Below are 57,671 nucleotides of genomic sequence, written 5' to 3'. Positions count from 1 at the left end.
CGAGGCGGAAGCGCCCGAGGTCGTTGATGCTGCAGACGCCGGCGGCCGTCATGAAGCTGCGCGCGCGGTCGAGCCACATGTCGATGTTCTCGGGCGCCATGATGGCGTCCGGCACCGAGGCGCCCAGCCCCGGATTGCGCGCGGCCAGTCCGCGCAGGATACTTTCGATCTGTTCCTTGACCGTCGGGAACAGGTGGTGGAAGCCGTGCACCAGGCGGTCGGCGGGAAGCCGCGTGTGGACGATGCCGGTCAGGGCGCCGCCGGAGAGATTGGTCAGGCTGAGCTGGAACCGGCCGCCCGCGGCGATATCCTCGGGCCGTACCGACAGCGTGACCCGCTCGCTGCCGTTCACCTTGCGCCGCTCGGTGCCCTGGGGACCCTGGATCAGCAGTTCGCCCTGCTTGCCGGGCCCGAGGTCGACCATGAATTCGGCCTCGCCGGCGGAGCGCGGCGCGATATCGCGGGCATAGGTGGCGCCCTGGGCCAGGCGGATTTCGGCGCGGTCCTCGCCGGCGGTGCGGCGGGCGCCCAGTATGGTGCGTGCGGCGTTGACCGCTTCGCCGATCATCCTGCTGTGTACCGGCATCGGCCGCCGCCGCTGGACATGGTCCGATTCGCCCGTGTTATTGCGTTCATTGCGTTCATTGCGCTCATCGCGCTCATTGCGTTCATTGCGCGCCAGCAGGCGGTGGAACAGGTCTTCGGGCTCGGCCGCGGCCAGCTCCTCGAGCGAGTGGATGCCGATCTCGGGCAGGATGCGCGCCACGCCCGCATAGGGCAGGGGCAGGCCGTCGAAGCGCCAGTCGGGCGGGTCGGGGTCGACGATGGGCCCCGGGGCGAACGCCAGCACGGGTATGTCGAGCACGTCGAACAGGTCGGCGACATCGTTCACGTCGCTGTCGTAGCAGGAGCGGGCGTCGTCGGCGATCAGGTCCCAATGGATGGCGCCGTGGGGAACCAGATCGAGCTCGACGAAGCCCTTGCTGACCTTCGCCTTGGTGTCGACCACCAGCTTCCCGGTGCGCAAATCGGTGCCGCGCACCCGCAGCTCGCGCGCCCGCGTTCCGCGCACGCCGAACCTGACCGTGGAGCGGCCCCTCAGTGCGGAACCGTCGAGCCGGGCGGCCGCGCGCGTGACGTCGCCTTCGCGCACGGCCAGCCGCATGACCCCGCGGCCGTCGCCGGACGAAGCCGCCCTGAGCTCATACTCGCCGGCCGGCAGGCCGCCGCGGCGGAAACGCCGGGTGACGGGATCGATCGGGACCTGGAGATTGCCGTCCGGTCCCGCGAGCAGGACGGAACCGGTCTTCACCTGCCTGCCTTCCGGATCTTCGAGCCGGATGTCGACCGCGCCCTGGCCGGCCCCGAAGGCCAGCCGCGGGAGGTCTTTCAAGCCCGCGTGCAGCTGCTCGACCAGGCGCGGCGACACCTCGCGCGTGGGCACGACGGCGCGCACCGGCACCTGGCCCGGCGGCGCGATGGTGATCTCGCTCAGCGCCTCGGGTGGATCGTACATCTGCGCCCGCGCCATTGCCTGGGGCGTATGCAGTGGGCGCACGTAGCGTTTGCCCGGCTTGCCCGGTCCGGGAGGGCGGCCGGCGCCGCCGCCCGGCCCGCCGTTGCCACCCCCGCCCCCGTGTCCGTCCCCGTGTCCGTCCCCATCGTCGCACCCGCATCCGCGTTTGTCCGAATCCTCAGCCATGGTTCTCTCCCGAAGATACTGCCTTCCAAACCACTGCATACGTCCTGCTTACCAGGTAGTGGAGTGACTCCCTCGGCTGGAAGTTGCGATTGGGGCGGCATGGCGCTTGAACTAGCGCAAAGGACCAAGCCTCCGCCCGGGACCGCGGCCGTGGGAGAAGCGGGCCCGGCAGTCCAGTGTAGTACACTGGCCAGGCATTTCAATCCGCGTTTTTCAATTGATGTTCGCCATGCCGACACCACCCCCCGCACCCGCCGCGGCGCGGTCCGCGCCGCCGGCCACGGTGATGCAGATCCTGTTCTCCGTCGCCTTCGTGCACCTGCTGAACGACTGCGTGCAGGCCGTGCTGCCCGCCATCTATCCGCTGCTCAAGGAGGATTTCGCACTCAGCTTCACGCAGATCGGCCTGATCACGCTGACCTTCCAGTGCACCGCATCGCTGCTGCAGCCCTGGATCGGCCTGTACACCGACAAGCGGCCGATCCCTTTCCTGCTGCCGCTCGGCATGTGCGTGACCCTGGGCGGCGTGGCGCTGCTGGCCGCGGCGGGCAGCTACGGCTTGCTGCTGCTGGCGGCGGGCATGATCGGCGTCGGCTCCTCGACCTTCCATCCCGAGGCCTCGCGCGTTGCGCGGCTGGCGTCGGGCGGGCGTTTCGGTTTTGCGCAGTCGCTGTTCCAGGTCGGCGGCAATCTCGGTTCCGCCTTCGGCCCGCTGCTGGCCGCCGCCATCATCATCGGGCGCGGGCAGGGGAAGATCGCCTGGCTGATGCTGCTCGTGCTGCTGGCCGTGGCGGTGCTGGTGTTCGTCAGCCGCTGGTATGCGGGCCACCTGCGCAGCGCGACGCGCAAGATCGCCGTCCATGCCGGCCCCGGGATGTCGCGCGGGCGCGTGCTGTGGGCGCTGGCGGTGCTGGCCATGCTGGTGTTCTCGAAATACATCTACATGTCCAGCCTATCGAGCTACTACACCTTCTTTCTGATCGAGAAGTTTCATGTCACGGTCGAGTCGGCGCAGATGTACCTGTTCCTGTTTCTCGCGGCGGTGGCCGCCGGCACCTTCGCGGGCGGTCCGATCGGAGACCGCATCGGCCGCAAGCGCGTGATCTGGTTCTCGATCCTGGGCGCGGCGCCGTTCGCACTGGCGCTGCCGTACGCGGACCTGTTCTGGACCGCCGTCCTGTCGGTGATCATCGGCTTGGTCATGTCCTCCGCCTTCTCGGCCATCGTCGTGTTCGCGCAGGAACTGGTGCCGGACAAGGTGGGCATGATCGCCGGCCTGTTCTTCGGCCTGATGTTCGGCATCAGCGGCATCGGCGCGGCGGCCATGGGCGCGATCGCCGACAGCGCGGGCATCGAACAGGTCTACCGCTTTGCGTCCTTCCTGCCGCTGCTGGGCATCCTGGCGGTGCTGTTGCCGCGCATGGACGCGGCCCGGCGCTGACGCCGTTCTCGCAAGGAGCATGCCATGGCCTACCAGTCCACACTCGCATTCTCCACATCGGGACGCGGCACGCGCGACATCACGGACGCCGTGGCCCGGGTCGTCCAGCAGTCGGGCGTGCAAACGGGGATCGCGCACGTCTTCGTCCAGCACACCAGCTGCTCGCTGACGATCACCGAGAACGCCGATCCCGACGTGCGGCGCGACCTGGAAACCATCATCGCGCGCCTCGCCCCCGACGGCGACCGTGCCTACCGCCACGACGCCGAGGGCCCGGACGACATGGCCGCGCACGCGCGCACCATGCTCACCGACACCGCCCTGACGGTGCCCATCGGCGGCGGACGCCTGCTGCTCGGCACCTGGCAGGGCATCTACCTGTGGGAGCACCGGACCGCGCCGCACCGGCGCCAGGTCGTCGTCACCGTCATCGGCTGATCCACCAGCCCGTCACCAGGAGAACCGCATGCGCATCACCGCCCTGATCGACAACTCTCCCGCGGCGCACCGCGCCGCCGTCGCCACCGATAGCGCGCAACAGGTGCTGGACGTGCCCGGCAAGCCGGGCGGCGGCTCCGCCGTGAACGGCGGCGAATTCCTGATGCTGGCGCTGGCCACCTGCTACTGCAACGACCTGTATCGCGAAGCGCGCGGCCTCGGCATCGCGCTCGATGGCGTGCAGGTCGAGGCGAGCGCGGATTTCCCCGGCGTCGGCCTGGCCGCCACCAACATCCGCTACCGCGCCACCGTGCAGTCGCCTGCCGCGCCGGAGGATATCGCCCGGCTGCTCGCGCACACCGATGCGGTCGCCGAAGTCCATAACACCCTCCGCGCCGGATGCGCAGTCACGCTGGATGACTGACCTATAATGGTCCGGCCCATACTCATCCAGCCGAGCCGACATGTCCGCCATTGCGATCCGCCCCGCCACGATAGACGACGCCGAGGCCATCTGCGCCATCTACAACCCCTACATCGCCGCCACCACGATCAGTTTCGAGGAGCAGCCGGTGACGGCGGACGAGATGGCGCAGCGCGTCGCGGACGTCCATGCCGCCGGGCTGCCATGGCTGCTAGCCATGGACGGCGAGCGCCTGCTGGGCTATGCCTACGCCACCAGGTGGCGCGCGCGTCCGGCCTACCGGACCTCGGTGGAGAGCACGGTCTACCTCGACCGCGACGCCTGCGGGCGCGGCGTGGGCGGCTTGCTGTACCGCGCCCTGCTCGAGGAATTGCACACGCGCGAGGTACACATGGTGATCGGCGGGATCGCCCAGCCGAACGAGCGCAGCGTGGCGCTGCACGAGAAGCTGGGGTTCCGGAAGGTGGCCCACTTCAGCGAAGTGGGACGCAAGTTCGGACGCTGGGTCGACGTCGGCTACTGGGAGCTGAAGCTGCGGGAGTGATGGCGATGGCTAGAGCGCGCCGATCATGGCCTTGAGGCGGGCCAGGCGCGCCGGGTTGACGCAGTAGCACACGCGCTGCACGTCGGACGATCCTTCGATCAGGCCGGTCTCCTTGAGGATGGAGACGTGCTTCGAGATGGTCGACGGCGCCAGCGGCAGCACGTCGGCCAGGCTGCCGAAATAGCAGTCGCCGTGGGCGATCAGGTGCCGCAGCAGCTGGAGCCGGGCGGGGTGGCCGATCGCCTTGCACAGGGCCGCGAGGTCCTCGGCGTCGATCGCGGCGGACGGCGAGTCCGCCGTCTGGGGGCCGCAGCAGGAACTGGTCATGGATGTTTCCGGTCTGGTGATGTGCGTGCAGGATAGGAAGCGGGACGCGCCGCGTCAAGCGCCGCCGCCGGCGCGCGGATCGCCGACAGGTAGAGCAGCAGCGAGGCAAGCGCGCAACCGGTCAGCACCAGCGGCAGCATCAGGGGCCCCGCGGCGCCGCTCAGCAGCGCGGCCCCTGCCAGCGGTCCCACGGCCTTCGAGAGCAGCGAGGGCACCGCCATCGCGCCGGTGATGGCGCCGTAGTTGCGCGCACCGAACAGGGCGCGCGGCAGGGTGCCGCGGATGATGGTCAATACGCCGTTGCTCATCCCGTACAGCATGCAGAACAGCACCACCCCCCAGGCCTGTGTGCCCACCAGGGCCAGCGCCAGCAATCCGGCTGGCAGGGTCGAGAACACGAAGCGGCCCACCACCTGCGGCGCGGCGTCGCGCCCAAGCACGCGTTCGCCGACCCGGCCCGCCACCTGCATCGGGCCGACCAGCGCGGCCAGCAGCACGGCGGTGCCGGCCGCGTGGCCGAGCGACTGCAGCAGCGGGATCAGGTGGATCGCCAGGGCCGAGAAGATGAAGACGTTGGCCGAGAAGGCCAGCGCCAGCTTCCAGAAGGCCGGGTGGCGCACCGCTTCGCCCAGCGTATGGCTGTCGCGCGGCGCATGCGCTGGTAGTGGAGCGCGCGGCGCATCGCGCCCGAGCCAGAGGTGCAGTGGGAGGCAGGCGGCCAATTGCAGGCCGGCGTAGGCGAGATAGGTGTCGCGCCAGCCCAGGCGCGAGGAAAGGGCCAGCGTCAGCGGCCAGAAGATGGTGCTGGCGAAGCCGGCGAACAGGGTCAGGGTCGAGATCGCACGCGGCGCGCCGGCGTCGAGCTTGCGGTTGATGGTGGCGAAGGCCGCCTCGTACAGGGTCAGGGACATCGCCAGGCCGATGACGGTCCAGGCGCCCCAATAGGACGCGAGCGTGGTGCAGCGCGACAGCCAGGCCAGGCCGATGGCGCACACGACCGACCCGAGCGCCATCACGCCTTGTCCGCCGCGGCGGTCGACCAGGGCGCCCACCGGCGTGGCGGCCACGCCGGCCACCAGCAGGCTCCAGGAAAAGGCCGCGAAGGCGGCTTCCTTGCCCATGCCGAGATCGCGCTGGATGTCGGGCGCCAGCACGGCGAACGCATAGTACAGCGCCCCCCACGATGCGATTTGCGTGAAGGCGAGGATACCGATGGTTCTGCGGGCGGGCGACAAGTGCTTCTCCTGGTGATGGTGCGGTCGCTCAGCAGCAGGTCGCGTCCGCAGCCTTCACTGTACAGCAGGAGCGCGCCGCCTGCTGGACCACCCTGCGGGTATTGCAGACGCCGGTTTCCGGCAATACGAGCCGGACCTCGTCGGCCGCGGCCAGGTCGCCGGCCAAGGCGGCCGCCACCGAACGCACCTGCTCGTAGCCGGTGGCGAGCAGGAAGTTGGGCGCGCGGCCATAGCTCTTGGCGCCCACCGCGTAGTAGCCGCGCTCCGGATGCGCGAGTTCGCGGTGGCCGTGCGGGCGCACGCTGCCGCAGCTATGTTCGTTCGGATCGATCAGCGGCGCCAGCGCGTCGGTGCTTTCCAGCCAGGGATCGTGGCGCACGCGCAGCTCGCGCGTGAGCGACAGGTCGGGACGGGCGCCGGTGGCGCATACGATTTCGTCCACGCCTTCGATCACGGCATCATGGCCGTGCACGTCGATACCGCCGGCGTGGCGGCGCAGCGACTGGACCAGGAAGTGTTCGCGCATCTCGAGGCGGCCGGAATCGCGCAGCTGCTGCAGGCGCAATCCCAGCTGGCCGCGTGCCGGCAGGCCGTCGGCCTCGCCGCCGCCGAATACGCGCGCCAGGTTGCCGCCGCGCGTGGCCCACACGAGACGCATGTCGGGACTGCTCTCCATCAGCTCCGCCAGCGCCAGCAGGGTGCCGGCGGCCGAGTGGCCGGCGCCCACCACCAGCACGCGCTTGCCGAAATAGCGGCGGCGCTCGGTGCCCAGCACGTCCGGCATGCCGGTCGCGATGTGCGCCGCCAGGCCGTCCTCGCCCAGGGCCGGCAGGCCGTTCGCGCCCAGCGGATTGGGCGTGGCCCAGGTGCCGGTGGCGTCGATCACGGCTTGCGCCAGGAATTCGCGCATGCCCTGCGGCGTGGCGGCGCGGACCAGGAAGGGCGCCGCCTCGCGGCCGCGGGTCCTGACCTTGTCGACGCCGGCGCGGCTGATCGCCGTCACGCGATGGGCCAGGCGCAGGCTGTCCGCGATGGCGGGCAGGGCGGAGAGTGGCGCGAGGTAGTCATCCAGCAGTTCGCCCGCGGTCGGCAGCGCGTCCGGTTCAGGTTCGCGCCAGCCCTGCGCCTTCAGCAGGCGCAGCGCGGCCTGGTCCATGTTGTAGCGCCAGGGAGAGAACAGGCGCACGTGGCGGTAGGTCGCGAGGTTGGCGCCGATGCCGCTGCCGGCTTCCAGGATCAGGGGCGCCAGGCCGCGTTCGAGCAGGTGGGCGGCGGCCGCAAGGCCGACCGGGCCGGCGCCGAGGACGGCGACGGGAAGGGAAGACAGGTCATCGTGGGACATGGCGGACTCCTTCAGAGCGTTAGTTTGCTATTCGTCGAATGACGAACAAATCGGTGGTAAAAATGCCGGATGAGGATCAGGCATGTGGATTCGTCATTCGGCGAATAAAGAATAACCAGCTGTCATCGTCCTGTCAAATCATTTCGACAATATTGGAAATGTTGACGCTACGCCATGTAATTCCATAACGATCGAGATGTCGGGTTATGCACATGGAAACGCATAGCCCCATCGCGGCTCCCGCCGCGCTTACCCACGAGGCGCGGCTGCCTTCCGCCTGCTGGTCAGGCGGCCGGCCGGGGCGATCCATGACCGCAGCACGTTCGTCACAGGCAGGCGGGGCTGGCGATGCCGCTGATCGGCTTTTGCGGCTGCACGAGATCGGCGTCTCGATCGACGCCGCCGCCGTGCGCGAGGCGCCGATCTACGCGAACGTGATCGGCAGCCACCTCGGTCCCAGGATCACGCCGGTCGCCAGCCTGGCGCACCTGTGCCGGCCGCACGTCCTGTCGAGCAAGGGGATCGCCGTCTCATGGGGGTATTATTTCCGGGTGGGCCCGGTGCTCACGCTACCCATTTTGCTGGTGACGCCGGGCGCGCTGGCGCTGCGCCTGGACTGGTACGGACACGAGGAGAAACCGAGGTATGAAACCGCATCGCGTGCAGCTGAGCAGGAAGAAGGGATGGCGCATGCCCGAGAACACGATCTCGGTCGCGCGGCCGGGCAAGTGGGGGAATCCGTTCTCGGTGATGCCGGACCTGGCGCCCGGTACGCCGGTCGATTCGCGAGGCAGCAAGCGCTATGTCGCGATGCCGAGCGTGGCGGAGGCGGTGGCCGCCTACCGCCGCTGGGTGACAGAGGATCCGGCGGGACAGGCCTTGCTGGCCGAGGCGAAGACCGCGTTGCGTGGCCATAACCTGGCCTGCTGGTGTTCGCTCGACGGGCCTTGCCACGCCGGGGTGCTGCTGGAACTGGTCAACAAGTAGGCTTATTTGGCGGCGACCACGCTGCCGATGCCGGCCACCACCTTGTTCAGCACGCGCGGGTTGCCGTAGTAGGTGAGGTTGCCCATGCCCTGTACGCTGGCGTTCAGGCGGTTCTTGGCGTGCACTTCGACCGAGCCGATGCCTTCGAAGCTGACGTCGGCGTCCTGGGCCACCAGGTTGCGGGCGTTCACTTCACCGACGCCCTGGGCCTGCACGCGCAGGGAGCGCACTTCACCGTTCATCTGCAGGCTGCCGGCGCCGCGGTAGTTGACGTCGAAGCGATCGCCTTTCACGTTGTTCAGCTTGATTAGGCCGGCGCCTTCGCCGCGGAAGCTGGCGATCTCGGGCATGGTCACGATCACGCGGTCGTCGTCGCTGATCTGGATGTTCGATTTTTCCTTGAAGCCCAGGCGCAGCTCGCCGTTCACGATCTCGGTCGTCACGCGGTCGATGTATTTCTGGTCGCCCTGCACGCGCACCGAGTAGTTCTTGCCGACTTCGACCACCAGGCTGACCGGGCCACGCACGTCGATCGCCTTGAAAGGCGTGGCGCTGCGTGCCTGTTCGCCGGCGGCTGCCGACAGGGAAGCGAGGGAAAGAAGGGCGGCGATCACTACACGTTTCATGGCTGTCTCCGTTTGGTTGATGAGGCCATTGTAGGGAGCCCCTTGCGGGCCGGGGCCGGTTTGCGACGAACTGCACAAAACAGGGGCTGGACTGCACGCGCCATGTTTGCCCTTCCGAACTCTTCAATTTCTGCAGGCAAGATTTTGGACGGCATTGCCGGCCATTTGCACCATTATCGCGACATTTTGCGCGCACGATTGCGCGCATGACAAGATTGTCTAAGAGTTAAGGATATAATTCCTGAGTCCTTTTGCATAGCCGATATCATGCACATCTCAACCGTTACACTACCTGAAATGAAGCTCGCCGGCCTGCCGTTCGCAGGTTCGCTCTCGGTGCTGGAAACGGACATGCCGGAAGTCTGGAAGACCTTCCTCGAGCGCGAGCGCGAACTGGGCGACACCAATGGATTGCGCTACTGCGTGAGCCTGCAGGAAGAGGGCGGCGTGCGCGTCGAGTGCGTCGCCGTCGAGGTCGCGGACTTGAATCATCTGCCGCCGGGCATGATCGGCATCCGTATTCCGGCGCGCCGCTATGCGATGCTGACACACCGCGGTCCGATGGCGCGCGTCCAGGCCACCTATGTCACCGGCTTCGCCGCCATCGAGCAGCTGGGAATGGTGCAGGATCCGGATGGCTTCCGTCTCGAGCGCTACGACCGGCGCTATACGCCGACCTTGCACGACGGGGCGCGGCCGGACAATGCCTACGATATCCTGATCCCCCTGTACGGATGAGTCTTCATCCGTAGAAATTGGTGCCGGTATATTTCCCGACCGCCGGCGCCGGTAGGGCGGCTCGCGCCGCCATTGATCTTCCCTCAGTAGTCTGCCGTCGAAATGTGACAGGCATTTGACGGCGTATCCCCTTCTTCTTGTTTCCTTTTGTAAAGTGCGCGGATAATCGCTGCTTGGCGGCCTGCCGTGGTCGCGCGACAGGAGAAGCAATGAACGAGCACAACAAGGAGCCGGGGGACCAGGATCCCGCCGCCCAGCCGGACAATCCCGCGCGCAGGCGCATCTTCCAGGCGGCCACCGCCGTCGGCCTGGGCTCGGCCCTGCCGACCATGGCGCAGACCATACCTGCGGCGGCCGCCGCGCCCGTGGCCGCCGCCAAGGGCTCGCTCGACGCCAAGCTGAAGCAGCAGGTCAAGAACGTGGTCGTGATCTACCTGGAGAACCGCAGCTTCAACAACCTGTTCGCCGATTTCCCCGGCCTGGCCTCGCCGCTGTCGGCCGTGCCGCCGGAGGCGAGCGCGCAGCGCGACCGCGACGGCTCGGTGCTGCCGACCCTGCCGAAGATCTGGGGTGGCATGGTGCCGGGACGCCAGGACATCGGCGGCAAGGAATACCTGATCAAGGAAGACCAGCTGGCGAACCTGCCGAACGCACCCTTCAGACTGACCGACGCCGAGGGCAAGCCCCTGCCCGAGAGCATCGTCACGCGCGACCTGGTGCACCAGTTCTACCAGAACCAGATGCAGATCAATGGCGGCCGCAACGACGGCTTCGCGGCCTGGTCGGACGCCGGTGCGATGGTGATGGGCCATTACGGCGAGACCGCGACGAAGCTGGGCCTGTGGCAGATCGCGCGCGAGTTCACCTTGTGCGACAACTTCTTCATGGCGGCCTTCGGCGGCTCCTACCTGAACCACCAGTTCCTGATCAGCGGCCGCACGCCGGAATACTTCGACGCCGCATCGACGCCCGCCAGGTCGAAAATCGCCGTGCTCGAAGACGGTCCCACCGGCTACCGCCTGGCGGTGGTCCCGGACGGGCCGAAGTCTGCGCTGGACGGCAAGCCGAAGTACGTGCACGCCGGGCCGATCACGCCGGACGGCTATGCGGTCAACACCATGGCCCCGCCTTACCAGCCGAGCTGGGTGCGCCCGGCGCAGGGCGGCGATCCGCTGCATGCGGACCCGCAGGACCCGTCGGTGCTGCCGCCGCAGACCTACCGCACCATCGGCGACCTGCTGTCGGAGCGCGGCGTGAGCTGGGCCTGGTACGGCGGCGCGCAGCAGGCGGCGCTGGACGGACGCGGGGCAGGGCAGAAGCCGAACTTCCAGCACCACCACCAGCCCTTCAATTACTTCAGGCAGTTCGCGCCGGGCACCCAGGCGCGCGAACGGCATCTGCGCGACGGCGGCCTGGGCGACAGCCCGATCTCGAACCGCTTCCTTGCCGACGTGGTGGCGGGCACGCTGCCGGCCGTGGCCTTTTACAAGCCGCAGGGCAACCTCAACCTGCACGCCGGCTATTCGGACGTCGAGTCGGGCGACCAGCACGTGGCCAACGTGATCGAGCACCTGAAGAAATCGCCGCAGTGGAAGAACATGGTGGTGGTGATCACCTTCGACGAGAACGGCGGCTGGTGGGGCCATGTGGCCCCGCCCAAGGGCGACCGCTGGGGACCGGGATCGCGCGTGCCGGCGATCATCGTGTCGCCGCATGCCAAGCGCGGCGCGGTGGATCACAATTTCTATGACACGACCTCGATCCTGCGCTTCATCACGCGGCTGCATGGCTTGCCGCTGCTGGAAGGGCTGGCGGCGCGCAACGCGGCCTTCGCGGCGCGCGGGGCGCGGCCGCCGGGGGATTTGACGGCGGCGCTGCGGTTTCGCTGAATGCTTGAGGTAGGTGGGGGAAGCCAGTCTGGATTGACTGGCTTTTTTTGTTCTGGTGGCTGCATGGCGAAACTTGGGTCCCCGCCTGCGCGGGGATGACGTTAATAACGGTTGAGATATGGAGCCGCCGGACTTCGGACACGTAGCTTCATACGTCATCCCCGCGCAGGCGGGGACCCAAGTTCGCTCCGTACACCACAACCCATCATTGCACCAAGGCTACCGCGCGCTCCCCCAAAAGTCCCAGCGCTACACTTCGCCGTTGTCATAACAACACCGGGCCCGCGGCCTAGCGCTGCGTTCCAGCCCCAACCACTTGAAATCAGGAGAAGATCATGCAGAAGAAACAGGTCCTCAAAAGCCTGCTGGCGGTATCGGCAGTGGCAGCCATGCTTGGTTCTTTCGGCGTGCAGGCGCAGAACAATGCCCAGAGCGCCCAGCAGATGAGCCAGCACGGTTCGCAGGGCAATCCGAACCTGACCGGCAAGGCCGCCAATGACGGCACCGTGGGCAACACCGACAGCCAGGGCAAGGAAGACCGCAGCGGCCAGGTCGGCAGCTCCAGCGCCGCCGCCACCCAGGCGGGCGCCGCCGCCCCGGCCACCGCCGCAGCAGCGGCCGGCGCCAAGGGCGCCGATGCCGCCAAGCTGACCAAGGCCGACAAGAAGGCCCTCAACGACATGGCGCTGTCGAACATGGCCGAGATCGAGACCGCGAAGCTGGCGCTGAGCAAGAGCCAGAACCAGGAAGTGAAGACCTTCGCCCAGCAGATGATCGATGACCACACCAAGGCCCAGGCCGAGGTCGCGGCCGTGGCCCAGTCCAAGGGCGTGACCCTGCCGACCGAGCTCGACGCGAAGCACAAAGCCAAGGCGGCGATGCTGGAAAAACTCAACGGCGAAGCCTTCGACCGCGCCTATACCAAGCAGTCGGGCCTGGCCGACCACAAGGCCACCCACGCCAAGTTGAAGAAAGGTATGAGCGCCGCCAAGGATCCGGACGTCAAGGCCCTGGCCACCAAGATGACGCCGGTCGTCGAGCAGCACCTGAAGTCGGCGGAGCAGATGACCGCCGCGCAGGGACGTACCGCCACCGGCCATTCCGGCGCCACCGGCAAGACCGACAGCGGCAACAAGTAATCCGGCAGTCCATCCGTCCTGCCGCACGCCTCCGGCGTGCGGCTTCTCCGGTCAGCACGCCCCCGGCGTGCGGCAGGTCCGGTCAGCGCACCCCCGGCGCGCTTCCCTTCCATTTCCCTTCGATCCGCTCGATCGCGATCTCGATGCCGACGATGGCCTTCAGCAGACCCGCGATATAGTCGCGCGGCGCGTCGTCCACGCTCCAGGGCTGCGCCCGCACGCCTTCCTGGCGGTCGGTCTGGCGCCGCACCTGGGCCAGCAGCCAGGCCGGATCCTCGATCGCGCGCAGGCGTCCGTGCACGTGCACCACGTGATAGTCCCAGGTGGGCACCACGCGGCCATGCTGTTCCACTTTCTCGATGGGGTCGGGCGTCATGTAGCCGGCCGGGCCGCGGAAGGCGACCAGCACCTGCTGCCCCTCGCGGCGCCAGACGGGATTGGCGCGGGCCACGTGGGCTCGTAACACCCCTTGCACACCATGTCCGCCATCCTCGGCGAACTCGAAGGGCAGGTGGTCGGCGTCAGGCAATCCCTCGTTGAGCGTGACCAGCATGCCCAGCGAATGGGTAGCCATCAGCTCGCGCATGGGTTCGATCCGGTCTTGCCGGTGGCGGGCGGCGATGTACATCAGCTTTCCTCCACGACGACCGGGCAGCGCAGCGAATTGGCGACATAGCACTGCTCGTGCGCCTGGTGATGGATGTGCGCGATCTCTTCCGCATTGGGCCGTTCTCCGGAGAAGCCGATGCGCGGACGCAGCGCGATGCGCACCAGCGCGGCGCGTCCCTCCGCATCCTTGTCCAGCAGTCCAACGGCCTGGTCCTCGTAGCTGTCGACCACGTGGCCGCGCTTGGCCGCGATCGACAGGAAGAACAGCATGTGGCAGCTCGAGGCCGCGGCGACCACCGCCTCTTCCGGGTCGACGGCGGCCGGGTCCGACATCGGCACGGGCACCGACAAGGGCGAGGACGACGCCGGCACGTTCGCTCCGCCATCGAAGGACCAGGCGTGGGCGCGGCTGTAGCGCTGGTCGAGAAAGGGCTGGCCGGCGCGCTGCCATGCCACCCGGGCGCTGAATTCCATGGACTTCATCGAGCCTCCTGTGTGTCGATCCGCCTATGGTAGGACGCAACTTGGCTTGCTCAAAGTGCCAATTCCGGCGAAGATGGGCGGTCCAATTCGTCCTGCATCCCATGCATATCCATGACATCGTCGCCAGCGCCCCGCTCGAGCGCGGCGGCGCCATTCCGCTGTTTCGCCAGCTCTACGGCCGGCTCAAGGACGCCATCCTGCGCGGCGCGCTGGCGCCGGGCGCACGCCTGCCCGCCACGCGCGATTTGTGCCGCCTGCTGGGCGTGTCGCGCCAGACCGTGCTGGCGGCCTACGAGCAGCTGGCGGCGGAAGGCTACCTGCGCGGCGGCGTCGGGCAGGGCACCTTCGTGGACGAGGCGCTGCCGCTGGCGCGCCAGGAACACCCCAAGCCCGGCCTGCTGCGCCCGCTGCCGGAACGGGGCGCGGCCCTGGCCGCCGCCATGGAGAAGGTGCGCTACCACGACGGTCCGGTACGCGCTTTCCGTCCCAGCATGCCGGGGCTGGACCTGTTCCCCTTCGACGTCTGGCGCAAGCTCGAGATGCGCCACCTGCGCCGTCCCGGCCCGCACCTGGGCTACAGCGAGCCGTGGGGGCATGGCCCCTTGCGCGAGCTGCTGTGCGCCTACCTGCGCGCCTCGCGCGGGGTCGAGTGCACGCCCGGCCAGATCATCATTACCTCGGGCTCGCAGCAGGCCCTGTTCCTGCTGGCCCAGCTGCTGCTGGCGCCGGGCGACGGCGTATGGGTGGAGTCGCCCGGCTACCTGGGCGCCTGCGCGCCGCTGGCGGTGGCCGGCGCGCGCCTGTGCACGGTGCCGGTGGATGCCGAGGGCATGGACGTCGCCTACGCCGCCAGGCATTATCCGGACGCGCGCATGGTGTTCGCCACGCCCTCGCACCAGCTGCCGCTGGGCGTGACCATGAGCCTGGCGCGCCGCCTCGACCTGCTGCGCTGGGCGACCGACAACCGGGCCTGGATCATCGAGGACGACTACGACAGCGAGTACCGCTATACCGGGCCGCCGCTGGCCTCGCTGCAGGGCCTGGACCGGGCCGGCTGCGTGGTCTACGTGGGCACCTTTTCGAAGGTCCTGTTCCCCGGGCTGCGGCTCGGCTACGTGGTGGCGCCGCCGGCGCTGGTCGAAGCGCTGGGCCGGGCCAAGGCGGTCCTGGACCGCCACAACGCCATCGTGCCGCAGCTGGCCCTGGCCGACTTCATCGCGGAAGGCCATTTTGCGCGCCACATCCGGCGCACGCGCGAAGCCTACGGAGAACGGCGCGAGGCGCTGCTCGACGCCATCCACGCGCGGCTCGACGACCGGCTTCAATGCGGTCCCTCGGATTCGGGACTGGACCTGTGCGTCCATTTCAAGCCCCTCCGCGACGGCAGCCTGCCGGACGAAACGCACGTGGCGCAGGCGGCGCTGGACGCGGGCATCGAGCTGCGGCCGCTCTCCTACTACATCAACGCCGCCGCCGCCACTGTTCCGGCGTGCGCCGTGACGCCCGGCCTGGTGCTGGGCTTTTCCGCCGTCGGGCCCAGCGACATCCGGCGCGGCGTGGAACGGCTGGAGCAGGTCTTGCGGGCCGGGGAAGGGAAGGGCGCCAGGGCGGCCTGATTTATACTGGCGCGATGACCACGATCCGCTGTTCCTGGGCCAACCCGGCCAATCCCCGCTATCTCGCCTACCACGACCACGAGTGGGGCGTGCCCCTGCACGACGAGACCACGCTGTTCGAGATGCTCAACCTCGAAGGCGCCCAGGCCGGCCTGTCCTGGGAAACCATCCTGAACAAGCGCGACAGCTACCGCGCGGCCTTCGACAACTGGGACGCCCGCAAGATCGCAGCCTACGACGAGGCCAAGGTCGCCGAGCTGCTGGCCAATCCCGGCATCGTGCGCAACCGCCTGAAGGTGGCGGCGGCGATCACCAACGCCAAGGCCTACCTGGCCATGCGCGAGCAGGGGCTGACCCTCGACAGCTACCTGTGGGCTTTTGTGGGCGGCAAGCCGATCGTGAACGACTTCGCCGACGGCCAGCGTCCGGCGCGCACCGAGCTGTCGGACCGTATTTCGAAAGACCTGGGCAAGCGCGGCTTCAAGTTCGTCGGCTCGACCATCGTCTACGCCTACATGCAGGGCATCGGCATGGTGGACGACCACGACCCGCGCTGCTTCCGCAGGAGCGGCCGCTAACGTGAACCTTCAGGCGCACTGGCGCGGACGCGAGCGCTATACCGTTTTCGATACCGCCTATGGCGACGGCGGCGCCGTGCGTGCGCTGTTCGACGCCTGGCGCGCCGATCCGGAACGGCCCGCGCGGCTGCACGTCCTTGCCCTGGCCGAGGGCCTGATGCCGGGCTTTCACCGCATTCCACAGGACGAGCCCGGCCTCAGCCTGGACCTGCTGGCGGCGCCGCTCGACGCCGCCCTGGGGCAGCTCTCAGCCAGTATCGATGCGATCCGTCTGCATGGCGTCGCGGCGCCCGGCGCGGCCTTCGCGCGCCCACTCGCGCGGCTGACGGCCCTCGGTGCGCGCCTGTCCTCGTCCGGCCTGGACGAGGAGCAGCGCGCCGCGCTGCAGGCCCAGGGCTTCGCCTTCGACGGCGACGAGGCGATATTCTCCAGCCGCAAGCCGCGCCTGCCGGCGCCGCCGGCACCGGAACGGCGCGCCCTGGTGATCGGCGCCGGGCTGGCCGGCTCGAGCGCAGCGCAGCGCCTGTGCGCGCGCGGCTGGGAGGTGACCCTGCTGGAGCGCCATGCGGGCCCGGCGATGGAAGCATCGGGCAACCTGGCCGGCATCTTCATGCCGCTGCTTTCGCGCGACGACAACATCCCCACGCGCCTGACCCGCGCCGCCTACCTGTATGCGCTGCGCCTGTGGGAGCAACTGGGCGGCGTCGGCCGGGCCATCGAGGGCCAGGCCTGCGGCGTACTGCAACTGGCGCGCGATGCGGAGCACGCGGCGGTGTCGCGCGCGATCGCGGCCGAGGGCGGGCTGCCGGCGGATTTCGCGCGCTGGCTGGAGCCGCCCGAGGCTGCCCGCCTGCTCGGCTTGCCCGCGCCCGACGGCGGCTGGCTGTTCCCGCAGGGCGGCTGGGCGCGGCCCGGCAGCGTGTGCGAGACCATGCTGACGGCTTGCGGCGACAGGCTGGTGCGGCGCTTCGGGGTGGGCAGTGTGCGGCTCGAATACGCGGACGGCGAATGGATCGCGCGCAATGAGGATGGGACGGCGCTCGCCCAGGCCCCCACCGTGGTGCTGGCCAATGGCCCGGACGTGCTGCGCATGCCGCAGGCGTCCGCCTTGCCGCTGTCGGCGCTGCGCGGGCAGGTGACCCATCTCGATGCCGGCCAGGCGCCGGCGCTGCCGGTGGTGCTGTGCCGCGAGGCCTACCTGACCCCGGCCGCGAACGGCGTGGTATGCGCCGGCGCGACCTATGACCTCGATGCCGATCCGCGGCTGCGCGCAGCCAGCCAGGACGAGAACCTGGCGCGCATGCGCGCCCTGGTGTCCGATCCGGGGGCGGCCCTGGGCGTCCCGCTGGCCGGGCGCGTCGGTTTCCGCTGCGTCGCGCCGGACCGGCTGCCGCTGGTCGGCCGCCTGCCGGACTTCGCCTCCGCGGGCGGCACCGAGCGCCTGCGCGACGTGCCGCGCCATCCCGGCCTGCACACCTTGCTGGGCTATGCCTCGCGCGGCCTGATCTGGGCGCCGCTGGCGGCCGAGCTGCTCGCGGCCCAGCTCGAAGGCGAGCCGCTGCCCCTGGAGACAGTCCTGGTCGACGCCCTCGACCCGGCCCGCTTCGTCCTGCGTTCGCGCCGCGCCAGCCGCCTGCCGCAATCTGTTGACGAGTAATCAATATTCGATTGTCATAATTTTGTTGCTTTATCGCAATATCTTCGCGCTGGACGCGAAATTGTCAACTTTGCGCGGGTATAATTGATTGCTGGTAACTTTTCTCGGGTTGTAGGGATGGAAGAATCACAACATTCAGACGAGCTCTTCATGTTCCTCGCGTCCACCGCGCACGACATGAAGAATTCGATCAGCGTGCTGTCGGGCACGCTCGAGTGCCTGCTCGACGCCGCCTCGCCCGAGACCGAGAAGGCTTACCCGCAGATGGCGCAGATGCTGTACCAGACGCGCCGCCTGAACGACAACCTGATGCAGCTGCTGGCCCTGTATAAACGGGTCGGCAAGCCGGAATATCCCTTCGACGTCCAGCCGCTCGAGATCGGCCAGCTGGTCGAGCAGGTGGTGGCGCTGGAGCGCGTACTGCTGGAATCGCGCGGCATCGCGCTCGAGCTCGACGTCGATCCGCAGCTGATCTGGCATTTCGACGAAGACCTGATCGTCGGCGTGGTCTCGCACGCCATCAACAACGCCGTGCACTACACGCGCGACCGCATCCGCCTGGCGGCGCGCGAGGTCGACGGCATGCTCGAGATCCGCGTCGAGGACAATGGCGCCGGCTTCCCGAAATCCCTGCTGGACGCCGGCGCCCCCGCGCATGCGGCCGGTGCGGGCGGCGTGAACTTCCTGACCAACAGCGCCGGCCTGGGACTGTACTTCTCGGGCGAGGTGGCGCGGATGCACCGCCACCGCGAGCGCCACGGCACCGTGGCCCTGGAAAACGGCGGCGCGCTGGGTGGCGGCTGCTTCGTCCTGAGGCTGCCATGAGCGCGATCCTCACTTCCGCCGGCGCGGCCACCGTTGCCATGGACCAGGTCGACTGGGCCGGCAAGAACTACCTCGTGGTCGACGACTTCGTCGGCGTGCGCCAGCTGCTGCGCGAAAGCCTGCGCAGCCTGGGCGCCAGGAACATCGACCAGGCCTCCAGCGGCGGCGAGGCGATGGGCCTGCTGAACAAGCTGCGCTACGACGTGGTGCTGTGCGACTACAACCTGGGCGACGGCAAGAACGGCCAGCAGGTGCTGGAGGAAGTCCGCATCCGCAACCTGCTGCTGCCGTCGAGCGTGTTCCTGATGGTCTCGGCCGAGAAGAGCGTGGAATCGGTGATGGGCGCGGCCGAGCACCAGCCTGACGCCTACCTGGTCAAGCCGATCACGGAAGGCGTGCTGCTCACGCGCCTGAACCGCGTGTGGCGCAAGAAGCAGGTGTTCCACATGATCGACCAGGCCTATGCCGAGAAGGACTACCTGCGCGCGGCGCGCCTGTGCGACGAACAGATCGCCGTCAGCCGCGTGCACGAGATCGACCTGCTGCGCATGAAGGCGCGCCTGATGGAAAAGAGCGGCGAGCCGGGCAAGGCGCGCGAGGCCTACGAGCGCGTGCTGGCCCAGCGCGAATACCAGTGGGCGCGCGCCGGCCTGGCCAAGATCCGCCTGGCCGACGGCGAGTTCGAGCAGGCGCGCCAGATGTTCCAGACCGTGATCGCCGAGAACCGCTACTACATCGACGCCTACGACCAGCTGGCCACCTGCTACCAGGGCCTGGGCATGTACGAGGAGGCGGCCGCGATCCTGGAGCGCGCGGCCAAGCTGTCGCCGAACTCGGTGCCGCGCCAGCGCAAGCTGGGCCAGGCCTGCCTGCGCCTGGGGAACGTGCCGCTGGCCGAGAAGGCCTTCCGCAAGTGCCTCGCGATCGGCGAGTACTCGATCCTCAAGACGCCGGACGCCTACCTGGGCCTGGCGCGCGTGTGCGGCCTGAAGAACGACCCGAAGGAAGCGCTGCAGCTGCTGCTGATGGCCCAGCGCGAATTCGGCGCCGAGCACGAGGACATGCAGCTGCGCGCCAAGATCACCGAAGGCCTGGTCTACCACGAGAGCGGCGACTACCGCCGCGCGCGCAAGGCGGGCGACGAACTGGAAGAGCTGTTGCAGCACAACCCGGGCCGTCCCGACACCGCCACCTGCCTCGAGATGGCGACCCTGCTGTTCGCGGTCGGGGTCAAGGACGCCCCGGTCGAGCTGCTGTGCTACGTGGTCCGCAACAACCACGACAACACCTTGCTGCTGGACGAAGTGCAGAAGATCTTCGACAAGGCGCGCATGGGCGAAGAGGGCGAGGTCTTGATCCGCGGTTCACGCAAGGAAGCGGTGGACCTGATGAACCAGGGCGTGCTGCTGTGGAAGACCGGCAAGCTGCCGGAAGCCGTGGAATGGATGCGCAACGCGCGCAAGGCGCTGCCGAACAACGTGCGCATCCTGTTCAACGCGGTGCAGATCCTGATTTCGCACATGCAGCAGCGCGGCTACGATCCCGACCTGGACGCCGAGGCGCACGAGGTCCTCGACCGCGTCGACGCGCTGCAGCCGGGGCAGCAGCGCTTTGCGCAGCTGATGGAGCAGCTGACGCAGCTGATGCCGAAGGCGGTGGAGGAAGCGCCGGAAGCGGAAGCAGAAGCAGAGCAGGCGGAAGCGTAGGGTTGGCGGCTTCGCCGCCGACCCTACCGGTAGTGCTCGCGCACGCCGCCGGCGCAAACGCGATCGGCCGCCTTGACCCCCGCGCCATGCCGCTTGAGCAGCTGCGCACACAACACCTCCATGTCATGGCTCCCGTCACCGCGCCGCGCCGCATGCGCCGCGTCGCGCAGCGCGCATTCCGCCACGTGCTGGCCGAGCGCGCGGTAGCTCTCGAACTGCGCATCGTCGAACCATTGGTCCGCCGTGCTCTGATGCGGATAGTCGGGGTGCAGGCGCCGGTAGTTGAGCAGGTCGGCGTTTTCGTTGCCGACGATGGCCGGCTTGAGGTACAGCAGCACCCCATCCACCCCATCGCGATCGGCCTGGCTGTAGCGGATCACGCCCGCCGCGCAGCTGGCGCCGCACAGGCCGCTCTCCTTCCTGGGGTCCAGGCGCGAGACGTCGAGGTCGATGCGCACGTGCAGGTCGGTGCCGCAGCGGCGGATCGCGTTGCCCAGGTCCTCGAAGGCCAGGTCGCGGTCGCTGGCCACGTCGATCGCCACCACCAGCCGGCAGCGGCGCCGTACCAGTTCGTAGATGCCGAGGTTGTCGAAGTGGCCGCCGTCGGCCAGGTGGACGTAGCGCGCATGGGTGTTGGTCATCCCGAACAATTCGGCCAGGAGGCTGAACAGGCCGATGGGCGGCGAGGAGCTGAGCCAGGTCGGCCGGCGCGGGTTCGGGCACCAGCGCCCCAGCCGCACATTGAACATCGTCATCAGGAAGTTCAGCGGCGGCGAGGAATGCGCGCCCATGTTGGGACTGGCCGCCGCCCCCGACAAGGCCACCGCCATGCCGAGCCGCACACCGGCGTCGTCGTCGGTGCCGACGCCCGAGCGCGAGGCATACCGGTCGGTGGGACGGTAGCAACCGCGCGCGGATTCACCCTGCGTCCCGCCATCCGATTCCGCCTGGCGCCCGGTGCCCTCGGGCAGCGGCGGCAGCTCGAAGCCGCACCAGCGCGGCGTGAACGCGAACGAGGCCGCGCGCCGCGTGCGCCAGGCCAGCTCCTCGCCGCTCACCAGGCTGAGCGAGGTGTTGATGATGGGGTAGGGGCGCTGGGCGTGCAGTTCCGCCAGCGGCAGGTCGTCGCCGGGATCGAAGCCGGTGAAGGGGTGCGGACGGCGCGCGCGGTTGCTGGCGCCAAAGTAGGCGCGCACCACGCGGTTGCGGTACAACATGGAGAGCGAAAACTTGTTGATGTCGACCCGCCAGCCGAGCAGCAGGGCGGCGCCGAGGAAAGCGCCGAAGGCCAGCGCCAGGCGCTCGCCATCGGTGGCCAGGGTGGCGCGCGCGTGGGCCGCGTAGACGCAGCTTAGCTGCGCATGCGGGCAATCGACGCTGGGGTAGGCCACCACCGCCTGCACCAGGGCGCTCAGGAGCGCGAAGATCCCGACCGTGAACACGTAGGGCGCCAGGCGCGCCGCCAGTTCCAGGCGCGCCGGCATGCCGCGTGCGCCTGTGCCTGTGCCTGTGCCGCTGCCGGCCTTCAGGCCGGCCGCCGTCATCGCCAGCCAGCCAAGCAGGGTGCCGAGGTTCGACCAGGGTTCGTAGGTCAGCCAGGCCCAGTGCAGCAGCGGCGCAAAGAAGAAGCTCACGCCGAAGGCCGCCAGCCAGGTGAGCGCGAAGATCGCCGTCCAGGCGCCCTGGCGGCTCCACCATTCGCGGCTGGCGTCGCTGTACAGGCGGCCGATCAGGCCGATCATGAGGGTCATGGTGCCGGCGAACAGGGTCATCATCAGCGGCATGCCGAAGCTGGCCAGGGCGATCGCGTTGTTCAGCACCGGATGGGTGGCCGGGTCGGGCAGCAGCGCCAGTCCGCCCAGCAGGAGGAAGGTGCCCAGCGTCAGCGCGCCCATCGCGCACAGGAAGTGCGACAGGCCTTCGCCCAGTTCGGCGCGGGTGAGGTCGCGCAGCGGCCGCTCGCTGCCCAGGCGCGCATCCAGCGCCAGCACCCCCGCGGCCAGCGGCAGCAGGGTCACCAGTCCCCACAGCGCCTGCACCAGGGCGCCGCGCGCCGCCCCGGCGAACAGCGGCACCTCGGGCGCGAAGGCGCGTCCCGCTTCCAGCAGCAGCAGGGCCACCACGCAGGCGCCGGCCAGGCACAGCGTGTAGCCGGCGCGCCGGTAGGGACTGGCGCGGTCGTGGGCCAGGTACCAGCCGCAGGCCCAGACGATGAAGTAGACCAGGCCCGGCGCCAGCAGCCATCCCCAGCGCCCGTGCAGGGCCGCCGGCACCAGGATGCCTTCCCATGCCAGGAGCTCACCCCCATGGGGCCACAGGCCCACGCTGCCGAGGAAGCCCGCCAGCAGCAGGGGCAGGTTGATGCACCACAGGACCGCGCCCTGCGACAGCGGGAAACGGCGCAGGCCGCGCGAGCTTTCGGGCTTGCTGGAGATCGACAGCGCGATGCAGAACACCGCGCCGAGGAACAGCAGCACGCCCGTGATCCAGGCGAAATCGGCCAGGTGCGCCCAGGGACCATCGGGCGCGACCACCCGGTTGACCGCCCATACGCAGATGCGGGGCAGCAGCAGCAGGGCGCACAGCCAGGCCACCAGCATGGCCAGGTTCAGGCCCGTGTTGCGCACATAGGTGCCGATCAGGGTCCAGGTGTCGGCGCTGAACATGCCCCCGCGCGGCGACAGGTAGTTGCTGTACTGGCGCAGGAAGCGCACCGCGGGCGCCTCGGCGCTGCCCGCGGTGGGCGCCAGCATGGCCTCGACCGCCGCCACGTCGCCGCCATGCGCGTGGATGCACTTGGACAGCCAGCCGCCGATGAAGCCGCCACCCGAGACCGTGGACAGGTAGTCGAAGCGGCGCAGCAGCCCGTGGCCGGCCAGGGCCTGCAGCGCGCCCAGTCCGAAGGTGGCGCTGCGCACCCCGCCGCCGGACAAGGCCAGGCCGGCCAGCCGGCTGCCGTGGGCGCGGCCCAGCAGCTGGTCGGGGTCGGGCGGGCAGGGGCAGGAAGAAGGCTGGGCGCCACCGGGGCGGAGCAGGGCGAGTTCGTCCTCGAAGACCTGGCCGAACACGGCGCCCGCGCAGGCGTCGAGGCAGCGCAGGGTGTCGGCGTCGAACTTGTCGCCCGGAGGCAGGCCGTGGCGCCGCCGCAGCCGTGCGATGGCCTCGCCCAGCTCGGCAAGCGATACGGCCTGGGCGGGCGGCCGGCAAGCGGCCGCTTCAAGCTTGCGGCGCAGGTCGGCAACCTGGGCCGTCGTGAGGCTGGAAAAGTCGGCTGGTTTCATGAGGCGCGCTCCGGCTGAAAGCGGCCAGGCAGGCCGGCCGCCAGAACAGTTCAGCACGGCCGGCACACCGGCGCCACCGATTGCGTCAACCAGCAAGCGGGCTCATCGCACTTCTCACTGCAGTGTGTTAACGACAAACGCCCGTCCATGGACGGGCGCTGCGGACCGGAACCAGCGGATCGATTTACTTGCCGGCCTTGCGGCGGCGTGCGGCGGCCAGGGCGGCGAGACTTGCGCCGAACAGGGCCAGAGAAGCAGGTTCCGGCACGTCGGCCTGGACCGCTTCCTCGAAGTCGATGCTCAGTTGGGGGCCGAGGCCGCCGCAAAGCATGGCGCCTTCGCGGCTGCACAGGTCGTTGCCGATGAAGTTGCCCTGGGACGACAGGGTGATCAGGAAACCGGCGTGGCTGGCGCCGTCGTTCAGCAGCGACTGGATCAGGCTGGTGGCATCGACGGTGTAGGTCGGCTTGCCGGTCAGGACAGGGGTCGACAGGAGCAGGGTGCCGGTACGGCCGCCATCCTCGTCGGTGATGGCGCCATCGCCGCCATAGCCCCAGAAATTGAAGGAGGCGCCCTCGACCGTGGTGCCGCCGCTGGTGATGGTGAAAGTGGCGGAGGTGATCGTGTGGTTCGGCTGCAGCCCATCCAGCGAGAATTCCAGCGCCGAGCGGTTCAGGCCGGTGAAGCCGAAGGTGCGCAGGAAGCCGTCGCCCGGGTCGCCGCTCACGGTGAAGGCGGTATAGCTGTCGTTGCTGCCGAACCAGTCGTCGGCGACCGCTCCGGTGGTGATGTTGCCGGCGTTGGCGAGGCTTGCGCAGCACAGCGCGCCGATGGCTGCAAATTTCTTGATCATGTTGAATCCTGTGGTGGAGGTGATGGCGTCTGGCCGCGCCTGATGTTTATTAAACTACAATGCAAATTGCGTGCCAGAAAGAAAAGGACCAACTCCATCAACTACTTAGGCGCGAGTCGGCAATCGCTTATTTACGCCTGTAAAGAATTCCGACAGGTAATAGACGAGGGCGGGCAGCAGGCTGCCCGATGTGTCTGGAAGCCTAGGCCTTGTCGGCCTTGCTGCGCGCCGTGCGTGCGCCACGTCCCGGCGCGTCATTGCCGGCCGGGGAGGCGTCGGCGCGAGCGTTGGATGCAGCGTCGCCGGGGGCGGTTCCGCCCGAGGTCCCGGCTGCGGCAGGTGCTGCCTTGTCGTCGCCACCCTTGGTCTCTGCCGGCATGGTGCTGGCCACGGCCTGCCGGAACTGTTCCTGCAAGAGATTCCACCAGGCGACCGCGGCCGGCATCGCGGCAGCCGCGCCTGCGCCGGTATCGGCGGCGCCATTCGGGACGCCCGCATCCGGCCGCGAAGGCGGCGGGGAGCCCGGCTGGGCGCCGGCCGGCGTTGCCGGCGCGGCCTGGCCGAAGAACTGGGCAAAGGGCGCCATCGGCGCATCGCCGCCGGTCTTGCCCATGGCCTGGGCCATGCTTTCGCTCATGGTCTTGAGCGCGGCGAGGGTGCCGCGCTGGACTTCCAGGGCCTGGATGGTTCCGCGCAGCATGCCGATGTTCAGGTTCAGCCAGGACTCCACGGCCTTGAGGTCGGCGATCTTCTTGTCCAGCTCGTCGGTCGACAGGGTACTGCCCGGCAGACCCGACACGCCGGGCATGCCGGGGATATTCATGCCGCCCCAGAGCTGCTTGACGAATTCCAGCGTATCGGTCATTCCGGCCACATTGGGCATGGGAGGCTTGAGCATGGTGGTCTCCTAGATTGGTCCCGGTTAGCGTAGCAGAGAATTAACACCGCACCAACTGTGCAAGAGGCCTGCTTTACCCTTAAAGGATAGTCGCTTTCTTCTTTAACCTCTTTTTATTAAAATTAACAATGAGAAACTAATGTTTGTTTTTATCAATAATATTCGCGATAAGAATTGAGAAGAAATGACAGAGACTTTGTTGGACAAGGTGGCGCAGCGCCGCAAGGCTGCCCGCCATCGCTTCGACGCCGGCATGCCGGACGAGGACCCGCAAGAGGAATTGACCGGACTGGCCTTATCGGGAGGAGGGGTTCGCTCGGCCGCCTTCAGCGCCGGCGTGCTGGCCGAGATGTATCACGTCCGCCAGCTCCAGGACATCGACCTGATCTCCTCGGTGTCCGGCGGCGGCTACGTGCCCCTCTCCGTCATGGCGAATGCCGGCAGCTGCAGCGCCGACAGCGCGTTCGCGGGCAACCGGCTGTACCGGGCCATCTTCGACAACCTGCACGCGTTTAACAGCAACAAGAATCACGTCCTGTTCCGCTCGATCAGGGGGCTGGTATCAGGATTGACGCTGCTGTTCGCGATCATGGCGCTGTTCTGGGTATTTGTGCGATTCGTAAATATCTACTCTCCTGGAGAGGACGTGGTCCTGATCTTACTAATCGTCAATTGCACGGCCGGCCTCTCCTACGCTTTGTTCAAAAGCCTGCGTATTTTCAGTCGGATTGCGCAGATGACGTCGGACCCCAAGAGTATTGTCATCCCGGTATTGGCGATCAACACCATCGTCGTTGCGCATTACATTTATTTATTACCGCCGGTGCAGGTCGCATTCTGGTGCGCTCTCTGCGTGGTGTGGCTGACGCTTCTGTCCGCTCAAAAGAATCCGAAGAAGCAATGGATTCTGTATTCCATTCGTCATGGCATCAATGCATTCGTCGGCAACGGCAAGGCGGCTGCGGCAGGCATGTGCGTCTTGTTCCTGGCCACCATTGTCGCCAACGCCATCATTCCACTACTGCTGGACGTGGTGGTTGCCTTCGCCGAGGCAGCGCGCAGCGGTTTCGAGTCGATGACTGTGCAAGATGCCGCATCCAGGAATGCCGAACTCGCCCGCGTGGTGGTCGTCGGGATGACCGCGCTTGCCTTCCTCGTCACCGTGCGCTGGCTCGCCACGCGCAGCAATGCGCGCTCGATGCACGAACCCTACCAGCGCTACCTCGACGAGCTGCTGAAGGGCGGTGCCGGCAAGTTCAGCGATCCCGCTCCGGACTCGGCCTGGTTTCCCCTGTGCGTCGCGAACATCTCCGTGCTCTGGAAGGGCGCGCACCGGCACGCGAACATTTCGCCGCTCGGCATCGAGCTGCCGGACGACCAGCTCTACCCCTGGGACAAGGTGGAAACCACCTCCATCGCCGAATACAAGGGCGCGATGGCGCTGTCCGGCGCGGCGCTCGATGTCGGCATCACCACCTCGCGGCTCTACCGCTACCTGATGACGACCTTCGGCATCAATACCGGCCTGTGGCTGACGAAGGACCAGGACCGCCTCCTGTCGGCGCAGGGGCCGTGCCGGATCTTCGATCTCGCCCTCACCTTCGACGACCGGGTCTCGGCCGGCAAGCGCAACTACATCAAGGCGGCCGACGGCGGACATTTCGACAACACGGGGGTGTTCTACCTGCTCAAGATCCGCGCCGCGACCATCTACTGCTTCGATGCGTCCTACGATCCCGACGATACCGCCGAATCGCTGCGCGTCCTGATGGCGCGCGCACGCCAGGAACTCGATGTCGATATCGCGCTGGACAGCGACCGCGGCGCGGTCCTGGTGTTCCGCCTGCACTACAGCGACCAGTCGAGCGGAACCCTGTTCTACGTAAAACACACCCGGGTTCCCATGCCCGGCAAGGGCTGGGGCAGGGATGTCTCGTCCAGCTTCCCGAACGACTCGACCTTCAACCAGTTCCTGTCCGAAGACCTGTTCGACGCCTACTACCAGCTCGGGCTGAACGCGGCGCGCGAGTTGTGCCGGGTGATCGACCGGCCGGCGCGGTCCGGCACGGCGTGGCGCGGTCCGCACAGGATCGCCGCCTGAGGAGTCATTCTCCAGACGTCCCGCTCCGGCACCGCGCCGCCGGAAAGCAGAGCGGCGGCGCTCAGGCTACACTGGCGGCATGAGTTCCGCTTCGTTCTTCCGCCAACGGCGCCGGGCGCTGGTGCTCGGCACGCTGGTCGTGCTGCTGCACTGGATGGCCTTGCGCCTGATCGATGCGAACATGGGCATCCCGCGCCAGTTTGCCGGCGAAGGCGGTCCTGACGCGATGCTTGCGCAGCTGCTGCCGGCGCCGAAGCACGCCGCCGGTATGCCACCCGCGCCGCTCCCGCTGCCGGTGCCCAAGCTGGCCCCGCCGCCGCTGCCCAGGATTGCGCCGCTGCCGGCCGAACTGGGCATCCCCGCCCAGGAAACGGGCGGCGCCAGCGCGGAGGCGCCGCCGTTACCCCTGGAAGCCGCGCCTCCGGTTCCCGCCCAGCCGCCAGCGCCCCTGCCACAGGCCACGGCCCAGGCCGCTCCCGCGCCGGCCGCCGAGCCACAGGCGCCGGTGCCCGCCCCCGCGCCCGAACTGCCGCGCTACACCGTCGACATGCCGCCCGCGGCCGACATCCTGCTCGACGTCGCGCGCGTCGATGCCGACGGCACCCGCTGGTCGGGCGAAGCCCTGCTGTCGTGGCAGCTGGGGCAGGACGCCTACCGGATCCGCATCGAGGCCGGCATCAAGGTGGTGTTCGCGCGCGTGAACCTGGTGGTCCTGACCAGCGAGGGCAGGCTGGGCGCGGCCGGCTTCGCCCCCGTCAAGATGACGGAGAAGCGGCGCGGCCGGGCCCTGACCGCCACCCATTTCGACTGGCAGGGCAACAAGATCAGCTTTTCGGCCTCCGAAGCCACCTATCCGCTGGCGCCGGGCGCCCAGGACAAGGCCAGCGTGCCGCTGCAGCTGGCGGCGATCGCACGCGGCGACCCCGCGCAGCTGAAGGACGACATCGATATCCTGGTGGGCGAGGACCGCGACGCCAGCGTGTTCCGCTTCCAGGCGGTGGGGCAGGAAGAGATCGACACCCGGCTCGGCCGACTCCAGACGCTGCACCTGACGCGCCCGCCCAAGCCGGGCTCGTACAAGTCGCGCCTCGACGTCTGGCTGGCGCCGGCGCACGGCTGGGTGCCTGTACAGATTCGCAATACCGAGGCGAACGGAGCGGTCACGACGCAAACGGTGAATAATATCGTCTTGAACCGACCAGGGACCTGATATGCACATGACCACGATCCGGCGCGCTGGCGCTGTCCTCTTGATGGCGGCGAGCCTCGGCGCCTGCGCCCAGGACGCCGCGCCTTCGCATCCCTCGGCCAGGCGCGCCTTCGCGCTGCCGCCCTCGGCCGACCTGAGCTACGACCTGAGCGCGCGCCAGCGCGGCTTTTCGCTCAAGGGCGACGCCCTGGTCACCTGGCGCGCCGGCGACGGCAAGTACCAGCTGAAAGCCGAATCGCGCGTCGCGGTGCTGGGCACCCTGACCGAGGACCGCAGCGAAGGCGCGATCGACGCCTATGGCCTGGCGCCGGCGGAATTCTGGGAAAAGCGCCTGCGCAAGGACCCGACCACCACCACCTTCGATCGCACCGCCAAGACCCTGCGCTTCTCCGAGAGCGAGCAGACCTATCCGCTCAAGGGCGGGGAGCAGGACCGGGTCTCGGTCACCTGGCAGCTGGCCGCGGTGGCGCGCGCGGCGGGCGACAAGCTCAAGCCGGGTGCCAGCCTGGGCTTCTTCGTGGCCGGCCGGCGCGACGCCGAGGCCTGGACCTTCAAGCTGGGCAAGCGTGAAAAGCTGCGCACCGGCCTTGGTGAACTGGAGACAGTGCTGTTCGTGCGCGAGCCGCTGGAGGATGGCCGCAACCAGACCTTGTCGGTGTGGCTGGCGCCGGGGCGCGACTGGTATCCGGTCAAGCTGCGCTTCACCGACGGCGACAAGGAAACCATCGAGCAGACCATCCGCGCCATCGACAAGCAGTGAAGTTATTGAATTTATTGCAATATTGTCCGGCTGTTCATCGTGTGTCTTTCCCGCAATTGACAAGTCCTTAAGCAGGGTCCAGGGGCTGCCAAACTGCAAATTGCCTAGTCTTAACTGTTATACTGACGCCCCCGCGGAGCAGGCCTGGCCGCGCAAGAAGACTGGTATTCCACGATGATCGACCACCTTGGCGGCGCGGCGCTGGCCGCAGACTCCTTTACGACAGCGCAGGACGACGATCCGCTGCAGGCCCACTTCCATGAAGGCGTGGCCCCCGACGAGATCGAGCAGGTGTTCCACCTCAAGCGCGCCCAGCCCATGCTGGCGGCCTTCACGGCGCTGTTCCACGGCACCCAGGACGGCGTGCTGGTGCGCCTGCTGGTGCTGCGCGAGCTGGCGGGCGACACCGCCAGCTCGGCCTTCTCGCGCGCCGACATCAACCAGAAGCTGGCCTACCTGATCCCGGAAAGCCTGGAGACGGTGCTGAACCGCCTGCGCACCCACGGCCTGCTGGCCTGGGACGCCCCGGCCTCGGTGTACCGCATCACGCCGCTGGCGCGCAACGTGCTGTCCGCCCTCGACACCCTGCTGGCCCTGGGCAAGCCCGAGGACGACGACGCCGAGATGGGCTTCCTGCTGTCGCAGGTGGCCGGCGCCCAGGCCGTGGGCGGCGTCACCGTGGACCAGCTCAAGCACCTGCTGGGCCGCCTGGTGGAGCTGACCGAGGAATTCCGCGACGCCATCGCCTCGGGTTCCGAATTCCGCCTGCGCACCTCGCAGGCCAAGTGGCACATGGCCTGCGACTGGGTGGAGAAGGGCTCGGCCATCCTGCGCGCCATCACCACCGACGAGCGCGCCGATTCGGCCACCCATAAAGCCGCCCAGGCCATCGGCCGGGCCCAGTCGGCGCTGCTGAACATGCAGGGCATGTTCTCGCGCGCCCTGAACCAGATCGAGCGCCAGCGCGTGCACCTGGGCCAGTCCGGCCTGTCGACCACCGACGTCAAGCGCTGGCTGCTGGCCCACGAGGACCTGGCCAGCCTGGCCGAAGGCGCGATCGACCGCCCGGTGGTGCCGCTGTTTACGACCCCGGCCGAGATGATCGACGTCGCCGAGACCGAGCTGCTGGCCGAGCGCGTCACCTCGACCGGCCCGAAAGGCCTGCCGAGCGGCCAGGACGCGCCCACCACCATCAACGACAACCCGGCCGGCCAGATCGAGCTGAACGACTGGATCAACAAGCTGGCCGACTTCGCCAACCTGGGCAACTTCCCCGAGTTTTCCGAGACCGGCCCCAAGAAGGTCCAGCTGCACGAGTCGCTGCTGCCGGCCAGCTTCGCCGTGGCCTCCTACCGCGCCTCGCTGCTGCCGCTGCTGGGCGACACCGCCGAGGCCAGCCTGCAGGGCCCGACCGCCGAGCTGGCGCGCCTGCCGCTGAACTTCGAGCCGGTGGACGAGATGGTCCAGCTGGACGACCCGGAAGTGGCCGCCATGTCGATCGCCACCCTTTCCCTGAATTCTTCCGAAAGCAGTACGCCCAATGAATGACGATGCACAAATCCTGATCGCGCGCCTGCTGACGCATCAGACCCTGCGCCGCGACGACAAGATGGTCAAGCGCGCGCTGTCCGACGAGCAGTTCCGCATCGAAGTCGACAAGCGCCTGCTGGAATCGGGCCTCAAACTGCTCGACAACGTGTATGCCGACCACGTCACCATCGCCCTGCACCGCAACGTGGAACCGAAGATCTTCGGCGCCAAGGATATCTGGCAGAACAACAACTTCGGCCTGACCCGCGACGGCGTGGCCCTGCTGGTGGTGCTGTGGGCGCAGATCATCCTGCCCAAGCGCGAGCGCCAGGAGACCCATGTCACGGTGGACGACGACCAGACCGACATGTTCGAGAAGGACGCGCCGATCCCGCGCGCCGAGGACACCTCGATCGGCATCTCCTACACCGCGCTGCTGTCGGACTTCGGCGACAAGCTGGGCAAGAAGACCCGCATGGACATGAACCTGGGCGTGCTGGCCAAGCTGGGCTTCATCGAGCGCCGCGGCGACGTGATCCTGGAAGGCCCGCTGCTGGACCTGATGATGGACACCGACGTGCTCAAGGAGCGCATCATCAACGGCGCGCTGGCCGAGGTGTTCAAGCGCGCCCCGCTGGCCGCCGCCCCGCGCCGCGCACCGGCCGAGGCCGAAGCCGCGAACGACCCGGTGGTCGAAACGCCGGCCGCCGACGAAGCTGCATCCGATACCCCGAACTGAGATAGCCGATGTTCCACATTAAATCACTCGAACTGGTCCACTGGGATTACTGGCAGCGGATCAAGAACATCCCGCTGGACGCCAAGATCATCACCATCGCCGGCCAGAACGGCTCGGGCAAGACCACCCTGCTGGATGCGCTGCGCACCCTGTTCGGCCTGGACTGCTCGATGGGGCGCACCTACAAGCACTACGCGCGCCACTCGGGCCAGCAAAGCGCCTGGATCCGCGCCGTGGTCGACAACGCGCCGGTCGGGCGCCAGCTGTCGAACCGTCCGTTCCGCCATTCGGGCTTCTTCTCGGACGACGAAGTCACCCTGTTCTGCCAGGTGCAGAAGAACGGCGGCGACTGGAAGCGCCAGTACCTGATGCGCCCGGGGAACGTCGATATCGAGGAAGTCACCGAGGCCACCGACTGGCTGGGCGTCGAGAATTACAGGAAACGCTTAGCATCAGCAGGCCTGTCGCCGGCGATGTCTAAAGTGCTGGCGCTGGAGCAGGGCGAGACCGACAAGCTGTGCGAGTACGCGCCGCGCCAGTTGCTGGACCTGGTGTTCCAGGTCTTCGGCGACAAGGAAGTGCTGGACGCCTACGACGAAGCCAAGCGCCACCAGCGCGACACCGAGACGGAACTGAAGCGCTTCGAGGCCGAGCTGGAGACCTCGCGCATCAACCTCGAGGGCCTGCGCCTGCGCGTCGCCAACTACCACCAGTGGGAAGACCTGCACAAGGAGAAGCGCGACCTGAAGGAAGAAGTGCTACCGGCGCTCGAATACCACGAGGCGCGCGAGAAGGCCGGCACCATGAGCCGCAACCTGCGCGAGGCGCGCAAACCCCTGGTCCAGGCCGACAGCATGCTGACCGAGAAGCGCAACCAGCTCGCGTCCCAGCAGCGCGCCCTGACCGAAGCCCAGAAGCTGGAGACCCAGCTGGAGCAGGAAGGCACCGAACTGGCGAGCCGCCTGACCCAGGTCAACGCGCGCCTGAAGCCGCTGGAAAGCGTGCTGGAACAGCGCGACCGCCTGCAGAAGCTGGCGGCGGACGCCGGCGCCGACATCGCGGAAGTCGCCAAGCAGCTGGAAGAAAAGGAAGCGGAGCTGGCGCGCCAGAAGGGCAAGCGCGAAGCCGTCTCGACCAAGATCGCCGCCGAAATGGCCACCATCTCCGCGCTGCAGGGCAAGAGCGCGATGCCGGAGCCGGAGGCCCAGCGCCTGATGCGCCGCGCGCTGCGCGACGAAGGCATCGCCCACGCCATGCTGTCGGACATCGTCGAAGTGACCGATCCGAAATGGCAGGGCGCGGTCGAAGGCGTGCTGGGCGGCTACGCCTCGGTGGTGCTGCTCGAGAAAGCCAAGGACGCACCTAGTGCCTACCGCCTGGCGGAGAAGGAACGCTATCGCCACTTCATCGTCCCGGACTGCGTCGAGGCGCCGGAAGTGAAGGACGACAGCCTGCTGTCGGTGGTGCGTTTCTCGTCCAAGGCGCCGGGCTGGCTGATCGACCAGCTGGCGCGCATCGAGCGTGTCGATTCGGTGGACGAGGGCTTCAAGACCCGCGCCGACGAGTGGATCACGCCCGACGCCTACCACCGCGAACGCCGCGGCGGCCGCTCGCTGTTCGTCGAGCCCTCGCGCTACCGTTTCGGCGCGGCCGGCAAGACCCAGCGCCTGGAAGCGATCCAGAAGCTGCTGCCTAGCCTGGAAGCCCAGGAAGACGCGCTGACCCTGACGATCTCGAAGCTGGCCACCGAAGTGGGCGGCCTGAAGGCGCGCCTGGCGGGCGTGGACGCGGCCAAGGAACTGGCCGCGCGCCAGGCCGAGTTCGAGGAAGCCGCGCGTTCGGTGGCGCCGCTGCGCACCGAGCGCCTGGAAGTGGGCGCGCGCCTGGGCGAGCTGCAGACCCTGAGCAAGAACGCGACGGTGGCGCGCACCCGCGCCGACACCGTGTGGCAGAACGCGCGCATGGCGCTGTCGGAAGCGGAAGCGGGCATGCGCCTGAACCACCGCCGCCAGCTCGAGCAGCGCACCGAGCACGCCAAGGCGCTGCTGGACATGCGCCGCAGCTGGCGCCACGTGCCGGCCAACTGGAAGAACGGCAACTGGCGCGGCGACCTGGTGGCCAAGCACCAGAACGCGCACCAGGTCAACCTGCGCCTGCAGTCGCTGGAACACGCGCTGGCGCGCGACGACTGGGAACTCGATCCGACCGTGATCGACCAGTACCAGCGCCTGAACGACCAGCTGCAGAACCGCCAGAGCGAGACCGAGGAGCGCCGCTACCAGAACAACCGCGCGATCGAAGCCACCGGCAATGCGCGCGGGGCCTATATCGAGCGCCTGCGCTACACGATCAAGACCTATACCAAGAACATCAAGGAACTGGGCGAACTGGCGGGCATCGATGTCCAGGCCGACCCGGTGCGCCTGGAGAACGACGACGTCCAGCTGGCCCAGGCCGGCCTGCACGTGCGCTTCAAGTTCGACGGCAAGGACCAGATCGGCATGAACGACGGCGAAGCCTCGGGCGGCCAGCAGGTGATGAAGTCGCTGGTACTCCTGATCGGTTTGCTGAAGTCCGAGGAAGGCTCGGGCGGCTTCGTCTTCATCGACGAACCGTTCGCCCACCTGGACATCCGCAACATCCAGCTGGTCGGCGAGTTCCTGAAGAACACCGACGCCCAGTACCTGATGACCACGCCGCTGACGCACAATACGGACGTCTATGATCCTTCGGAGCTGACGCTCATCACCAGCAAGAAGAAGAAGGATGTGCAGTGGGCGCAGCCGATCTTCGTGCTGCAGCGGAGGAAAGAGGCGGCGAAGGCTGCATGATAAAAAACGGGACCTGCGGGTCCCGTTCTTGTTTGTGCCGTCGGGGCGTGTATCGTGTGAAATTGCCTAACAGCTAGCAATTCTGAGCAAGCTCAACATTTGGTCAACATCGCGGAAATATGATTCCTTCCTTGTGAACTGCGGGAAGATCATCGATGAACCTGAATGAATTGGCAGGGCTGTTCTCCGGGCTGAGCGAGACGGATCGTCCGATTCGCTTACGCCTGTCGGGTGCGCAGGCGCTATTCGATCACGTGTTACTGGTGAAAAGTGTCGCTGGCCACGAAGCACTGTGTGGTGGCCTCGAATACCGCTTGCTGTGCGTCTCGCTCGATGCCAAGTTGCCACTCAAGGAATTCATCGCCTTACCCGTCGAACTACAGTTCGTTACCGACCGTGGACAGTTGCGCTCAGTCTGTGGAATTGTCGCACAGGCGGCATCCGGAGAAAGCGACGGCGGATTGGCCACCTATCGACTCGTCGTGCGCGATGCGCTCGCCTTGATGGAGCAGCGTACGAACACCCGTGTCTTTCGAAATACTAACGAGGTAGAACTTTCCGCTGCACTGCTTGCCGAGTGGCGCGCGATAAACCCGATTCTTGCAAGCGCTTTCAGATTCGATATGTCGGGTATTGCGAACACCTACCCGGCCCGAGAATTCATTCATCAACATAATGAATCCGACGCAGCCTTCCTGCGGCGCCTCTGGAAGCGGCAAGGCATCTCCTGGTTTTTCGGCCAGAGAAAGCCGGCGATTGGGGCAGCAGCGAAGCGCCTGCGCACACGCTCGTCCTGTTCGACAGCCCACAGTGCCTGGCGCAAAACGCTGCCGGCGCCGTCCGCTTTCATGCCGATGTCGCCACTCACTCGGCAGACAGTGTGTTCGGTTGGAGCGCGGCGCGTTCCCTCAAGGCGGGAAGCATTATGCGGCAGAGCTGGGACTATCGTTCAGGTCGCATGATGTCGGCGCAGACCCCCACAGTCATGCGGCAAGGGCAAGCCGGCGACCAGTTCTCCATCAGTCTGGACGACTATCTTATCGATGCCCCGCATACCGGCGACGATCTCCGCGATTACCGCCGGCTTGGCGAGCTACGCATGCAACGGCATGAATACGAGGCCAAGTGTTTTCATGGCGAGAGCGGCGTTCGTGATTTTTGCGTTGGCGAATGGATGCGGCTTGACGGTCACCCGGAGATCGATACCCATGCATCGAGCGAGCGTGAGTTCGTCCTGACTGAATTGTCCGTGAGCGCCGAGAACAATCTTCCCAAGACGGTCGATGACAAGGTGAGGCGCTTGTTTGCCGCGAATCACTGGGATCGCGCGGCTACCTTCGCAGAATTGGACGCGGCCAGCGAACAGCGCGGCATGAAGTATACGAATCGATTTACCTGTGTACGGCGCGGAATACCAATCGTCCCCGCGTATGATCCCCGCATCGACCTGCCACGCGTTAGCTTGCAAAGCGCGATCGTGGTCGGCCCGCCTGGTGAAGAAGTGCACTGTGACGCGCTCGGACGAGTGAAATTGCGCTTCCCTGGCACCCGTGACCAAGACCACGCAAGCGGCCCGGGGGCATCCAATAGCGATGCCGATTCAGCCTGGGTACGGGTTGCCGGCCATTGGGCCGGCGACCGATGGGGAAGCATCAGCCTTCCGCGCATCGGCGACGAGGTCCTGGTCGATTTCCTGGGCGGTGACCCGGACAAGCCGGTGGTCGTTGCACAAGTCTATGGGGCAGGACAGCCGCCGGCATTCAGCCACATAGGAGAACTGCCCGGAAATCGCTTCCTCGCAGGGATCAAGAGCAAAGAAGTCAAAGGGAGCCGTTATAACCAGCTGCGACTGGACGACACGCCAGCGCAAATCAGTGCGCAGCTCGCCAGCGAACACGGACATAGCGAACTCAATCTCGGCTGGCTAAGCCGGCCTCGCATCGACGGAGAAGGCAAGGCGCGCGGTGAAGGTGCGGAGCTGCGTTCCGATCAGGTAGTGGCGATACGTGGCAAAGCTGGTGTCTTGATCAGTGCCGACGCACAGGATCGTGCTGGAGGACAGATGCTGCAGCGGGACGCCTTGGTCGATTTAACCGAGGTGCTCCAAAGTGTTCATCGGCAGTTGTCGGAGCTGTCCGAAACGCATCATGCCGATGCAACCGACGCGGTCAAACTGGACAATTTGCTTCGTCGGTTGAAATCCTGGGACGCCGGGTCGAATGTCAATCCGGGCGGCGACGCAGGCCAATCGTCGGTCGTTGCCCTCAGTGCCCCGGCGGGTATCGCCATCAACAGCCAGGACAATCTGCTACTCGGCGCACAAAGCCAGGTAGACCTCATCAGCGTAGGAAACACGCAGGTGTCAGCCGGTAAGGACCTCCTTGCACGGGCCGCGGGAAAGGTGAGCATTTTCGCGCACAAGCTCGGCATGAAAATGATCGCAGTGTCAGGAAAGCTGGAGCTGCAAACTCACAATGAGGATATCGAAGTGACCTCGGCTAAGCGCATTGTGCTGAGTGCGGCTGAGGAAATCATTCTGCAGGCCCCGAAGGTGAAATTCATGGCGAAGGGCGCGCAAGTCGACATAGGCGGAGATGCGATCGTTCAGCAGTGCAGTGGTGATCACACGATCAAGTCGGCAAAGTTTGCGCATGTAACCGGCGGCGGCGGGAGTGTAGCCGATCTCAAATTTCCGGCAAGTGAAATCAAGACGGACGAACGTATCGTGCTGTTCGATTCGCAGACCGGGCTTCCAGTCAAGGACCGGGGGTATCGCGCGGTTCTCGAGGATGGACAGGTCATCGAAGGGAGGACAGATGCGGAAGGCCGTACGTCATTGATGCAATCGGCGGCGATGGGGGAAGTGGAAATCACGATCGATCCGTTTGGCAGCACATCATGACGGTTGGAATATTGAGGAGATATCGATGACCGAACCTACTCGAAGGTTGCCCGATCCTGAGATCGGCCCTGATGGCAAACTGATTGCGAAGAGCGTTCTGACTCCAAAGGCGATGAAGACGCGTGGCGCAATTCCAGTTCCACCAAATAAGGTGATTCCAGTGATCGTCGTGCCAGGAATCATGGGTTCAAATCTGCGTGCCAACACAAACGAGAGGCTTCCCCAAAACGAGGAACTCAAGCGCGGTGATCCTGCATGGCGGCCGCCGAACGGAATCTTGGCAGGACTCGCAGAGGCGACCGAGTGGAAGGGCCGCGACCCCAGACAACGTCAGAAAATTCTCGATGGCGACACGCTGGAAGTGGATGACCAGGGACTGATCGATATCCCAGGGTATTTAAACTGGATTCCCGAACGGCGCGCGCGCCAATGGGGATGGGGCGAGGTGCATTGGGACAGTTATGGGGGGCTGCTGTGTGAACTCCAGCGCAATCTGAATAGTACCTTTACCCGTACTCGGCATCTTGGGAAAACAACACCCAATGACCATTGGGATATGGTAATGCGATACGACCGTTCTAGATGGAGCGCCGCGGATATGCCGGCGCTGACTGAAGTGGAACTAAAAAAATTCGCGGAATACCAGTATCCCGTCTATGCCTGTGGCTATAACTGGGTTCAATCTAATGAGCTGTCTGCCGAACGTTTAAAGAAAAAGGTGCTTGACGTCATCGCTTTTTGGAGTGAGCGAAAGTACGAGTGCAAACAAGTTATTTTGGTCACTCACTCGATGGGCGGATTAGTAGCACGGGCATGTGCTAAACAGATTCCAGAAAAAATAGTCGGTATCGTACACGGCGTCATGCCAGCACTAGGAGCCCCCTTATGTTATCGGCGCATTGCCTGCGGCACTGAAAGCTCTGCGCCTGGCAAGAGTTGGGATGAGAATATCGCTATGGCGAAGTTTTCCGAAATCGCCGGAGATACGACGGAAAAGACGACGCCAACGATGGCAACCGCTTGTGGTCCTTTAGAACTGCTTCCCAATCACCTTTACCCTTCGCCGTGGCTGTTTGCGTCGATGAAGGGTATTGATGGAAAAATCTCCGATCTTATCCCCCTGCACTCAGGAAATCCCTACGACTTATATCGGGATATAAAATCTTGGTATCGGCTTATCAATCCGGCGCTTGCGGACCCTGCTAAAAAATACAAAAAGAAGAAGGGTGGTGGCGTCGTTGTAGAAATTACGAAGGCGATTAATCAAGCAGAAAAATTCCACACCAAAGTGCTAGATTCTTATTATCATCCGAACACCTACGCATATTATGGGGTCGATAATGATCAATTATCTTTTGGAAAATTCTGTTGGGTAACTACTGATCAGGCGGCGGCAACAGAAGGAATAAGGAAGATTTTGCCGGCCTCGCGTCCGTCATCGCATACATTCAACGGAGGACGAAATGTCGAATTGCCTAGCCATGACAATTTCTCCGGTGGCACCATGCACTTTTTGCCATCAGAACAAGATACTGCTGGTGACGGCACCGTATCTCAATACTCAGGCGCCGGGCCACAAGGAAAAATCAAAAGATTATTCGGCACACGCGGATATGACCACCAAAGCAGCTATAAAAATGGACCAATGCTGGCACTAACTAAGCACCTTATTGTAAAGATGGCTCAGGAGGCCGCGTGAAACCATTAGGATCGGTGAGGAATTGGGTGGTCATTGGGCTGGTGATGGCGATTGTTGTGTCAGCTTGGGGACACTCGGCAATGCGTATTGATCGGGATAATGCAAAGGTGAGAGCAATGATGCAGAAAACGAAAACAGTATGTGTGGGAAGATTTTTGATCGAACTGCCAGAAAATGCAAAAGTCAGGTTTGGCACGCCGCAAATTGCGGGTGTAACAATCAATGTTGAACCAGAATATTCCGACGAACGGTTGAGGTCGGACATTGAGGAGCGCGAGAAGAAGCTTAGGGGAGAAAAAAATGAATATGGTTCTCCATCGCTTGAGAAAAAGATGATTGTGGAAGCTGTAAACTTCGAGTCAACACTATTGTATTTCGCTCGTACAAAACCGTTGGAACTCATCGAGTATGGGAAACCGGTAAAAGGGAAGGGAGACGGAATCACCGTTGAAGGTCTCGGAATAAAAAATGGAAATTTTTATAGATTCTTCGCGGACGATTTGGCTTCTCCACAAAATGAAGATAATGTCCTTGATATTGCAAAAAAATTCGAAGCGCGTAGTAACGACGGTATTCCGAGCAAGCCGGGATTCTGTATCAAAAACGGCTTAGTTCATGATCCATTGACGCCTGATGATAATGAAATGATAACGATGTTTGTATCGTTGGAAGGATATCCTGATATAGTGATAAGGCTCGACACATCAATAAATGTAGACGATATGGTAGAGTCGCTCTTCGAAAGAGAGGCTAAAAATGACATAAAGCGCGACTACGCATCTCATTTCAAGTCTTTACGATATGGGAAACGTACGCTTAACGGAATCGAAGGTGAGGAGGTCGGCGACAAGATCAAGGAGTTGAACGGCACCAGTGCGCATTCGTTCATGTGGGTTGGACTCGGTAAAATGCGCGATGTGCTTGCACCTTCGGTCACGCTCGAATTGCATACCGGCCGCGGAAGACCAGGCGAACCCCGAAATTCCAGTCTGTCTGACGAAGCTGTTCTTCAATTGTGGGATCGCATTTCGTCCAGTCTGCGTATAAGACCCACCTCGCCCACCGCCGCTGTAGCCGCTGTACCGCTAGGGGAACTCGTCCCGACAGGTAGCCCGTGTCCTCAAACTGGCTATTGGGAATGCGTAGAATCGGGTGAGGTCGAAGGCGATCCGCGCAGGTTCTTCAAGAAAGACGAACAAATGTCTCACGCCACCGTACGCGCTGAGTCGAGTTTATGGCAAAAGTTCCGCGGCGATCAGCCTGTTCGCAGACTCAGGACTACATGGAAGCTAGTCGCTTACGAAGCAATCCCGGTAGAGCAGGTAGAAACTCGGCATGAACAGCCGGTAGGCAACCTCCATGCTGGTGAGAACAGGCTGCAAGGCGCGGGATCAAGCGATGGTCCTGGCATTGCAGATTCCGGCCTTGATCAAGCTTAGTGCTTTCAGTGCATATCCTAAAACGCGTCCGGACGAAATGACCGGCGGCGTACCACGGAAATGCTTACCATGGAGCCTTGTTATGCCGAATGTGATTCGCTTGGGAGACCCAACTTCCCACGGTGGTAAAGTCGTAAAAATCTCAGCAACACATTACACGATCGAAGGCATTGCAGTGGCCCGCGTGGGAGATCTGTGCTCGTGTCCATTAATAGGGCATGAAGGGTGCACGATTGCCGAAGGCAATTCTAATCACACCGTCGAAGGCATTCCAGTTGCCTACGAAGGACATAAGACGACCTGTGGAGCAGAGTTGATCGCTAGCCAAACCATTTTCCGTGCTGGATAATTCCTCTTTGCGGATGTAGATGTGCGTAGCTGCGGTCATTACTTGCCAGATTGCGCTGCTGGAGCTAAACGGGAGCTGATTCTAAGTACCATGTGGCAGGAAGGAACAGGTTTCTCATACCATATCGATCTCTTGCCGCATCCGCCGCCGCCAGCGCAGCAAGCCTGCGGAGTAGCAAGCGAAGTAGCCGGCAGTGAGCCCCACGCACAGCATGGTCAGCGGCGAATCCGTCAGCCGCTCCGGCGCCACGCCCTTGCCCTGGTTCGAATAGATCTCGACCCCGATGTACAGGATGCGCGCCACCAGGATCATGGCCATGATGATCCCCAGGCGCGCGTTCGGCGTGAAGTAGTAGCCCTGCGGCGTATCCTCGAAGCGCGACAGCTTCAGTCCCCACACACCATAGCCGATGCCGCCCGCCGTTCCCACCAGCAGGGCCGCCAGGTTGTAGGGGTTGTCCAGCAGCTGGGCCGCCGGCACCAGGATCATGCCGCCGAACACCAGGATGGCAGTGTAGTGGCGCGAGACGATCGAGCGCTGGCGCGTCATCCGGGCGGCGATGCGGCGGTAGATGCGCCAGACCAGCAGCGGGGTCAGGACCAGCAGGGCCAGGGTGGTGATCGTGATTTCCATGGGGCGATTTTAGGTCGAAAGCGGCATTGTAATCGACAGCCCCGGCCGGCATGGCAAGCGCCGGGCGCCGAGCCGGCGTGGTAAGGTGTTCTTCCAGCCAGATCCTAGGAGAACCCGGCCATGTACACTGTTTTTCCTGTGCAAGCCCACCGCGCACCCGATCCGGTGCCGATCGAAGAACCGGCGCCCGAACCTTTCGACGCCCCCCATCCGCACCACCAGCCGGGCCACCACACGCCCGCGAACGAAGAGCCGATTCCTGACCACAAGCCCAGCTTGTTGCACTAATCAAAGGCCCAGGAGTACAGGACGTCCAGGGCGGTGTTGGTGCCGGTCTGGAACTGCAGCGTGATCCGCGGATTGAGCTTGTAGCGCAGGCGCACCAGGCTCGAGGCCGTCGTTGCGCCCTGCTCGAAGCTCAGGTAGGCGCGCGAGGAGATGCGCTTGCCCACCGTGACCACCGTTCCCTCCAGGCCCGTCGCCTGGCCGTTGGCCTGCTTCAGGCCCAGCTCGTCCACGTTGAGCGAGTTCTTGAGCTTCGAGGTGATGCCGCCGCTGCCGCCCTTGCCGCCGAGCAGGGCGCCGGCCGCTGCCGCCAGCACGTCCTTCTCGTTGCCGCTGGTGCCTTCCATGCCATGTCCCAGCACCAGCCAGGACAGCTTCTCGCTGTCCGGCACGTTCGGGGTCGACACCAGCCGCGCCTGCGGCGCCTGGGCGGTGCCGCGCACCTGCACGCCGGCTTCCACATTGGTCTCGGACAGCTGCTCGCCCTCCGGGCGCTTGCGCACCGCGAGGACGTCGAGCGCCGGGTTGTCGTAGGCGCCGCTGAAGGTGATCACGGCGCGCTCGATCGCCAGGCGCTGTCCGTAGGCGGCGTAGGTGCCTTCGGTCGCGCGGATGGTGCCGTTGACGCGCGGCGGGCGGGCGCCGGTCTTGCGCACCCGCGCGCTGCCGGCCAAGGTCGCATCGATGCCCATGCCGCGCAGTTGGAATTCGTCGCCCAGGTCGAGCCGCAGGTCGACCATCAGGGGCATCTCCTTCTCTTCATTGGACGGCACGGTCTTGACCCCGCGTCCCAGGACGATCACGTCGTCCGACATGGTCGGGCGGCCCTGGGGCGCCAGTTCGATCAGGGCGCGGTCGGTCTTGAAGCGGCCTTCGAGCTCGAAGCGGTCGGCGTCGCGCACCAGCGCGGCCTGGCCGCTGATCACCACCGTGCGGTCGGGGCGCGACAGGGCTTCCAGCTTGTTGGCCGTCAGGCGCAGGTTGGCGCCCGCCAGCCCGCTCGAGAAGCGCACGAAGCCTTCGGCCGAGGCGCTGCCCTGGCGGCCCTGGAAGGCCAGGCGCTGCAGTTCCAGGCGGTCGCCCGCGAGCTGGGCGCGCAGCTCGCCGTTCTGCAGGCGCACGCCTTGCTCGGCCCAGCGCACGGCCAGCTTGTCGCCGCTGACGGTGCCGTTCAGGCTCGGAGTGCCGATGGTGCCGCCGCCCGTGAGGGCCAGGCGCAGCGCGCCATCGAGCTCCAGCCCCGGCTGGCCCGCCAGCGGCGCCAGCCAGGCGATCGAGGCCATGTCGGCATTGGCCGACATGCGCAGCGGGCTGTCGCGGTCCAGGCGGCCGCGCAGCAGCTGGGCATTGGCTTCGAGGTTGGCGCGGCCGGTGCGGGCGCCGTCGAGGTCGAGGCGCACCCGCAGCTTGCTGCCGACTACGTTGGCGCTGGCCTCGAACTGGCGCAGCCCCAGGGCGACCGGCGTATCTCCGCCCAGGATGGCGTCGCCGCGCTCGCGGAACACGCGTACATTGCCGTCCAGGGCAGGGGCGCCGCCGGCCACCGCCGGGGCGCGCAGGTCGAGCGCCCACTGCGCGCCCAGGGTCAGGTCGCCGCGCGCGTTGTCGCGTATCGCCGGCGAGAACTGGGCCAGCCAGGTCAGCGGCACGTTGTCGGCGTGGCCGCGGCTGGTCCAGCGCGGGCCGTTCTTGGCGAGGGTGTCGATTGTGACGCTGCCCGAGGGCAGCTTGACCACGGCGCCATTGAAGGCAATGCGTTCCGGCGTGGCCAGGCCCAGGATGCCGGAGCCCGGCGCGCCGGCGATGCGCAGCGGCACCGGGGCGGCCAGGCTCATGGCGTAGCGGCCGCGGTTCTGCAGCTGGGCCAGAGTGCCGTTCCAGGTGTCGCCGGCCAGGCCGCCGCGCACTTCGGTATTCGCATCGAAGGCCTCGCCGCGCGCCGCCAGGCGCAAAATATGGGCGCCGCGCGTGCCTTCCGATTGCAGGCGCAGGCTCGCCACGCGGGTCTCGCCGCTGGCGTAGTCCTGCACCTGGACGTCGGTCACGAAGGGATCGCGCGCCCCGCGCCCGGCGCCCAGGTTGGCGCTGGCGCGCAGCGAGCGCAGCGTGTGCGTGCCGAGCAGCTTCAGGTTCTGGCCGTCGAGCGAGGCGCTCAGGGACGGCGTGTCCATGGTGCCGGACAGGGTGCCGGCGCCGCGCAGCGCGCCGCCGTAGTCGGGACCGAGGGCCGCCAGCTGAGGCGCGTCGATGCGCCAGTCCAGGCGGTCGCTGCCTGCGCCGAAACTGCCGCGCGCGTTCACGATGTTGGGCCCCACATGCAGGTCGATGTCGGCATTCGACACATGGCGCCGGTCGGCCGCCAGTTTGGCATGGCCCCAGAAGGGCGACTTCGACAGGGTCGAATCCCGTACCCGCAGGTCGAGCGCGCCGCGCCAGTCCTTGCCGGCGCGGCCACTGGCATCAAAACTGGCATTGATGTCGCCGGCCAGGGGCGAACCGAACGCGGCCGGGTTGAAGCGCTGGGCCGTGCCGCTGGCCTTGATCTCGAGGGCCTTGGCGCTAGTCGTGCCAACTGCGGGCCCGGCGAGCCAGGCGTCGCCGCTGGCGCGCAGGCGGCCCGCATTGCCCTGGCGCTGCTTCGGCGCCCAGCCCAGGCCTTGGGCGTCGAGGTCGAAGCTGGTGCGCGGGGCCGCCATGGTGCCGGTAGCCACGCCGCTAGCCGTCACCGCGCCGTACAGGTCGGCGCGTACGGCGGCCAGGTCGCGTCCGTCCACGCGCCATTGCAGCTTGTCGCCCGCGCCGCCGAAGGCGCCGTCCAGGGCGACCGTGTTGCGGCCCAGGGCCAGGTCGGCGTCGATGCCGCTGATGCGCCTGGCGTTGGCATGCAGCTTGCCGCTGCCGCTCAGCGCCTGGCCGAGCAGGCGGCTGCGGCGCACGGCGAAATCGGCGTCCACGCGCCAGGCGGGCGCCAGCGCGCCGGCCGCGTTGACGCTGGCGTTGATGTCGGCTTCCGGATAATCGCCCAGGGAGGATGGATCGAAGCGGCTGGTGCTCACGACGCCCTTGAAGGCCTTGTCGCCGGTGAGCTTCATGCTGCCGCTGGCGTTGACGCTTCCCGCGCCGGCCGACAGGCGCGCTTCGCGCAGGGTCAGCACATTGTTCTCCAGGGTGGCCAGGGCGGCCAGGCGCATGCCCTTGTCCAGCAGGTTCGCTTCCAGGGTCTGGCGCGTGGCTTCGTTGGTGAGCTGGATGTCGCCGCGGATCGCCGTCGGCTTCATGCTGGCGTGGATGCCTTTCAGGTCGAAGCGCTCGGTGTGCAGGGCGAAGCGGGCGGTACCCAGGCCTTTCGCATCCTTGCCGCGTTCGACGCCGCCCTTGCCCGTGAAGCGGCCTGCCGCGCCGAAGTCGAGCAGCACATCCGAGACCTGGAGCGCGTCCAGGCTGCCCCCCAGCTGGCCGCGCATGGTGCGCAGCGGCAGGCGCTGCTGGTCGATGGTGCCGGCCGGGCCGTCGTTGACGAGGTCCACCCGGCCGCTGATGTTGCGCTTGTCGTCCAGCTTGCCGCTGACGGCCAGGGTCAGGTCCGCGGTCGGCAGGGAAGGATTGAAGAAGCCGGGGTCGATATTGCGCGCGTTGATGCGCACGGCGCGCAGCGGAATGGGGGCGAAGGGCGACAACTCCAGCCGGCCTTCGCCGGCGGCGCGTCCGGCCTGGCCGCTGGCGTCCACCAGGGTGGTGTTCAGGTCGCCGCCGACTTTCAATTTCAGCTGGGCCGCTCTCTTATTTGGCAAACCCTCGGCTTGCGCCGCGGATTGCGTGAAACTGCCGGCGCCATCGAGCTTGAAGGGCCGTTGCGCACCGACGCTGGCATTGGCCGCCACCAGGCCCCAGGGCGTGGCGGCGCTGGCGTCGCGCAGCACCCAGCTCCGCTTGTCGCCCTTGAGCTTGAGGCGGATGTCGTCGATGCGGGTTTCGGCGCCCTTGCTGACAAACGTCGCCCGCGCCAGGCGCGCGTCGTTGATGGCGATCGGGAAGGGCGGAGCGAGCGAGGCCGGCATGGTGGTGGGCTCCTCGCTTTCCTTCAGGGTTTCCATGCGCAGGCTGGCCGCATGCAGGCTGTCGACCAGGACCCCGCTGGAGACGATCTGGCGCGGCGACCATTGCAGGTCGATCTTGTCGGCCACCACCAGCCGCTCGTCGGTGCGCCAGACGATGCGGTCGATGTGCATGGCGCCGTACAGCGAGCCCGACACGCCGGTCATGGTGAGCTTGCCGCCGCTGGCCTTGGCCACGCGCTGGGCGATCATCTGCAGGGTGGTCTCGCGCCCCAGGTACCACAGGGCGCCGCCGACCAGCACGCCGGTGACGGCGACGCCGATCGCCACGCGGCGCGGCCACTTGCGCTTGCGCGGCGCCGGGCCTGAAGCGCCTGGCGTGCTGTCGGAAGGAGTGTCCTTGGTATCCATCAGAAGGTGAACCCGAGTGAGAAATGCAGGCGCGCCTTGCGCACCGCGTGCCCATAGGCCAGGTCGACGTTGATCGGACCGACCGGGCTGCGCCAGCGCGCGCCGACGCCGTAGCCCGCCTTTGGATTCAGGTCGCCCACCTTGTCGGCCGCGTTGCCGACGTCGTAGAACACGGCCACTCCCCAGGGAGGACGGAACCAGTACTGGTATTCGGCACCAGCGGTGGCCAGGTACTTGCCGCCGACGATGGCGCCGTTCTCGCGCACGCCCAGCTCGCGGTAGCCATAGCCGCGCACCGACTGGTCGCCGCCGGCGCGGAACAGGAAGGTGGAGGGTACGCCCAGTTTCTCCTTGGACGCCACCGCGCCGAATTCGCCGCGCAGCACCAGGGTACCGGTTTCGCCCAGCGGCTTGAAGGCCTGGCCGCGCAGGTAGAGGCGCAGGAATTTTTCGTCGGTCAGGATCGGCAGCAGGGCGCCGCCCAGCTGGCCGCTCAGCACATAGCCGTTGGTCGGCTGGATCAGGCTGTCCAGCTTGCGCCGCGTGATGCTGTAGGTGAGCGGCAGGCTGCGCGTGCGGGTCGAGGGCGCGGGCGGCACTTCGCGTTCCTCGGTCAGCGCTTCCAGGGTCAGGCTGCGTTCCAGCAGCGGCGTGCCCCAGCTGCGCCGTGCGGCCACCGTGGCCAGGGTGGTGATCTCGCCGCGCACGTCGTTGCGCTCGATGCCGGCGCCGACGCTGTCGTTGTAGCCCTTGGGCGTGGTCGGCCAATAGAAATCGACGCGCGCGGTCTGGCGCTTTTGTTCGTACAGGATGTCGCTCTTCATGCGCTTGCCCAGCACGTTCAGGTCGTCGTAGCTGAGCTGGGCGCGCCCGCCTGTGTCGGTCGAGAAGCCGACGCCGACCTCGACGTGCTTGCGCTTGTTCTCGGTCACGCGCACCAGCACCGGCAGCACGGTGGGGCCGATCGGCGTCTGCGGGCTGGAGGCGCCGTCCTCGTCGCCGTCCTTCAAATCTTCCAGCTCGGCGTTGAGCACGGCGCGCATGTCGGCGCTCACTTCGACGCTGCTGAAATAACCGGTGTCCTGCAGGCGCGACTGGAGGGCCTGGAGCGCGGCTTCGCTGTACTCGTCGCCCGGCTTGATCTGGTTCAGGTTGGTGATCACGTTGCGCGAATAGCGCTTGAGGCCGCGGATGCGCAGCTCGCCGAAGCGCATTTCGGGGCCGCTGTCGATCACGACGCGCAGCAGGGCGCGGTGTTCGTCCGGGTCGACCGTGGCGCTGGTCTCGACCAGCTGGGCGCGCGGGAAGCGGGTCTGGGCCACGTCGCGCAGCAGGGCGCGCTTGGCGGCTTCCCAGTCGCCCTGGACGAAGCGGGCGCCGACCGGCAGGCTCCAGCGCTGGCGCAGGGCGTTGGCGTCGAAAGGCGCGGCGCCCTTGTCGAAGGGGACGAAGCCGCGCAGTACCAGGTCGACGTCGCCGACCAGCACCGGCTGGCCCGGGTCGACGATCACGCGCGCCACCGGGCGGCTGCCGCTGGTGTCGAGACCGGCCGAGACGGTGGGCGAGTAATAGCCTTCCGTGGCGACCAGGGTCTTGACCTGTTCAGGCGCTTCCTTGACCAGGCGCTGCAGCTGCTCCAGGTCGACGCGGGAGTTGCCGCGCCAGCGCATCAGGTCGAGGTTATCTTCCAGCAGTTCCTCGAGCCGGCGCGGCGCATCGATGCGCACCGTGTAGTCGACCCCCTGGGTATCTCCCTGCGCCGCCGCTGCCGAGACGAACAACAGGGCGCCAATGCCAAGCATGAGGCGTGGCACGGGGCAGGGACGGGTGATCGATCTTTCAGGAAACATACGACTCCAGTGAGAATTCTTTCGGCATCTTAATAGATAGTCAAAATCGATGGCGAACAGTTAACTGTAGAGTGCGGGGTGGGGCGCGACCGTGCGTCGGCACACGGTGCGCCGGATTTGTGCCAGAATCCGTGGTTTTCCGCGCCCGCTCGGGCACCATCTCTTTCCAGACCATGAACACGCCATCCCAAGACACCGCACTCGTCCTGTTCAGCGGCGGCCAGGACTCCACCACCTGCCTCGCCTGGGCCCTGCAACGCTATGCCCGCGTGGAGACGATCGGCTTCGACTATGGCCAGCGCCACGCGATCGAGCTCGAAGTGCGTCCGACCCTGCTGGCCAAGTTGCGCGCGCTGGACCCGGAATGGGATGCGCGCCTGGGCGAGGACCACATGATCGACCTGGCGCTGATCGGCAAGATCTCGGACACGGCCCTGACCAGCAACGTGGAGATCGCGATGCAGGAGAACGGCCTGCCGAATACCTTCGTGCCGGGCCGGAACCTGCTGTTCATGACGGTGGCCGCCACCGTCGCCTACCGCCGCGGCCTGAACGTGCTGGTGGGCGGCATGTGCGAGACCGATTTCTCGGGCTATCCGGACTGCCGCGACGACACCATGAAGGCGATGCAGGTGGCCCTGAACCTGGGCATGGCCACGCGCCTGAAGGTCGAGACGCCGCTGATGTGGATCGACAAGGCCCAGACCTGGGAGCTGGCCGAGCAGGAAGGCGGCGAGGCCCTGGTGGACCTGGTCCGCTTCGACACCCACACCTGCTACCTGGGCGAGCGCGGCGCCGCCCACGACTGGGGCCATGGCTGCGGCGCCTGCCCGGCCTGCGCGCTGCGCGCGCGCGGCTACGCCCAGTACAAGGCAAGCAAAGAAGGCTGACACCGGAGGCCCTCGTGCGCCTGGCCATCCTCACCGACCTGCACGCAAACCGCGAGGCGCTCGAGGCTTGCCTGGCGCATGCCGGACGCCAGCGCGCCGACCAATATGCCTTCCTGGGCGACCTGGTGGGCTACGGGGGCGATCCCGGCTGGGTGGTCGACACCGTGATGGAGCATGTGGCGCGCGGCGCGCTGGCGGTGCAGGGCAACCACGACTACGCCGCGACCCACGCCGAACGTCCCGGCATGCAGCTGGAAGCGCTGCAGGCGCTCGAATGGACGCGCGCCCAGCTCTCTCCTGAACAAAAGGACTTCCTGGCGCGGCTGCCGCTCATGCAGCAGTATGGCGACGCGCTGCTGGTGCACGCCAGCGCCTGGCGTCCGGAGAAATGGGAGTACGTGACCGGCCCGGAGCAGGCCGCGCGCAGCTTGGGGGCGACGGCCAGCCGCCTGGTGTTCTCGGGCCACGTGCACGTTCCGGCGCTGTACCGGCGCGCCGACGATGGCCGCATGGGCAGCCACCTGCCGGCCGCGGGCAGCTCCATCGTGCTGGATCCGCGCCACCGCTACCTGGCGATCGTCGGCGCGGCGGGGCAGCCGCGCGACGCGGACAATGCGGCCTGCTATGCGCTGTTCGACGACGCCACGCGCGAGCTATGTTTTTACCGCGTGGCCTACGACCACGGCGCGGCGGCGCGTAAGGTGATCGCGGCGGGGCTGCCGCTGGTGTTCGCGATGCGGCTGATCGAGGGGATTTGACCTACCCTCGTAGGGTTGGCGGCTCTGCCGCCGACGCGGCGGTGGTTAGCGGCTCCGTTTTCGCGCACGAACGGGCGGACGCAAGTTGAACGCGTCGGCGGCGAAGCCGCCAACCCTACAGTGGGCGAATCAGCAGTAGCGCCGCACCAGCCCCGGCACCGCCTCCTGCTCCACCGGAGGACTGAACAGGAAGCCCTGGAATTCGTCGCAATCCATCTCGCGCAGGATTGCCAGCTGTTCCGGCGTCTCCACCCCTTCGGCCACCACCTTGAGCTTGAGCCCGCGCGCCAGGTTGATGATCGACAGGGCGATGGCGGCGCTGTCGCCGTCGCGGTCGAGGTCGCGCACGAAGGCGCGGTCCACCTTCAGGCGCGCCACCGGGAAGCGCTTCAGGTAAGCCAGGCTCGAATAACCGGTGCCGAAATCGTCGATCGACAGCTCGACCCCGAGCGCGCGGATCTCGTGCATCAGCGCGTCGACTTCGTCTTCGCGGCTCATGAGAGCGGTCTCGGTGATCTCCAGTTCCAGGCAGCCGCTCCCGATGCCGTGGCGCGCCAGGCAGCCGCGCACGGTGTCGAGCAGGTCTTTCTGATAGAACTGGCGCGGCGACAGGTTGACCGCCACCCGCACCGGCCGTCCCAGCTGCTCGCGCCAGTCGCGCATCAGGCGGCAGGTTTCCTCGAGCGCCCAGGCGCCCATCGGGATGATCAGGCCGGTGCGCTCGGCGATCGGGATGAACTGGACCGGCGAGACCTCGCCCAGCTCGGGGCTGGTCCAGCGCATCAGGGCTTCGAAGCCGACCACCTGTTCGCCGTCGATGGTGACCTTGGGCTGGAACACCAGGCGCAGTTCGCGCCTTTCCAGCGCGCGCCGCAGGTGGGCTTCGACGGTCAGGCGCTGGTCCAGGCTGGCGTGCATGCTGGACGAGAAGAAGTGGACCGCCTCGCCGACCTCGATGCCGTGGCCGCTGCAGGCGTTCTGCGCCGCGCGGTACAGTTCGTCGGCGCTGCGTCCGTCCTGGGGGAACATCGCCACGCCCAGCACCGGCTCCAGGTAGAAGTCGCGGCCGTCGATGGCGAGTGGTCCCGACAGCATGTCGTGCACCTGCATGGCGAAGCGCTCGATCGCGCCGCGGTTGGCGGCGTCGAGCAGGAAGGCGAATTCGGCGCCGCGGATACGCGCCACGACCCCTGGACTTGCGCCGGCTTCCTCGTCGCCGCCGGCCGCGCGCAGCTGGTCGCCGATGTGGCGCAGGGCGCGATCGGCGGCGTCGCGCCCGAGCAGGTCGACGACTTCGTGCATGCGCTGGAAAACCAGCACCATGGTCGCCAGGTTGCGTTCGCCCGCCGCCGCCCCGGCCAGGCGCGCTTCCAGCAGGCGCCAGAACTGGTTCTGGTTCGGCAAGCCGGTGAGCGCGTCGAATTCGGCCAGGTAGGCCAGGCGCGCCTCTGCCCGTTCGCGCTCGGTGATGTCGGTCAGGACCGTCACCAGCTGCGGGTCGCCGCCCTCGCCGGTGAGGCGGCTGGTCAGTTCGATGACGGTGCGCGCCTCGCCGCCGCCGTCGCGCATGGCGCCGATCGATTCCACGCTGCGCCCCCCTTTCAGCACGGCCGCGTAGCGCCGTTCGCGTTCCTCGCCCTGTTGGCCCAGCACGCCGCGCTCGTCCTGGTCCATCAGTTCCTCGGGCGTCTTGCCGACCAGGCGGCCAAAGGCCTCATTGGCCAGCACGATGCGGCGCGCGCGGTCCAGCACCCAGATCGGCGCGCCGACCGCGTTGATCAGGGACGACAGATAGTCGAAGCGCCGCGCCAGCCGCGCTTCGCTGGCCGAGAGCAGCTCGATCAGGCGGAACTGGCGGCGCGAATCGCGTCCCACGCGCCAGGCCAGCAGCGACAGCACCGCCGACAGGAGCAGGTAGAAGGCCAGCGCCGTCCACAGCGTGTCGTACCAGGCGTCCAGCGCGGCGTCCCGGTTCAGGCCCGTGATGATCACCAGCGGAAAGCCTTCCACCGTATCGTAGCCGTATAGGCGTGCGATGCCGTCGAGCGGGCTGGCGGCTTCGATGCTGCCGCGCGGCGCACGCGGCAGGTAGGTGCTGAACAAGGGTGTGTCGAGGAAGGAGCGGCCGATGCCTTGCGGGTAGGAGGGCCCCCGGATCAGCATGGTGCCGTCGCGGTGGAACAGCGTCACCGAGCCGCCGGGACCGAGGTCGATCAACTGGTAGATCTTGTCGAAGTGGGCCGAGTCCACTTGCGCCACGACGCTGCCGACGCGCCGCATGGCCTTGTCCGTGACCTGGCGCGTGAAGGTGATCACGCCGCGCCCGTTGCCGCGCTCCACGGTGGCGATGGCGATCTGAGGATTCGGGCTGCCCGGAGCCGCCGTGGACGCGGGCAATGCCAGGGCGACGGCGTCGTCGGCGCGGGCATCGGCCAGCAGCTTGCCGTTCGCATCGAAGGCGGCGATGCGGAGCAGATAGGTGTGGGCCGGGCCAGCGCTTTCTTCGGCCAGCAGGCGCTCGAGCGCGGCCGGATCGCGGCGCATGGCGCTGGCGGCGCGTTGCAGCGCGCCATCGACGGCCTGGGCGACGCTCGTGGTCTGGGCGGCGAAAATCACCGCGATGTTGCGCAGGTTGGTCTTTTGTTCGCGAACGGTGTCGTCATAGCTGGCGTACAGCATCGACGCTGTCACCATGCCCAGGGCGGCAATCAGGCCGGCCGTGATGATCATCAGCCGGGCAAGCGGATAGGGGCGGGTTGTCGGTGGAGCTGGGTGATCCGTTTTTTGCATGCCTTGTCTGCGCAAGAGGGTCGGTCGACCAGTGTCCCGATTCTACCTTGCTGCATGTGGGCACGGCCGCGCAGATGCATCATTTTTTGCACGCAAGAAAAAGGCCGGGATCAACCCGGCCATGAAGGAGGAGTGAACCAGTAGTCAAGCGGCTGCGGGGGCGACTGGTTTGGACAGGCGCGCCTTGCGCGAGCGGCTCACCAGGTACCAGACCAGGGCCAGCGGCAGCAGCAGGGGCAGCAGCAGCGGCGAGACCAGCACCGCCAGCGACACCGCGCCGAGGCCGAGGGCGCCGAGCAGGATCACGCCGACGCCGGCGAAGACCACCGCCAGCACCACGCCGACCACCAGCGTGACCAGCAGGCCGAGCAGGGCGCCGCCGCCCGCCAGCATCATGCCGAGCAGGGCGCCGAAGGGACCGTCGAATTCCTCGCCGTCGATGTTCAGGTGCATGCCGGCGTCAAGCATGTCCCAGAGCAGCAGGGCAAACAGGGCGATCAGCAGGTAGGGGGCGTACTTTTTCATGGCGGTCCTCTTCAGGTTGTTGGTCATCGCGTTATCGCTTTGCATGGTGCCAATGTAGGCGCGCGCGCCGGGACGGGCCATCGGAATGCGACAAAACGCACAATTTGCGGGCCAAACGGCCGGCGCACGCGACAGGCGGTTTTGCCCACGGGCAGGCCGGATTTTTCCTTGCAATGCCCAGATTGTTTCCTATACTGACAGCCTGCTCTGTGACAGGGGGATCCTATGCAAGCTGTGTTTCATGGAATCCGGGACCACCTGGCTGAACCGCTTCCGGTACTGGCCAACAGCGGCCCCAAAGGCCCGCCATCGGCGCCGCCTACCATACCGCCGATCATCATCAACCCCTTCAATCGGCACACCCCGTCGCCGGCCATCGACCCGCGGCCGGTGCCGCCCGGCCCGCCTGTACGCCCGCCACGTGGGCCGGACTGGCGCTGCCCGCGCGTCGCCCGCTAACCGCGGCGCGCGCCGGTCGGCCCGCACGAAGCGGGCTTCGCCGGTTTCCTCTATGATCTCGGCTTTGGGCCGCGGCCCACCGAAGGAAACCGACAAATGAACGACGACATCCACGATCACGACGCCGAAGACGGCGGCCCCGTCCAGGAAGCCCGCCTGTGGCAGGGCAATGGCTGGACGGCGCGTGTCATCAAGAACGAAGACGACGAAGGCTGGGCCGTGGCGATGTACAAGGACGGCGAACCGGAACCGGCCCTGGTCGGTCCCTGGACCATGGGACGCGACAAGAAGAATCCCAAGCCGCTCGACGTCAACGCTTTCAATACCCTGATCAAGACGGCTTCGGAAGTCATCCGTCGCCACGAGCAGCACCTGCACGCGATCTTGCACAAGAGCACAGTGGTCTCGACCGGACAGGGCGAGCTCAAGGTGACCTTGGACATCGTGCCGGACGACGACGACCCCTATGGCATGCTGGCCGCGACCGACGAGATGGGCGAGCAGGTGGCGAAGGTGCGCGTGCCCGCCAGTTTCAAGCTGACCCCGGCGTCGGCCGAGGCCTGGGTCGAGGGCGGCTTCCGCGCCCCGCGCGCCTGAACTCCTCGAGCGTAATAAGAGTCTGCAATAAGCCACATCCGGGGCCGCCGGACTCCTCCGGCGCGGCCCAAGCTGGTACTATTTCCCCTAAGCATCATTAATTACATGGGGAAGCAATGGAACGTCTTGACCGGCTGGAACGGGTCCAATCGATGCTGCTCGAGATCGGGCAACTGTCGACCAGTTGCAGCGACATCGTCGAGTTCATCGCCGCGGTGCACCGCGCGCTGGGCCGCATCATGTATGCGGCTAATTTCTATGTGGCCTTGTCGGACCAGGAAGCCGGATCGGTGCGCTTCGTCTACTTCGTCGACGAGGAAGACCAGACGCCGGACGCCTTCGAGCGTATCACCCTGGCCGCGCCCGACGAGTCGCCCACTGCCTGGGTGCTGGTGAACCGCAAGGGCCTGACGATCACGGCCGACGACTTCGCGATGGCCGAGACCAACGGCATCAAGTGGGGGCAGGGCAGCGCCGCCGAGCACTGGATGGGCGCGCCGCTGCTGGACCAGCACCAGCAGGCGCTGGGCGCCATGGTGATCCAGAGCTATACCAAGGGCGTCACCTACAGCGAGGAAGACCAGGCGCTGTTCACCCAGATCGCCAACCACGTCTCGAACGCGCTGCAGGGCCTGCAGAGCATGGACCGGCTGGAACGCGCGGTGCAGGAGCGCACCGCCGCGCTGGCGGTCGAGGTGGCCGAACGGCGCCGCGCCGAGCAGGTGCAGCACGCGCTGTACCAGATCGCCAGCCTGTCGGCCCAGGCCCTCGACACCGAAGTCCTGAGCGCCAGCCTGCACCGCATCATCGGCGAGCTGATGGTGGCGGAGAACTTCCTGATCGGTTTGTTCCATCCGGATACGCAGGAAATCAGCATTCCCTATTTCGTCGACCAGAAGGACAGCGAGGCGCCGCTCAAGCGCTTCCCCTTCGGCAAGGCGATGTGTTCCTATGTGCTGTCGAGCAAGCAAGCCCAGCTGCACGACGCCGGCAGCTTCCGCCGCCTGGTATCGAGCGGGCTGGTCAAGGAGCCGCTGGGCAACACCGAGATCGCGAGCTGGATGGGTGCGCCGATGCTGGTGCACGACCAGCCCTACGGCGTGCTGGTGGTGCAGAGCTATGATCCGGCCATCGTGTACACCAAGGCCGACCTCGACCTGCTGGCCTTCATGGCCAGCCACGTGGCGGTAGCGATCGCGCGCATGCAGGCCGACCGCGCGATGCGCAAGGCCAAGGAGCGCCTGGAAGAGCAGAACACGGCCCTGGTCGAGGCCCAGACCGAGCTGGTGCGCCAGGAAAAGCTGGCCTCGCTGGGCCGCCTGGTGGCCGGCGTCGCGCACGAGATCAATACCCCGCTGGGGATCTGCGTGACCGCCACCAGCCACCTGGTGCAGGAACTCAAGCTCACGCGCGAGGAACTGGCGGCGGGCGAGATGACCGAGGACAGCCTGAACGCCTTCCTCGACATCGTCGACCAGTCGCTGCGCATCATGACCACCAACACCCAGCGCGCGGCAAGCCTGGTGCGCAGTTTCAAGCAGGTGGCGGTGGACCAGTCCTCGGACGATATCCGCAGCTTCAACCTGCACAATTACCTGAACGAGGTGCTGCTGTCGCTGCAGCCCAAGCTCAAGGGCCGGCCGGTGAAGGTGGAGCTGAACTGCCCCAAGGACCTGGTGCTGGACAGCTTCCCGGGCGCGATGTCGCAGATCGTGACCAACATGGTGGTCAACTCGCTGGTGCATGGCTTCGAGCGCGAGCAGGCTGGCACGATCGCGATCCGCGCCGTCGTGGAAGACGACATGGTGAGCTTCGACTACGCGGACGACGGGGCGGGGATGGATGCGGAGACGCTGGACAAGCTGTTCGATCCCTTCTTCACCACCAAGCGCGGCGCCGGCGGCAGCGGGCTGGGAGCGCACATCCTGTACAACCTGGTGACCGGGGCGCTGGGCGGGACCGTGCGCGTGGAGAGCGCGCCGGGGAAGGGACTGCAGTACCACCTGAAGTTCCCGCGCTCGCAGCGCAAGGAGAAGGTGGCAGCGTAAAAGAGCTGCAGTGTAAGAGGGCTGCGGCGCAAACCGTCAGCCCGCAACGCATGAACGTCATCCCGGCGAAAGCCGGGATGACGTTCATGCGTTAGCGATTTAAGGGACGCAGCGTCAATCCGCGTCCGGCCAGTTCTTGTTGATCTCGATCGCCTTGTCCATGTTCTTGATGAGCAGGTCGACGTAATACGGATCGAGGTGATGCCCCGCCACCTCGCGAAGGTGCTCGGTGACCTTCTCGGCCGGCCAGGCGTCCTTGTAGCAGCGCTTGTGGCTGAGGGCGTCGAAGACGTCGGCCACGGCCACGATGCGCGCATACGGGTGGATGTGCTCGCCCTTCAAGCCCTGCGGATAGCCGGTGCCGTCGAACTTCTCGTGGTGCTGGTGCGCGATCACCGCAGCGGCTTTCAGGATCGGACGCGAGGAGCCGTCCAGGATCTGCAGGCCCACCGTCGGGTGCTGGCGCATGATTTCCCATTCTTCCTCGTTCAGGCGGCCCGGCTTGAGCAGCACCGCGTCCGGGGTCGCGATCTTGCCCACGTCGTGCATCGGCGCGGCGTGCATCAGCACCGCCGTTTCCTCGTCCGGCATGCCGGCGGCCTGGGCCAGCAGGTGGCAGACCTGGGACATGCGGCGCACATGGTTGCCCGCTTCGTTGGAACGCGATTCGACCACGTCGCCGAGGCGCAGGATCAGTTCGGCCTGGGTATCGGTGATTTCCTGGTTCAGCAGGATGTTGTCGAAGGCGATCGTCACGCCCGAGCAGAAGACTTCCAGCAGCTGGGCGTCGATCTCGGAGATCTCTTCCACGCCCTTGAGCACCAGCAGCGAGGCCTTGCCGCTGGCGTTGGGGAAGTAGCCGACGTAGGTGTCGCCGTGCAGGCGCGAGATGCGGTTGTGGCGCGCGTCGTCGAGCTGGGCCACCAGTTCCGGGCCGATCTCGTCGCCTTGCATGTCGCCGATCTGGGCCAGCACCTCGTACTGGCTCTCGCCCGTGATCACGCTGGCGGCCTTCAGGCGCAGCAGCATGCTCTGTTCCAGGCGCAGCAGCGCCACGACCTGCTGCAGCAGGCCGTTGGCGAAGTCCTTCAGGCTGCGCTGCCGGAACAGGTGGCTCGAGGCCGCGATCACGCGCTCCAGGCCTTCGCGGTAGCTGTGCTGCACGCGGCGCGCTTCCTCGACCTTCATGATGTCGCGGTAGGCGCGCAGGGCCGCGAAGGTGGTGGTGAACAGCTTGGTGCGATCGAGCTCGGTCTTTTCCTTGTAATCGTTGATGTCGTAGTCGACGATCACGCGCTCTTCCGGCGCCTGGCCAGGCTGGCCGGTACGCAGGACGATGCGGGTAAATTGATTATCCAGCTCCTGGCGCATCCAGCGCGCCACTTCCAGGCCGCTGTCCTCGCGCTCCATCACCACGTCCAGGAACACCAGCGCGATGTCCTTCTCGCGCGCCAGCACTTCCTTCGCCTCGG

Annotated in this window: 44 protein-coding genes and 2 pseudogenes (2 of these 46 cut by a window edge); 30 read left to right on the top strand and 16 right to left on the bottom strand. The window is 66.6% G+C overall.

Features of this window, described 5'->3' with window-relative positions:
* Positions 1 to 1,558, bottom strand: partial view of a hypothetical protein gene (locus tag V7778_RS11590; protein ID WP_335555307.1) — the 5' end (the start) only. Its footprint begins 2,213 nt before the window's first position; 1,558 of the gene's 3,771 nt are visible here — the first part of the coding sequence; the start codon lies at positions 1,556 to 1,558; its stop codon lies beyond the left edge, outside the window.
* Between the two features lie 373 nt (positions 1,559 to 1,931).
* On the opposite strand from V7778_RS11590, the gene V7778_RS11585 reads away from it, so the two are divergent.
* From V7778_RS11585 to V7778_RS11570, 4 genes are read left to right on the top strand one after another with little or no spacing between them, the layout of a single operon-like run.
* Positions 1,932 to 3,143: an MFS transporter gene (locus tag V7778_RS11585; RefSeq protein ID WP_442920718.1), complete on the top strand. Its 1,212-nt coding sequence runs from the start codon at positions 1,932 to 1,934 to the stop codon at positions 3,141 to 3,143.
* A 24-nt stretch (positions 3,144 to 3,167) separates the two neighbouring features.
* Positions 3,168 to 3,581: a secondary thiamine-phosphate synthase enzyme YjbQ gene (locus V7778_RS11580; RefSeq protein ID WP_335555305.1), complete on the top strand. Its 414-nt coding sequence runs from the start codon at positions 3,168 to 3,170 to the stop codon at positions 3,579 to 3,581.
* A gap of 28 nt (positions 3,582 to 3,609) precedes the next feature.
* Positions 3,610 to 4,005 carry an OsmC family protein gene (locus V7778_RS11575; RefSeq protein WP_335555303.1) on the top strand — a complete coding sequence of 132 codons (396 nt, stop codon included), beginning with the start codon at positions 3,610 to 3,612 and terminating at the stop codon, positions 4,003 to 4,005.
* A 40-nt stretch (positions 4,006 to 4,045) separates the two neighbouring features.
* Positions 4,046 to 4,549 carry an arsinothricin resistance N-acetyltransferase ArsN1 family B gene (locus tag V7778_RS11570; protein WP_335555302.1) on the top strand — a complete coding sequence of 168 codons (504 nt, stop codon included), beginning with the start codon at positions 4,046 to 4,048 and terminating at the stop codon, positions 4,547 to 4,549.
* 9 nt (positions 4,550 to 4,558) lie between these two features.
* On the opposite strand, the gene V7778_RS11565 is transcribed toward V7778_RS11570, so the two are convergent.
* The 3 genes from V7778_RS11565 to V7778_RS11555 are packed head-to-tail and all read right to left on the bottom strand — an operon-like array spanning position 4,559 to position 7,453.
* Positions 4,559 to 4,876, bottom strand: a complete 318-nt coding sequence (locus V7778_RS11565; protein WP_335555299.1) for an ArsR/SmtB family transcription factor — start codon at positions 4,874 to 4,876, stop codon at positions 4,559 to 4,561.
* Complete coding sequence (locus V7778_RS11560) at positions 4,873 to 6,111, bottom strand: MFS transporter (protein ID WP_335555297.1); 1,239 nt, start codon at positions 6,109 to 6,111, stop codon at positions 4,873 to 4,875. The genes V7778_RS11565 and V7778_RS11560 overlap by 4 nt, the downstream gene beginning before the upstream one ends.
* A 28-nt stretch (positions 6,112 to 6,139) precedes the next feature.
* On the bottom strand, positions 6,140 to 7,453 hold the full coding sequence (locus tag V7778_RS11555) for an FAD-dependent oxidoreductase (protein WP_335555295.1): 1,314 nt from the start codon (positions 7,451 to 7,453) through the stop codon (positions 6,140 to 6,142).
* Between the two features lie 386 nt (positions 7,454 to 7,839).
* Here V7778_RS11555 and V7778_RS11550 point away from each other — a divergent pair.
* Positions 7,840 to 8,067 (top strand): annotated as a pseudogene (locus tag V7778_RS11550) (ArsB/NhaD family transporter); the annotation flags it as partial.
* A 31-nt stretch (positions 8,068 to 8,098) separates the two neighbouring features.
* A complete protein-coding gene (locus V7778_RS11545; RefSeq protein ID WP_335555294.1) occupies positions 8,099 to 8,440 on the top strand; it encodes a DUF4326 domain-containing protein in 342 nt (113 codons plus the stop codon).
* A gap of 2 nt (positions 8,441 to 8,442) precedes the next feature.
* On the opposite strand, the gene V7778_RS11540 is transcribed toward V7778_RS11545, so the two are convergent.
* Positions 8,443 to 9,066, bottom strand: coding sequence for a head GIN domain-containing protein (locus tag V7778_RS11540; RefSeq protein WP_335555292.1), 624 nt, complete (start codon positions 9,064 to 9,066; stop codon positions 8,443 to 8,445).
* A gap of 267 nt (positions 9,067 to 9,333) precedes the next feature.
* Between V7778_RS11540 and V7778_RS11535 the strand changes: the two genes are divergently transcribed.
* The 3 genes from V7778_RS11535 (at position 9,334) to V7778_RS11525 (ending at position 12,832) form a co-directional block, all read left to right on the top strand.
* Complete coding sequence (locus V7778_RS11535; protein WP_335555291.1) at positions 9,334 to 9,804, top strand: GyrI-like domain-containing protein; 471 nt, start codon at positions 9,334 to 9,336, stop codon at positions 9,802 to 9,804.
* 209 nt (positions 9,805 to 10,013) lie between these two features.
* A complete protein-coding gene (locus tag V7778_RS11530) occupies positions 10,014 to 11,693 on the top strand; it encodes an acid phosphatase (RefSeq protein WP_335555289.1) in 1,680 nt (559 codons plus the stop codon).
* Between the two features lie 335 nt (positions 11,694 to 12,028).
* Positions 12,029 to 12,832: a DUF4142 domain-containing protein gene (locus V7778_RS11525; RefSeq protein WP_335555287.1), complete on the top strand. Its 804-nt coding sequence runs from the start codon at positions 12,029 to 12,031 to the stop codon at positions 12,830 to 12,832.
* An 82-nt stretch (positions 12,833 to 12,914) separates the two neighbouring features.
* On the opposite strand, the gene V7778_RS11520 is transcribed toward V7778_RS11525, so the two are convergent.
* Together V7778_RS11520 and V7778_RS11515 are read right to left on the bottom strand one after the other, a co-directional pair.
* Positions 12,915 to 13,460: an FMN-binding negative transcriptional regulator gene (locus V7778_RS11520; RefSeq protein WP_335555285.1), complete on the bottom strand. Its 546-nt coding sequence runs from the start codon at positions 13,458 to 13,460 to the stop codon at positions 12,915 to 12,917.
* Positions 13,460 to 13,915: an OsmC family protein gene (locus tag V7778_RS11515; RefSeq protein WP_335555354.1), complete on the bottom strand. Its 456-nt coding sequence runs from the start codon at positions 13,913 to 13,915 to the stop codon at positions 13,460 to 13,462. Before V7778_RS11515 ends, V7778_RS11520 begins: the two co-directional genes overlap by 1 nt.
* Before the next feature lie 110 nt (positions 13,916 to 14,025).
* On the opposite strand from V7778_RS11515, the gene pdxR reads away from it, so the two are divergent.
* From pdxR to V7778_RS11490, 5 genes are all read left to right on the top strand, one after another.
* Positions 14,026 to 15,540: a MocR-like pyridoxine biosynthesis transcription factor PdxR gene (gene pdxR / locus V7778_RS11510; protein WP_335555284.1), complete on the top strand. Its 1,515-nt coding sequence runs from the start codon at positions 14,026 to 14,028 to the stop codon at positions 15,538 to 15,540.
* A 14-nt stretch (positions 15,541 to 15,554) separates the two neighbouring features.
* Positions 15,555 to 16,118 carry a DNA-3-methyladenine glycosylase I gene (locus tag V7778_RS11505; protein ID WP_335555281.1) on the top strand — a complete coding sequence of 188 codons (564 nt, stop codon included), beginning with the start codon at positions 15,555 to 15,557 and terminating at the stop codon, positions 16,116 to 16,118.
* Position 16,119: 1 nt separating this feature from the next.
* A complete protein-coding gene (gene mnmC / locus V7778_RS11500) occupies positions 16,120 to 17,775 on the top strand; it encodes an FAD-dependent 5-carboxymethylaminomethyl-2-thiouridine(34) oxidoreductase MnmC (RefSeq protein ID WP_335555279.1) in 1,656 nt (551 codons plus the stop codon).
* A 117-nt stretch (positions 17,776 to 17,892) separates the two neighbouring features.
* Positions 17,893 to 18,600, top strand: coding sequence for a sensor histidine kinase (locus tag V7778_RS11495; RefSeq protein ID WP_335555277.1), 708 nt, complete (start codon positions 17,893 to 17,895; stop codon positions 18,598 to 18,600).
* On the top strand, positions 18,597 to 20,306 hold the full coding sequence (locus tag V7778_RS11490) for a tetratricopeptide repeat protein (protein ID WP_335555275.1): 1,710 nt from the start codon (positions 18,597 to 18,599) through the stop codon (positions 20,304 to 20,306). Before V7778_RS11495 ends, V7778_RS11490 begins: the two co-directional genes overlap by 4 nt.
* A gap of 23 nt (positions 20,307 to 20,329) precedes the next feature.
* On the opposite strand, the gene V7778_RS11485 is transcribed toward V7778_RS11490, so the two are convergent.
* The 3 genes from V7778_RS11485 to V7778_RS11475 all read right to left on the bottom strand — a co-directional run bounded on the left by V7778_RS11485 (position 20,330) and on the right by V7778_RS11475 (position 25,338).
* On the bottom strand, positions 20,330 to 23,587 hold the full coding sequence (locus tag V7778_RS11485) for a patatin-like phospholipase family protein (RefSeq protein WP_335555273.1): 3,258 nt from the start codon (positions 23,585 to 23,587) through the stop codon (positions 20,330 to 20,332).
* Between the two features lie 184 nt (positions 23,588 to 23,771).
* A complete protein-coding gene (locus tag V7778_RS11480) occupies positions 23,772 to 24,440 on the bottom strand; it encodes a PEP-CTERM sorting domain-containing protein (protein WP_335555272.1) in 669 nt (222 codons plus the stop codon).
* 202 nt (positions 24,441 to 24,642) lie between these two features.
* Complete coding sequence (locus V7778_RS11475; protein WP_335555270.1) at positions 24,643 to 25,338, bottom strand: PhaM family polyhydroxyalkanoate granule multifunctional regulatory protein; 696 nt, start codon at positions 25,336 to 25,338, stop codon at positions 24,643 to 24,645.
* A gap of 184 nt (positions 25,339 to 25,522) precedes the next feature.
* Between V7778_RS11475 and V7778_RS11470 the strand changes: the two genes are divergently transcribed.
* The 11 genes and pseudogenes from V7778_RS11470 (at position 25,523) to V7778_RS11420 (ending at position 40,898) form a co-directional block, all read left to right on the top strand.
* Positions 25,523 to 27,439 (top strand): hypothetical protein, encoded by a 1,917-nt coding sequence (locus V7778_RS11470; protein ID WP_335555269.1) that lies wholly within the window; start codon positions 25,523 to 25,525, stop codon positions 27,437 to 27,439.
* A 79-nt stretch (positions 27,440 to 27,518) separates the two neighbouring features.
* Positions 27,519 to 28,649: a DUF3108 domain-containing protein gene (locus V7778_RS11465; RefSeq protein ID WP_335555267.1), complete on the top strand. Its 1,131-nt coding sequence runs from the start codon at positions 27,519 to 27,521 to the stop codon at positions 28,647 to 28,649.
* Between the two features lie 7 nt (positions 28,650 to 28,656).
* Positions 28,657 to 29,409: a DUF3108 domain-containing protein gene (locus V7778_RS11460; protein ID WP_335555265.1), complete on the top strand. Its 753-nt coding sequence runs from the start codon at positions 28,657 to 28,659 to the stop codon at positions 29,407 to 29,409.
* Between the two features lie 174 nt (positions 29,410 to 29,583).
* Positions 29,584 to 30,957 (top strand): hypothetical protein, encoded by a 1,374-nt coding sequence (locus tag V7778_RS11455; protein ID WP_335555263.1) that lies wholly within the window; start codon positions 29,584 to 29,586, stop codon positions 30,955 to 30,957.
* Positions 30,950 to 31,678, top strand: coding sequence for a hypothetical protein (locus V7778_RS11450; RefSeq protein ID WP_335555262.1), 729 nt, complete (start codon positions 30,950 to 30,952; stop codon positions 31,676 to 31,678). Before V7778_RS11455 ends, V7778_RS11450 begins: the two co-directional genes overlap by 8 nt.
* Before the next feature lie 8 nt (positions 31,679 to 31,686).
* On the top strand, positions 31,687 to 34,509 hold the full coding sequence (locus V7778_RS11445; RefSeq protein ID WP_335555260.1) for an ATP-binding protein: 2,823 nt from the start codon (positions 31,687 to 31,689) through the stop codon (positions 34,507 to 34,509).
* A gap of 155 nt (positions 34,510 to 34,664) precedes the next feature.
* Positions 34,665 to 35,198, top strand: a pseudogene (locus V7778_RS11440) (contractile injection system protein, VgrG/Pvc8 family); the annotation flags it as partial.
* On the top strand, positions 35,189 to 37,411 hold the full coding sequence (locus V7778_RS11435) for a type VI secretion system Vgr family protein (RefSeq protein ID WP_335555352.1): 2,223 nt from the start codon (positions 35,189 to 35,191) through the stop codon (positions 37,409 to 37,411). The pseudogene V7778_RS11440 and the gene V7778_RS11435, both read left to right, overlap by 10 nt.
* 25 nt (positions 37,412 to 37,436) lie before the next feature.
* Positions 37,437 to 39,110: an esterase/lipase family protein gene (locus V7778_RS11430; protein WP_335555259.1), complete on the top strand. Its 1,674-nt coding sequence runs from the start codon at positions 37,437 to 37,439 to the stop codon at positions 39,108 to 39,110.
* Positions 39,107 to 40,549 (top strand): T6SS immunity protein Tli4 family protein, encoded by a 1,443-nt coding sequence (locus V7778_RS11425; RefSeq protein WP_335555257.1) that lies wholly within the window; start codon positions 39,107 to 39,109, stop codon positions 40,547 to 40,549. The genes V7778_RS11430 and V7778_RS11425 overlap by 4 nt, the downstream gene beginning before the upstream one ends.
* Positions 40,550 to 40,631: 82 nt before the next feature.
* The gene (locus V7778_RS11420) at positions 40,632 to 40,898 is read left to right on the top strand and encodes a PAAR domain-containing protein (RefSeq protein ID WP_335555350.1); all 267 of its coding nucleotides are present in this window, start codon (positions 40,632 to 40,634) and stop codon (positions 40,896 to 40,898) included.
* A gap of 114 nt (positions 40,899 to 41,012) precedes the next feature.
* On the opposite strand, the gene V7778_RS11415 is transcribed toward V7778_RS11420, so the two are convergent.
* Positions 41,013 to 41,531, bottom strand: coding sequence for a hypothetical protein (locus tag V7778_RS11415; protein WP_335555255.1), 519 nt, complete (start codon positions 41,529 to 41,531; stop codon positions 41,013 to 41,015).
* Between the two features lie 120 nt (positions 41,532 to 41,651).
* Between V7778_RS11415 and V7778_RS11410 the strand changes: the two genes are divergently transcribed.
* Positions 41,652 to 41,819: a hypothetical protein gene (locus V7778_RS11410; RefSeq protein WP_335555253.1), complete on the top strand. Its 168-nt coding sequence runs from the start codon at positions 41,652 to 41,654 to the stop codon at positions 41,817 to 41,819.
* On the opposite strand, the gene V7778_RS11405 is transcribed toward V7778_RS11410, so the two are convergent.
* Positions 41,816 to 46,282: a translocation/assembly module TamB domain-containing protein gene (locus tag V7778_RS11405; protein WP_335555251.1), complete on the bottom strand. Its 4,467-nt coding sequence runs from the start codon at positions 46,280 to 46,282 to the stop codon at positions 41,816 to 41,818. The two genes, V7778_RS11410 and V7778_RS11405, sit on opposite strands and share 4 nt — an antisense overlap.
* Complete coding sequence (locus V7778_RS11400) at positions 46,282 to 48,084, bottom strand: autotransporter assembly complex protein TamA (RefSeq protein ID WP_335555249.1); 1,803 nt, start codon at positions 48,082 to 48,084, stop codon at positions 46,282 to 46,284. Before V7778_RS11400 ends, V7778_RS11405 begins: the two co-directional genes overlap by 1 nt.
* 221 nt (positions 48,085 to 48,305) lie before the next feature.
* On the opposite strand from V7778_RS11400, the gene queC reads away from it, so the two are divergent.
* Positions 48,306 to 49,022, top strand: coding sequence for a 7-cyano-7-deazaguanine synthase QueC (queC, locus tag V7778_RS11395; protein ID WP_335555247.1), 717 nt, complete (start codon positions 48,306 to 48,308; stop codon positions 49,020 to 49,022).
* 14 nt (positions 49,023 to 49,036) lie between these two features.
* Positions 49,037 to 49,780, top strand: coding sequence for a metallophosphoesterase family protein (locus V7778_RS11390; protein WP_335555245.1), 744 nt, complete (start codon positions 49,037 to 49,039; stop codon positions 49,778 to 49,780).
* A 129-nt stretch (positions 49,781 to 49,909) separates the two neighbouring features.
* Here V7778_RS11390 and V7778_RS11385 read toward each other — a convergent pair whose 3' ends face one another.
* Together V7778_RS11385 and V7778_RS11380 are read right to left on the bottom strand one after the other, a co-directional pair.
* Positions 49,910 to 52,510, bottom strand: coding sequence for a bifunctional diguanylate cyclase/phosphodiesterase (locus V7778_RS11385; protein WP_335555243.1), 2,601 nt, complete (start codon positions 52,508 to 52,510; stop codon positions 49,910 to 49,912).
* Positions 52,511 to 52,714: 204 nt separating this feature from the next.
* On the bottom strand, positions 52,715 to 53,095 hold the full coding sequence (locus tag V7778_RS11380; RefSeq protein ID WP_335555242.1) for a hypothetical protein: 381 nt from the start codon (positions 53,093 to 53,095) through the stop codon (positions 52,715 to 52,717).
* 555 nt (positions 53,096 to 53,650) lie between these two features.
* Here V7778_RS11380 and V7778_RS11375 point away from each other — a divergent pair.
* Positions 53,651 to 54,151, top strand: coding sequence for a hypothetical protein (locus V7778_RS11375; RefSeq protein WP_335555240.1), 501 nt, complete (start codon positions 53,651 to 53,653; stop codon positions 54,149 to 54,151).
* Between the two features lie 116 nt (positions 54,152 to 54,267).
* The gene (locus V7778_RS11370) at positions 54,268 to 56,199 is read left to right on the top strand and encodes a GAF domain-containing sensor histidine kinase (protein WP_335555239.1); all 1,932 of its coding nucleotides are present in this window, start codon (positions 54,268 to 54,270) and stop codon (positions 56,197 to 56,199) included.
* Positions 56,200 to 56,313: 114 nt separating this feature from the next.
* On the opposite strand, the gene V7778_RS11365 is transcribed toward V7778_RS11370, so the two are convergent.
* Positions 56,314 to 57,671 carry the 3' portion of an HD domain-containing phosphohydrolase gene (locus tag V7778_RS11365; protein ID WP_335555237.1) on the bottom strand. 154 nt of this gene lie beyond the right edge of the window, so 1,358 of the gene's 1,512 nt are visible here — the last part of the coding sequence; its start codon lies beyond the right edge, outside the window; the stop codon is at positions 56,314 to 56,316.

Origin of the sequence: Massilia sp. DD77, from assembly GCF_036961685.1 — a bacterium.
Lineage (GTDB): Bacteria > Pseudomonadota > Gammaproteobacteria > Burkholderiales > Burkholderiaceae_D > Telluria.
Note: the sequence above shows the minus strand (reverse complement) of the source record. Positions and strands in the feature narration are given on the sequence as shown.

Excerpts from the sequence above, each read along its gene's own strand:
- V7778_RS11575 (WP_335555303.1), top strand. The coding sequence starts at position 3,610 with ATGCGCATCACCGCCCTGATCGACAACTCTCCCGCGGCGCACCGCGCC.
- V7778_RS11455 (WP_335555263.1), top strand. The coding sequence starts at position 29,584 with ATGATCGACCACCTTGGCGGCGCGGCGCTGGCCGCAGACTCCTTTACG.
- V7778_RS11375 (WP_335555240.1), top strand. The coding sequence starts at position 53,651 with ATGAACGACGACATCCACGATCACGACGCCGAAGACGGCGGCCCCGTC.
- V7778_RS11480 (WP_335555272.1), bottom strand. The coding sequence starts at position 24,440 with ATGATCAAGAAATTTGCAGCCATCGGCGCGCTGTGCTGCGCAAGCCTC.
- V7778_RS11420 (WP_335555350.1), top strand. The coding sequence starts at position 40,632 with ATGCCGAATGTGATTCGCTTGGGAGACCCAACTTCCCACGGTGGTAAA.
- V7778_RS11540 (WP_335555292.1), bottom strand. The coding sequence starts at position 9,066 with ATGAAACGTGTAGTGATCGCCGCCCTTCTTTCCCTCGCTTCCCTGTCG.
- V7778_RS11385 (WP_335555243.1), bottom strand. The coding sequence starts at position 52,510 with ATGATCATCACGGCCGGCCTGATTGCCGCCCTGGGCATGGTGACAGCG.
- V7778_RS11515 (WP_335555354.1), bottom strand. The coding sequence starts at position 13,915 with ATGGAATTCAGCGCCCGGGTGGCATGGCAGCGCGCCGGCCAGCCCTTT.
- V7778_RS11415 (WP_335555255.1), bottom strand. The coding sequence starts at position 41,531 with ATGGAAATCACGATCACCACCCTGGCCCTGCTGGTCCTGACCCCGCTG.
- V7778_RS11495 (WP_335555277.1), top strand. The coding sequence starts at position 17,893 with ATGGAAGAATCACAACATTCAGACGAGCTCTTCATGTTCCTCGCGTCC.
- V7778_RS11555 (WP_335555295.1), bottom strand. The coding sequence starts at position 7,453 with ATGTCCCACGATGACCTGTCTTCCCTTCCCGTCGCCGTCCTCGGCGCC.
- V7778_RS11565 (WP_335555299.1), bottom strand. The coding sequence starts at position 4,876 with ATGACCAGTTCCTGCTGCGGCCCCCAGACGGCGGACTCGCCGTCCGCC.
- V7778_RS11530 (WP_335555289.1), top strand. The coding sequence starts at position 10,014 with ATGAACGAGCACAACAAGGAGCCGGGGGACCAGGATCCCGCCGCCCAG.
- V7778_RS11450 (WP_335555262.1), top strand. The coding sequence starts at position 30,950 with ATGAATGACGATGCACAAATCCTGATCGCGCGCCTGCTGACGCATCAG.
- V7778_RS11570 (WP_335555302.1), top strand. The coding sequence starts at position 4,046 with ATGTCCGCCATTGCGATCCGCCCCGCCACGATAGACGACGCCGAGGCC.
- V7778_RS11520 (WP_335555285.1), bottom strand. The coding sequence starts at position 13,460 with ATGTACATCGCCGCCCGCCACCGGCAAGACCGGATCGAACCCATGCGC.
- V7778_RS11545 (WP_335555294.1), top strand. The coding sequence starts at position 8,099 with ATGAAACCGCATCGCGTGCAGCTGAGCAGGAAGAAGGGATGGCGCATG.
- V7778_RS11490 (WP_335555275.1), top strand. The coding sequence starts at position 18,597 with ATGAGCGCGATCCTCACTTCCGCCGGCGCGGCCACCGTTGCCATGGAC.
- V7778_RS11410 (WP_335555253.1), top strand. The coding sequence starts at position 41,652 with ATGTACACTGTTTTTCCTGTGCAAGCCCACCGCGCACCCGATCCGGTG.
- V7778_RS11525 (WP_335555287.1), top strand. The coding sequence starts at position 12,029 with ATGCAGAAGAAACAGGTCCTCAAAAGCCTGCTGGCGGTATCGGCAGTG.
- V7778_RS11370 (WP_335555239.1), top strand. The coding sequence starts at position 54,268 with ATGGAACGTCTTGACCGGCTGGAACGGGTCCAATCGATGCTGCTCGAG.
- V7778_RS11505 (WP_335555281.1), top strand. The coding sequence starts at position 15,555 with ATGACCACGATCCGCTGTTCCTGGGCCAACCCGGCCAATCCCCGCTAT.
- V7778_RS11475 (WP_335555270.1), bottom strand. The coding sequence starts at position 25,338 with ATGCTCAAGCCTCCCATGCCCAATGTGGCCGGAATGACCGATACGCTG.
- V7778_RS11380 (WP_335555242.1), bottom strand. The coding sequence starts at position 53,095 with ATGAAAAAGTACGCCCCCTACCTGCTGATCGCCCTGTTTGCCCTGCTG.
- queC (WP_335555247.1), top strand. The coding sequence starts at position 48,306 with ATGAACACGCCATCCCAAGACACCGCACTCGTCCTGTTCAGCGGCGGC.
- V7778_RS11535 (WP_335555291.1), top strand. The coding sequence starts at position 9,334 with ATGCACATCTCAACCGTTACACTACCTGAAATGAAGCTCGCCGGCCTG.
- V7778_RS11400 (WP_335555249.1), bottom strand. The coding sequence starts at position 48,084 with ATGCTTGGCATTGGCGCCCTGTTGTTCGTCTCGGCAGCGGCGGCGCAG.
- V7778_RS11470 (WP_335555269.1), top strand. The coding sequence starts at position 25,523 with ATGACAGAGACTTTGTTGGACAAGGTGGCGCAGCGCCGCAAGGCTGCC.
- V7778_RS11485 (WP_335555273.1), bottom strand. The coding sequence starts at position 23,587 with ATGAAACCAGCCGACTTTTCCAGCCTCACGACGGCCCAGGTTGCCGAC.
- V7778_RS11465 (WP_335555267.1), top strand. The coding sequence starts at position 27,519 with ATGAGTTCCGCTTCGTTCTTCCGCCAACGGCGCCGGGCGCTGGTGCTC.
- V7778_RS11585 (WP_442920718.1), top strand. The coding sequence starts at position 1,932 with ATGCCGACACCACCCCCCGCACCCGCCGCGGCGCGGTCCGCGCCGCCG.
- V7778_RS11460 (WP_335555265.1), top strand. The coding sequence starts at position 28,657 with ATGACCACGATCCGGCGCGCTGGCGCTGTCCTCTTGATGGCGGCGAGC.
- V7778_RS11445 (WP_335555260.1), top strand. The coding sequence starts at position 31,687 with ATGTTCCACATTAAATCACTCGAACTGGTCCACTGGGATTACTGGCAG.
- V7778_RS11430 (WP_335555259.1), top strand. The coding sequence starts at position 37,437 with ATGACCGAACCTACTCGAAGGTTGCCCGATCCTGAGATCGGCCCTGAT.
- V7778_RS11405 (WP_335555251.1), bottom strand. The coding sequence starts at position 46,282 with ATGGATACCAAGGACACTCCTTCCGACAGCACGCCAGGCGCTTCAGGC.
- V7778_RS11580 (WP_335555305.1), top strand. The coding sequence starts at position 3,168 with ATGGCCTACCAGTCCACACTCGCATTCTCCACATCGGGACGCGGCACG.
- pdxR (WP_335555284.1), top strand. The coding sequence starts at position 14,026 with ATGCATATCCATGACATCGTCGCCAGCGCCCCGCTCGAGCGCGGCGGC.